The 56,456-nt window shown below is 69.4% G+C and carries 55 protein-coding genes (1 of these 55 running past the window's edge); 26 read left to right on the forward strand and 29 right to left on the reverse strand.

Features of this window, described 5'->3' with window-relative positions:
* Positions 1–446: 446 nt before the first annotated feature.
* A complete protein-coding gene (locus FNH24_RS11330; protein ID WP_152362301.1) occupies positions 447–905 on the forward strand; it encodes a bleomycin resistance protein in 459 nt (152 codons plus the stop codon).
* Positions 906–916: 11 nt separating this feature from the next.
* A complete protein-coding gene (locus FNH24_RS11335; RefSeq protein WP_152362302.1) occupies positions 917–1,594 on the forward strand; it encodes a VOC family protein in 678 nt (225 codons plus the stop codon).
* 22 nt (positions 1,595–1,616) lie between these two features.
* On the opposite strand, the gene FNH24_RS11340 is transcribed toward FNH24_RS11335, so the two are convergent.
* The 6 genes from FNH24_RS11340 to rpsP all read right to left on the reverse strand — a co-directional run bounded on the left by FNH24_RS11340 (position 1,617) and on the right by rpsP (position 6,427).
* Complete coding sequence (locus tag FNH24_RS11340; protein ID WP_152362303.1) at positions 1,617–2,531, reverse strand: serine hydrolase domain-containing protein; 915 nt, start codon at positions 2,529–2,531, stop codon at positions 1,617–1,619.
* 49 nt (positions 2,532–2,580) lie between these two features.
* Positions 2,581–3,657, reverse strand: a complete 1,077-nt coding sequence (gene trpD / locus FNH24_RS11345) for an anthranilate phosphoribosyltransferase (protein ID WP_152362304.1) — start codon at positions 3,655–3,657, stop codon at positions 2,581–2,583.
* A gap of 164 nt (positions 3,658–3,821) precedes the next feature.
* Complete coding sequence (gene trmD, locus FNH24_RS11350; RefSeq protein WP_152362305.1) at positions 3,822–4,997, reverse strand: tRNA (guanosine(37)-N1)-methyltransferase TrmD; 1,176 nt, start codon at positions 4,995–4,997, stop codon at positions 3,822–3,824.
* Entirely contained in the window at positions 4,997–5,530 is a 534-nt protein-coding gene (rimM, locus tag FNH24_RS11355; protein ID WP_152362572.1) for a ribosome maturation factor RimM, read from the reverse strand. Before rimM ends, trmD begins: the two co-directional genes overlap by 1 nt.
* A 142-nt stretch (positions 5,531–5,672) precedes the next feature.
* Positions 5,673–5,957 carry an RNA-binding protein gene (locus FNH24_RS11360; RefSeq protein WP_152362306.1) on the reverse strand — a complete coding sequence of 95 codons (285 nt, stop codon included), beginning with the start codon at positions 5,955–5,957 and terminating at the stop codon, positions 5,673–5,675.
* Between the two features lie 2 nt (positions 5,958–5,959).
* Positions 5,960–6,427, reverse strand: coding sequence for a 30S ribosomal protein S16 (gene rpsP / locus FNH24_RS11365; protein WP_152362307.1), 468 nt, complete (start codon positions 6,425–6,427; stop codon positions 5,960–5,962).
* A gap of 223 nt (positions 6,428–6,650) precedes the next feature.
* On the opposite strand from rpsP, the gene FNH24_RS11370 reads away from it, so the two are divergent.
* Positions 6,651–7,025, forward strand: coding sequence for a GatB/YqeY domain-containing protein (locus FNH24_RS11370; RefSeq protein WP_152362308.1), 375 nt, complete (start codon positions 6,651–6,653; stop codon positions 7,023–7,025).
* 4 nt (positions 7,026–7,029) lie between these two features.
* Here the strand turns inward: FNH24_RS11370 and FNH24_RS11375 are convergent, their stop codons facing one another.
* Positions 7,030–8,166, reverse strand: a complete 1,137-nt coding sequence (locus FNH24_RS11375) for a S1 family peptidase (protein WP_161606095.1) — start codon at positions 8,164–8,166, stop codon at positions 7,030–7,032.
* A 329-nt stretch (positions 8,167–8,495) separates the two neighbouring features.
* Between FNH24_RS11375 and FNH24_RS11380 the strand changes: the two genes are divergently transcribed.
* Both FNH24_RS11380 and FNH24_RS11385 read left to right on the forward strand, forming a co-directional pair.
* A complete protein-coding gene (locus FNH24_RS11380) occupies positions 8,496–9,695 on the forward strand; it encodes a septal ring lytic transglycosylase RlpA family protein (RefSeq protein WP_152362310.1) in 1,200 nt (399 codons plus the stop codon).
* Positions 9,696–9,918: 223 nt separating this feature from the next.
* Positions 9,919–10,107: a hypothetical protein gene (locus FNH24_RS11385; protein WP_152362311.1), complete on the forward strand. Its 189-nt coding sequence runs from the start codon at positions 9,919–9,921 to the stop codon at positions 10,105–10,107.
* A 165-nt stretch (positions 10,108–10,272) separates the two neighbouring features.
* Here the strand turns inward: FNH24_RS11385 and FNH24_RS11390 are convergent, their stop codons facing one another.
* Complete coding sequence (locus tag FNH24_RS11390; RefSeq protein ID WP_152362312.1) at positions 10,273–11,115, reverse strand: ABC transporter permease; 843 nt, start codon at positions 11,113–11,115, stop codon at positions 10,273–10,275.
* 83 nt (positions 11,116–11,198) lie between these two features.
* Between FNH24_RS11390 and FNH24_RS11395 the strand changes: the two genes are divergently transcribed.
* Positions 11,199–12,320: a peptidoglycan recognition protein family protein gene (locus tag FNH24_RS11395; RefSeq protein ID WP_152362313.1), complete on the forward strand. Its 1,122-nt coding sequence runs from the start codon at positions 11,199–11,201 to the stop codon at positions 12,318–12,320.
* A gap of 19 nt (positions 12,321–12,339) precedes the next feature.
* Here the strand turns inward: FNH24_RS11395 and FNH24_RS11400 are convergent, their stop codons facing one another.
* Positions 12,340–13,578 carry an AGE family epimerase/isomerase gene (locus tag FNH24_RS11400; RefSeq protein WP_152362314.1) on the reverse strand — a complete coding sequence of 413 codons (1,239 nt, stop codon included), beginning with the start codon at positions 13,576–13,578 and terminating at the stop codon, positions 12,340–12,342.
* A gap of 108 nt (positions 13,579–13,686) precedes the next feature.
* Between FNH24_RS11400 and FNH24_RS11405 the strand changes: the two genes are divergently transcribed.
* From FNH24_RS11405 to FNH24_RS11415, 3 genes are read left to right on the forward strand one after another with little or no spacing between them, the layout of a single operon-like run.
* Entirely contained in the window at positions 13,687–14,457 is a 771-nt protein-coding gene (locus FNH24_RS11405; RefSeq protein ID WP_152362315.1) for a 6-phosphogluconolactonase, read from the forward strand.
* Positions 14,458–14,459: 2 nt separating this feature from the next.
* On the forward strand, positions 14,460–15,509 hold the full coding sequence (locus FNH24_RS11410) for an alpha/beta hydrolase (RefSeq protein ID WP_152362316.1): 1,050 nt from the start codon (positions 14,460–14,462) through the stop codon (positions 15,507–15,509).
* Positions 15,506–16,276 (forward strand): SDR family NAD(P)-dependent oxidoreductase, encoded by a 771-nt coding sequence (locus FNH24_RS11415; RefSeq protein ID WP_152362317.1) that lies wholly within the window; start codon positions 15,506–15,508, stop codon positions 16,274–16,276. The genes FNH24_RS11410 and FNH24_RS11415 overlap by 4 nt, the downstream gene beginning before the upstream one ends.
* 60 nt (positions 16,277–16,336) lie before the next feature.
* Here the strand turns inward: FNH24_RS11415 and FNH24_RS11420 are convergent, their stop codons facing one another.
* The gene (locus tag FNH24_RS11420; RefSeq protein ID WP_152362318.1) at positions 16,337–17,041 is read right to left on the reverse strand and encodes a glycerophosphodiester phosphodiesterase; all 705 of its coding nucleotides are present in this window, start codon (positions 17,039–17,041) and stop codon (positions 16,337–16,339) included.
* Positions 17,042–17,094: 53 nt separating this feature from the next.
* The gene (locus tag FNH24_RS11425; protein WP_152362319.1) at positions 17,095–18,369 is read right to left on the reverse strand and encodes an aspartate aminotransferase family protein; all 1,275 of its coding nucleotides are present in this window, start codon (positions 18,367–18,369) and stop codon (positions 17,095–17,097) included.
* 94 nt (positions 18,370–18,463) lie between these two features.
* On the opposite strand from FNH24_RS11425, the gene FNH24_RS11430 reads away from it, so the two are divergent.
* The 6 genes from FNH24_RS11430 to FNH24_RS11455 all read left to right on the forward strand — a co-directional run bounded on the left by FNH24_RS11430 (position 18,464) and on the right by FNH24_RS11455 (position 26,346).
* The gene (locus tag FNH24_RS11430) at positions 18,464–19,891 is read left to right on the forward strand and encodes a M81 family metallopeptidase (RefSeq protein WP_161606096.1); all 1,428 of its coding nucleotides are present in this window, start codon (positions 18,464–18,466) and stop codon (positions 19,889–19,891) included.
* 149 nt (positions 19,892–20,040) lie between these two features.
* Positions 20,041–21,288, forward strand: a complete 1,248-nt coding sequence (locus FNH24_RS11435) for a RuBisCO large subunit C-terminal-like domain-containing protein (protein ID WP_217428165.1) — start codon at positions 20,041–20,043, stop codon at positions 21,286–21,288.
* A complete protein-coding gene (locus FNH24_RS11440) occupies positions 21,288–22,538 on the forward strand; it encodes a four-carbon acid sugar kinase family protein (protein ID WP_152362322.1) in 1,251 nt (416 codons plus the stop codon). Before FNH24_RS11435 ends, FNH24_RS11440 begins: the two co-directional genes overlap by 1 nt.
* 43 nt (positions 22,539–22,581) lie before the next feature.
* Positions 22,582–24,570 (forward strand): glycoside hydrolase family 127 protein, encoded by a 1,989-nt coding sequence (locus FNH24_RS11445; RefSeq protein ID WP_152362323.1) that lies wholly within the window; start codon positions 22,582–22,584, stop codon positions 24,568–24,570.
* A 29-nt stretch (positions 24,571–24,599) separates the two neighbouring features.
* A complete protein-coding gene (locus tag FNH24_RS11450; protein ID WP_152362324.1) occupies positions 24,600–25,283 on the forward strand; it encodes an aspartate/glutamate racemase family protein in 684 nt (227 codons plus the stop codon).
* A gap of 73 nt (positions 25,284–25,356) precedes the next feature.
* A complete protein-coding gene (locus FNH24_RS11455; protein WP_152362325.1) occupies positions 25,357–26,346 on the forward strand; it encodes a sugar-binding transcriptional regulator in 990 nt (329 codons plus the stop codon).
* On the opposite strand, the gene FNH24_RS11460 is transcribed toward FNH24_RS11455, so the two are convergent.
* Positions 26,343–27,284, reverse strand: a complete 942-nt coding sequence (locus tag FNH24_RS11460; protein WP_152362326.1) for a Tat pathway signal protein — start codon at positions 27,282–27,284, stop codon at positions 26,343–26,345. The two genes, FNH24_RS11455 and FNH24_RS11460, sit on opposite strands and share 4 nt — an antisense overlap.
* A gap of 133 nt (positions 27,285–27,417) precedes the next feature.
* Here FNH24_RS11460 and FNH24_RS11465 point away from each other — a divergent pair, with 133 nt between their 5' ends.
* The 3 genes from FNH24_RS11465 (at position 27,418) to lhgO (ending at position 30,509) form a co-directional block, all read left to right on the forward strand.
* Complete coding sequence (locus tag FNH24_RS11465; protein ID WP_152362327.1) at positions 27,418–28,410, forward strand: aldo/keto reductase; 993 nt, start codon at positions 27,418–27,420, stop codon at positions 28,408–28,410.
* Between the two features lie 2 nt (positions 28,411–28,412).
* Positions 28,413–29,210 carry an SDR family NAD(P)-dependent oxidoreductase gene (locus FNH24_RS11470; protein ID WP_161606097.1) on the forward strand — a complete coding sequence of 266 codons (798 nt, stop codon included), beginning with the start codon at positions 28,413–28,415 and terminating at the stop codon, positions 29,208–29,210.
* 72 nt (positions 29,211–29,282) lie between these two features.
* Positions 29,283–30,509, forward strand: coding sequence for an L-2-hydroxyglutarate oxidase (gene lhgO, locus FNH24_RS11475; protein WP_175047877.1), 1,227 nt, complete (start codon positions 29,283–29,285; stop codon positions 30,507–30,509).
* Between the two features lie 3 nt (positions 30,510–30,512).
* Here the strand turns inward: lhgO and FNH24_RS11480 are convergent, their stop codons facing one another.
* Both FNH24_RS11480 and FNH24_RS11485 read right to left on the reverse strand, forming a co-directional pair.
* A complete protein-coding gene (locus tag FNH24_RS11480; RefSeq protein ID WP_161606098.1) occupies positions 30,513–31,187 on the reverse strand; it encodes an Abi family protein in 675 nt (224 codons plus the stop codon).
* A 348-nt stretch (positions 31,188–31,535) separates the two neighbouring features.
* Positions 31,536–32,588 carry a hypothetical protein gene (locus tag FNH24_RS11485; RefSeq protein WP_152362330.1) on the reverse strand — a complete coding sequence of 351 codons (1,053 nt, stop codon included), beginning with the start codon at positions 32,586–32,588 and terminating at the stop codon, positions 31,536–31,538.
* Between FNH24_RS11485 and FNH24_RS11490 the strand changes: the two genes are divergently transcribed.
* Positions 32,539–33,039: a hypothetical protein gene (locus FNH24_RS11490; RefSeq protein ID WP_152362331.1), complete on the forward strand. Its 501-nt coding sequence runs from the start codon at positions 32,539–32,541 to the stop codon at positions 33,037–33,039. The genes FNH24_RS11485 and FNH24_RS11490 overlap by 50 nt on opposite strands.
* Before the next feature lie 113 nt (positions 33,040–33,152).
* Here FNH24_RS11490 and FNH24_RS11495 read toward each other — a convergent pair whose 3' ends face one another.
* Positions 33,153–34,094, reverse strand: a complete 942-nt coding sequence (locus FNH24_RS11495) for a phosphotransferase (protein WP_152362332.1) — start codon at positions 34,092–34,094, stop codon at positions 33,153–33,155.
* Between the two features lie 255 nt (positions 34,095–34,349).
* A complete protein-coding gene (locus tag FNH24_RS11500; protein WP_217428166.1) occupies positions 34,350–34,766 on the reverse strand; it encodes a VOC family protein in 417 nt (138 codons plus the stop codon).
* Positions 34,767–34,883: 117 nt separating this feature from the next.
* On the opposite strand from FNH24_RS11500, the gene FNH24_RS11505 reads away from it, so the two are divergent.
* Positions 34,884–35,360 (forward strand): GNAT family N-acetyltransferase, encoded by a 477-nt coding sequence (locus tag FNH24_RS11505; RefSeq protein WP_152362574.1) that lies wholly within the window; start codon positions 34,884–34,886, stop codon positions 35,358–35,360.
* Here FNH24_RS11505 and FNH24_RS11510 read toward each other — a convergent pair whose 3' ends face one another.
* The 11 genes from FNH24_RS11510 to FNH24_RS11560 all read right to left on the reverse strand — a co-directional run bounded on the left by FNH24_RS11510 (position 35,361) and on the right by FNH24_RS11560 (position 47,140).
* Positions 35,361–37,001, reverse strand: a complete 1,641-nt coding sequence (locus FNH24_RS11510) for an N-acyl-D-amino-acid deacylase family protein (RefSeq protein WP_152362334.1) — start codon at positions 36,999–37,001, stop codon at positions 35,361–35,363.
* The gene (locus tag FNH24_RS11515; protein ID WP_152362335.1) at positions 36,998–37,867 is read right to left on the reverse strand and encodes a fumarylacetoacetate hydrolase family protein; all 870 of its coding nucleotides are present in this window, start codon (positions 37,865–37,867) and stop codon (positions 36,998–37,000) included. Before FNH24_RS11515 ends, FNH24_RS11510 begins: the two co-directional genes overlap by 4 nt.
* A gap of 90 nt (positions 37,868–37,957) precedes the next feature.
* Positions 37,958–38,773, reverse strand: coding sequence for a hypothetical protein (locus FNH24_RS11520; protein ID WP_152362336.1), 816 nt, complete (start codon positions 38,771–38,773; stop codon positions 37,958–37,960).
* The gene (locus FNH24_RS11525) at positions 38,770–39,783 is read right to left on the reverse strand and encodes a Gfo/Idh/MocA family protein (RefSeq protein ID WP_161606099.1); all 1,014 of its coding nucleotides are present in this window, start codon (positions 39,781–39,783) and stop codon (positions 38,770–38,772) included. Before FNH24_RS11525 ends, FNH24_RS11520 begins: the two co-directional genes overlap by 4 nt.
* A 2-nt stretch (positions 39,784–39,785) precedes the next feature.
* Positions 39,786–40,619 carry an amidohydrolase family protein gene (locus FNH24_RS11530; RefSeq protein ID WP_152362338.1) on the reverse strand — a complete coding sequence of 278 codons (834 nt, stop codon included), beginning with the start codon at positions 40,617–40,619 and terminating at the stop codon, positions 39,786–39,788.
* A 29-nt stretch (positions 40,620–40,648) separates the two neighbouring features.
* Positions 40,649–41,518 (reverse strand): IclR family transcriptional regulator, encoded by an 870-nt coding sequence (locus tag FNH24_RS11535; RefSeq protein ID WP_152362339.1) that lies wholly within the window; start codon positions 41,516–41,518, stop codon positions 40,649–40,651.
* A 3-nt stretch (positions 41,519–41,521) separates the two neighbouring features.
* Entirely contained in the window at positions 41,522–42,556 is a 1,035-nt protein-coding gene (locus FNH24_RS11540) for an ABC transporter ATP-binding protein (protein ID WP_152362340.1), read from the reverse strand.
* Complete coding sequence (locus FNH24_RS11545) at positions 42,553–43,611, reverse strand: ABC transporter ATP-binding protein (protein ID WP_161606100.1); 1,059 nt, start codon at positions 43,609–43,611, stop codon at positions 42,553–42,555. The genes FNH24_RS11540 and FNH24_RS11545 overlap by 4 nt, the downstream gene beginning before the upstream one ends.
* Before the next feature lies 1 nt (position 43,612).
* Positions 43,613–44,521 (reverse strand): oligopeptide ABC transporter permease, encoded by a 909-nt coding sequence (gene opp4C / locus FNH24_RS11550; protein ID WP_175047878.1) that lies wholly within the window; start codon positions 44,519–44,521, stop codon positions 43,613–43,615.
* On the reverse strand, positions 44,518–45,474 hold the full coding sequence (locus FNH24_RS11555; protein WP_152362342.1) for an ABC transporter permease: 957 nt from the start codon (positions 45,472–45,474) through the stop codon (positions 44,518–44,520). The genes opp4C and FNH24_RS11555 overlap by 4 nt, the downstream gene beginning before the upstream one ends.
* A gap of 40 nt (positions 45,475–45,514) precedes the next feature.
* On the reverse strand, positions 45,515–47,140 hold the full coding sequence (locus tag FNH24_RS11560) for an ABC transporter substrate-binding protein (RefSeq protein WP_152362343.1): 1,626 nt from the start codon (positions 47,138–47,140) through the stop codon (positions 45,515–45,517).
* A gap of 222 nt (positions 47,141–47,362) precedes the next feature.
* Here FNH24_RS11560 and FNH24_RS11565 point away from each other — a divergent pair, with 222 nt between their 5' ends.
* Positions 47,363–48,670, forward strand: a complete 1,308-nt coding sequence (locus tag FNH24_RS11565) for an aspartate aminotransferase family protein (protein ID WP_152362344.1) — start codon at positions 47,363–47,365, stop codon at positions 48,668–48,670.
* Here the strand turns inward: FNH24_RS11565 and FNH24_RS11570 are convergent, their stop codons facing one another.
* A complete protein-coding gene (locus FNH24_RS11570) occupies positions 48,671–49,900 on the reverse strand; it encodes a mandelate racemase/muconate lactonizing enzyme family protein (protein WP_152362345.1) in 1,230 nt (409 codons plus the stop codon).
* Between the two features lie 123 nt (positions 49,901–50,023).
* Between FNH24_RS11570 and FNH24_RS11575 the strand changes: the two genes are divergently transcribed.
* From FNH24_RS11575 to FNH24_RS11590, 4 genes are read left to right on the forward strand one after another with little or no spacing between them, the layout of a single operon-like run.
* Positions 50,024–50,860 (forward strand): PIG-L deacetylase family protein, encoded by an 837-nt coding sequence (locus tag FNH24_RS11575; protein ID WP_161606101.1) that lies wholly within the window; start codon positions 50,024–50,026, stop codon positions 50,858–50,860.
* 55 nt (positions 50,861–50,915) lie between these two features.
* A complete protein-coding gene (locus FNH24_RS11580) occupies positions 50,916–52,283 on the forward strand; it encodes a hypothetical protein (RefSeq protein WP_152362347.1) in 1,368 nt (455 codons plus the stop codon).
* Positions 52,280–52,906 (forward strand): acyltransferase, encoded by a 627-nt coding sequence (locus FNH24_RS11585; protein WP_152362348.1) that lies wholly within the window; start codon positions 52,280–52,282, stop codon positions 52,904–52,906. Before FNH24_RS11580 ends, FNH24_RS11585 begins: the two co-directional genes overlap by 4 nt.
* A 2-nt stretch (positions 52,907–52,908) precedes the next feature.
* Positions 52,909–54,483, forward strand: a complete 1,575-nt coding sequence (locus tag FNH24_RS11590) for an N-acyl-D-amino-acid deacylase family protein (protein WP_152362349.1) — start codon at positions 52,909–52,911, stop codon at positions 54,481–54,483.
* A gap of 3 nt (positions 54,484–54,486) precedes the next feature.
* On the opposite strand, the gene FNH24_RS11595 is transcribed toward FNH24_RS11590, so the two are convergent.
* A complete protein-coding gene (locus tag FNH24_RS11595; protein WP_152362350.1) occupies positions 54,487–54,729 on the reverse strand; it encodes a hypothetical protein in 243 nt (80 codons plus the stop codon).
* A gap of 222 nt (positions 54,730–54,951) precedes the next feature.
* Here FNH24_RS11595 and FNH24_RS11600 point away from each other — a divergent pair, with 222 nt between their 5' ends.
* Positions 54,952–56,456, forward strand: the 5' portion of a protein-coding gene (locus FNH24_RS11600; protein ID WP_152362351.1) for an extracellular solute-binding protein. Its footprint extends 124 nt past the window's final position; 1,505 of the gene's 1,629 nt are visible here — the first part of the coding sequence; the start codon lies at positions 54,952–54,954; its stop codon lies off the right edge, out of view.

Here is a 56,456-nt window from a genome sequence, read left to right on the forward strand (position 1 = left end):
TGATGATCAAGTCCACCCTGTCGCAATGTGGTGATCAACTCGGCCACCGCGACCTCCACACTGCCGAGCGCATGCTCGACCGGTGTCGTGTCGATGGTGGTCCCCGAGTTCATGATCACATCATATTCGAACACACAGACGAATACCAGGGAATCCCTTATTTCATAGACATCCGCGGCAGTTGTCCACAGATTCTCGAACAGGATTCGACCTGTGGACGGCTCGCCGACGAACCCCACCCGCCAGCGTGCCGCTCGGAACGGCAAGCGCCGCGAGCCCGAGCGGGCAAACCCAACGGCACCAGCGCGACAACCTGGCCCCCTGGCGCCAAGAGAATCCCCAAATCCCACCGCGCCTCGCGAGACTCCCGCGACCATCGGAACTCTCGCGACCCAACAAGGCTCAAGATCAACTGCTCCCCGGACAAGGGCTGACACGATGAAGGAATGACGACCGATTTGGATCCGACGCTGGTGCCGGAACTGCTCGTGCACGACCTGGACCGCAGCCTGGACTTCTGGTGCACGAGCTGCGGCTTCGAGCTCCGCTATGCCCGGCCGGAGGAGCGGTTCGCGTACATCGCCCGCGGCACAGCCCAGCTCATGCTCGAGCAACTCGGCGTGGGCCGAAACTGGATCACCGGGCCGCTCGAGCGGCCGTTGGGCCGCGGGATCAACTTCCAGATCTCGGTGCCCGACGCCGACGGGATCGCCGCCACGCTCCGTTCCGCGGGCACGGAGCTGTTCCTGGAGCCGGAGACGCGTCACTATCGCGTTGCGGGTCGGGACGTCCGGGTTCGACAGTTCCTGGTGACCGACCCGGACGGATACCTGATCCGGTTTCAGTCCCGACCCTGGAACTCGACCACCAGCTGTGAAAGTCTGCCGGGCACGGACAATGCGTGAGGAGTCGGACGATGAGCACTGAGACACTCTCCGGACAGCAGGTCGCGGACCTCGGCCTCGACGGCTGGGCGTTCCTGCTGCACTACGGCGTGTACGGCCTCCAGACCCGGATCCACACCAAGAGCTTCGCGACTGGGCTCGAGCTGATCGGATCGATCGGCCGAGCAGCCGAGGAACTGGATCGGCCCGCCGATCTTGATCTTCGCCGGACTCGCGTCGACGTGCGGCTCAACGGCGACGGCGACGGCAGCGGCACCAGCGGCATCACCGAGCTCGATCTGAGCCTGGTCCGCAAGATCACCCAGCTCGCCGCCGACGCCGGTACGGAGATCGAGTGCGCCAGCATCGCGCAGCTCGAGCTGGGACTGGACACCCCGGATTGGAAAGAGATCGGTCAGTTCTGGGCCGCGGTGCTGGACAGCGAGGTGGTGGGCGACGGGGACTGGGCCGACGTCGGCGACCGGAGCCAGCTGCTACCCCTGATCTGGTTCCAGCCCTCCGGCCGCGACGAACCCCGGCAGCGCTGGCATCCCGACCTCTCGATCGATCCGGCCCAGGTGCAACCGCGGATCGATGCCGCCCTCGCCGCCGGCGGAAAGTTGATCAGCAATAACGCCGACACCGGCTGCACGCTGGCCGATCCGCAGGGCAACAAGGTCTGCCTCAGCACCTGGCGCGGCCGCGCTTGAACTCTTCCGAAGATCACCGGAATCAGAGATACGGGACCAGCTCGGTCCAGATCGCGTCCAGGATGTCGGTCGTCGGCTTCTGGTAGTGGGCGGTGACGGTGACACACGCCTGCTGCCGCGGGAACATGATGCAGAACTGGCCGTAGAGCCCGTCCATCCGCCAGGCGTCGTCCCGCGCGCAGGGCCAGCAGTGCAGGCCGTACGCCTGGTTGTCGGGCTCCGGCCGATCGGTCGGAGTCAGCTCCCGATGCATCAGATCCACATAGTCGGCCGGCACCAACTGACGCCCGTCGTAGCGGCCACCGTGCAGCAGGGTCTGACCGAGCCGCGCGACCTCGTCGGTCCGCAGGATCAGCCCCATCGCCCCGAGCGGGAAGCCGAGCGGGCATCGGAACCACTGCGGATTCCCGATCCCCAACGGCCGGAACAGCCGTGGCAGCAGGAAATCCCGGAGATCGGAGCCGCTGACGGCTGCCACGATCCGCCCCAGCACATACGAACTCGTGCCCCGATAGAAGTAGCTCGCGCCGGGCCGGCCGGCCAGCGGCGTGGCCAGGAAGTCCTGCGCGGCATCCCCCGGATGATCAAGGTCCCGATCCGCCCAGCGGTAGTCGATCCCCGACGCCATCGACAGCAGGTGCCGGATCGTGACCGCCTCGACACCCTCGGCGGCCGTGCCGGCGAACTGCGACAGGTGGGTCAGCACCGGGTCGTCGAGATCGAGCAGCCCCTCGTCCCGAGCCAGGCCCACGGCCACCGAGGTGAACGTCTTCGACACCGAATAGACGTCTCGGCGCTCGTCGTGATGCCACCGGAACGAGACCGGAGGCTCGCCGTCCCGGGTGATGTGTATGCCCTCCAAGCCGAGCCCCCGCTCGGCCACCGCCTGCCGAAGTCCGAGCAGACCGACCTGTATGCCATCGACGGGGATCGCCATGCCGGCAGCCTAGACAGTCATGATCAACAACCACGCCATCGGGGTCGGGTCAGCACCGATCGCCGGCCAGCCGCCCGCTCACCTCGCCCACCTGCCGGAGCCGAGCCCGGGCCGCTCCGCTGTCGATCGCTTCGGCGCAACGGCTGACGGCGCCGGCGAGTTGCTCCGCCAGCGAGGACGGTTGGGGATCCGCGGCGATCAGAACGGCCGCGGCGTTCAGCAGCACCACGTCGCGAACAGGTCCCCGGTCTCCCGTCAGCAGGGATCGGGCGATCCTGGCGTTGTGCGCGACTCGTCCTCCCGCAAGGTCGGCCGGCTCGGCCACGGGCAGGCCCAGCTCCCGGGGATCCAGATTCGTCGTGGAGACACTCCCCGGCCGCACCACCCAGACGTCGGAGCAGGTCACGGTGGTCAGTTTGTCCAGGCCGTCTCGACCCCGCACCACCAAGCCGGAGCGGCCGAGCTCCGCAAGGGTCTCGGCGATCACCGGCACCATCCGGGCATCGGCCACGCCGATCACCTGACCGGTCGGCCGCGCCGGATTGATCAGCGGGGCCAGCAGATTGAAGACGGTGGGCACTCCGAGATCGCGGCGTGCGTCGACCGCGTGCCGTAGTCCCGGGTTGTAGCGCGGCGCGAACAGGAACACCAGACCGACCTCGGCCGCCACCCGAGCGGCGGCACTCGGTGTCAGGTCGAGACCGATGCCAAGAGCCTCCGCCAGGTCCGCCGCACCGGCGGTCCGCGACGACGCCGACCGGCCGCCGTGCTTGACCACCGTCGCCCCTGCCGCTGCCGCGACGATCGCAGCCATCGTCGAGATGTTCACGGCACCGGTGCCGTCACCGCCCGTGCCGGCGATGTCGACGGTTGTGCCGGGGATGCTGATCGGGACCGCGGCGGCCAGCAGGGCATCGACGAAGCCGGCGAGCTCGGCCGCGGTCTCGCCCCGGCTGCGCAGCGCGGTGACGAAGGCTGCCAGTTGCGCCGTCGTGATCTCACCGCGGACGATCCTCGCCATGGCCCGGCCGGCGGCGGTCCGGGTGAGTTGATCACCGACCATGAGGTGGTTGAGGACTGTGGGCCAGGTCGGGGCAACCAGGGTTCGGGCAGCGGAGGCGGACATGGGGATCCCTTCCTGAAGGGCCCGATCGAAGCGTCGTTTTCCGTTGCCGGACAGCAAAACGGCCGCCTCGATCGAGGCGGCCGAATCATGCTCGAAGCAGCGTGCTGGACCGCCTACGTGGCGGGCCAGCGATCCATTGAACGCAGCTGCATGCCCACAGCGTATCAGCCGGCGAGCGGCTTCTCCATGATCACGATCGGCACCCCGGGTGCAGCGTCGTCGCGGCTGACCACCCGGAAGCCACGGCGGGTGTAGAAGCCGAGGTTACGCTTGCTGCCGGCCCCGGTGATCAATCTGATCAAGGTCCGGGTCGGTGGCGCGGCGGCTTCGATCGCTTCCAGCAGCCGGCCGCCGATCCCCCGGCCCTGCAGATCGGGCACGACCACCAGCCGACCGACGGTCCAGGCGCCGGCGTCGCCCGCGGAGCCGATCACGGCGCCGACCAGCCGACCGTCCAGCCGGGCCACCAGCACCGTGTCCCGCGCCAGTGCGGCCTCGACCACGTCGAGGCCATCGGTCAGCGGCGGGATCTCGAATGACCCGTTCGCCTGCCCCTCGGCAACGAAGGCGGCCCGCTGCAGGGTGAACACCTCGCCGGCGTCGGCGGCAACGCCGGGCCGGATCTCGAGCTCGTCGGTCCGCTCCGTGCGCGGGACCAGATCCGGCCGGCGCTGCCGGGTCAGCTCCAGCGCCTGCTGCCGCCGCCAGTCGGCGATCTTGCCGTGGTGACCGGAGAGCAGGATCTCCGGGATGTCGAGGTCCCGCCAGTTCGGCGGCTTGGTGTAGACCGGATACTCCAGCAGTTGATCATGATCGGCGGAGTGCGACTCCTCGGCCAGCGACTCGGGGTTGCCGATCACCCCGGGCATCAGCCGGGCGACCGCCTCGATGATCACCAGAGCGGCCGCCTCGCCACCGTTCAGCACGTAGTCGCCGATGCTGACCTCGTCCACCCGCATCCGCGTCGCCGCGTGCCGGGCGACCCGGGCATCGATGCCCTCATAGCGGCCGCAGGCGAAGATCAACTGCTGTTCGCCGGCCAGTTCGGCGGCCAGCCGTTGATCGAACAGCCGACCCGCCGGCGACATGATCAACAGCCGCGGATCGGCGCCGGCCGGGGCGAGCTCGTCCAGGGCCTCGCCCCAGGGATCGGGCCGCATCACCATCCCGGCCCCACCGCCGTACGGCGTGTCGTCGACGGTGCGGTGCCGATCGTGGGTCCAGCCGCGCAGGTCGTGCACCGCGAGCTCGAGCAGTCCGTTGTCGATCGCCTTGCCGACCAGCGACAACCGCAGCGGCGCCAGATACTCCGGGAAGATCGAAACGACGTCGATTCGCATCAGCTGCCGCCGTCGTCGGAGGCCGGTGCCTCGTCCTCCAACAGCCCCGGTACGTCAGCGAGCCGCACCAACCCGGCCTCGAGATCGACCTCGGGCACCAGTTCCGCCACGAACGGCACCAGCCGGATCGTTCCGTCGGCGTCGATCTCGAGCAGATCCTGACTCGGCAGATGGGCGACCGCCGCGATCCGACCGATCTCGGCACCGGCGGCGTCGACCACCCGCAGCCCGATCAACTGCCGGTCGTAGTACTCCTCCGGCTCGTCGGGCCGGGTCGCCGGATCCACCTCGGCGACGAGCCTGGTCCCGCGCAGGGTCTCGGCGACGGTCCGATCCAGGACCTCGCGGAACCGTACGAGCAACCGGCCGGAATGATCACGGGCGCTCTCGACGGTCAACGACCGTTCGGAGCCCTCGATGCGGACCTGCGTCCCCGCCGCGAATCGCAGCGCCGGCTCGTCGGTCCGCGGCTCGACAGCGAGCTCGCCGCGCACTCCGTGCGGCCGGCCGACGATGCCGACCAGAACCTCAATCACCACAGCCCTCGATCAGCACAGCCTTGATCAGCACAGCCTTGATCAGCACAGCGCAGGTCCCTTCGTGAACGGGGAAAGGAAGAGAAACGTGAAGAGCGAAGCAAGGGTGGTCACCCCCGCTTCGCTCTTCCGTACAGTCTCAGCGACGACCGCGGCGGCGATCCCCGGAGCCGGGCCGGCGGTCGTTGCGATCGACATCGACGAAATCGACCCGCACCTGCTCCCCGCGTCCGGCCAGGGCCGTGATCACGGTGCGCAGGGCCGTTGCGGTCCGCCCCGAGCGACCGATCACCTTGCCGATGTCATCGGGATGGACCCGGACCTCGAGCAACCGGCCCCGCCGCAGATCCTTGTCCCGTACCCGCACCTCGTCGGGGACCGTGACGATCCCGCGGACGAGATGCTCCAACGCCTCCGCCAGCACGATCAGGCCTGATCGCTCGCCGGTGCGGCGGCCTCATCCGATGCGACCGGCTCGCTCGACTCGGCCGAATCCTTGCTCGCGGCCTTCTTCGCGGGCTTCTCGGTCGTGATCGCGCGGCTCTTCGGCTCGTCTCCGGCCTCGGCCAGCGCGGCGTTGAACGCGTCGGTCTTGTTCTTCCGTTCCTTCTGCGGCTCGATGCCCGACGGCGAGGTGTCGCCGCTGAACTTCTGCCAGTCACCGCTGCGCTTGAGGATCGCGACAACGGCCTCGGTCGGCTGGGCGCCGACGGACAGCCAGTACTGGGCCCGCTCGGAGTCGACCTCGATCAACGACGGGTCGTTCTTCGGGTGGTACTTGCCGATCTCCTCGATCGCGAGGCCATCCCGGTGGGTCCGTGAATCGGCGACGACGATGCGGTAGTGCGGCGAACGGATCTTGCCGAGCCGCTTCAGGCGAATCTTGACAGCCACGTGTGTGGATACTCCTTGGAACTTGGCGGGCACCGCGCCAACTCGGGTGTGGGCCCTTCTCGGGTGAGGACACCGCCGGCGTGGGGTGCTGACGTACGCGGCCTCGGCTGGGTCGCCGCTGCGGGCGCGATGAGAGGGCGCGCCCGAACAGGACCAGCGCATAGTTTGCCAGAGTCGACCGCGGTACGCGAACCGCCGCCGACCCGCGACTACCCTCGCTGGCGTGACCGACCTTCGAGCCCGGCTGCAGACCGCCCTCCGCGAGGCCCTGAAGGGCCGCGACCAGGACGCGACGAGAGCGATCCGCTCGGCCCTGTCCGCGATCGCGAACGCCGAGGCCGTCGAAGTCACGACGACCCGGACCGAGGCCCGACCGGTGGCAACCGCGGAAACCGTAGCCGGCACCGTGGCCGGCCCGGGCACCGCCGAGGTGGCCCGGAAAGAGCTCACCGGCGACGATCTGGATTCGATCGTCGCCGGTGAGATCACCGATCGTCGTGCCGCCGCGGAACGCTACCGGGAGTCCGGCCGGGGCGAGCCCGCGGACCTGCTCCGGCAGGAAGCCGACCTGCTGGAGCGGATCCTCCGCGGCGATTGAGCGGTCAGCCGGTCACCAGGGTGGCGTCGTTGGCCTCGAGGGCCTCCTCTACCGGCTGGAAGTAGCCGACGTTCGGCTGGCCGACCTTCTCACCGCAGACCAGAGCGCCGCCCTGGTCGTACAGCATGCCGCCGCTGGTCAGGCCCTGCGCCACCGTGCCGCTCACGTTCGAGCCGCCGGAGTCGCCCTGCTCGAGGCAGGCCGTGTGCTGGGTCAGACCGGAGACGATGTCGCCGTTGCCGTAGTTGACGGTCTCGTCGTGCGAGGCGATCTCGCCACAGGTCCAGCTGGTGGTCCGGCCGCTCTTGCAGACCGCGCTGCCGACCGCGCCGAGCCCGGGTCCGGTCAGCTCGACGTACGAACCGTCGTACTTGTCCACGGCACCCGGCTGGGTCCAGGCCGAAGACACGTCGACCGACGCGTAGTCGTTCTCCGGGAAGCTGAACGCCCGGGTCGCACCGATCACGACACCGTCCCGGGAGAAGGTCGGCTCATCGGCCGCGCAGTGCCCGGCGGTGAGCATGATCGGATCACCGGAAGACGTCTCGGCGTTGAAGCCGGCCGAGCAGAGATAGCCGCCGGTCATCTCGACCTGCTGCCCGCCGTACAGATCGGCGGCCGGCTCGACCGTGCCCTCGACCTGCTCGACCTTGACCTCGACGCCGAGATCCTTCGCCTTGGCCAGGAACGCCTTCGTCGCCTTGTCCTGCGCACCCTCGACGGTCCGGATCAGCAGGCTGTTGGACTTGACGTCGGTGCCCCAGGACTGGGCCTTGCCGGCGCCCTTCGAGCGGGCGAACTCGTCGAGCTTCGCGCGTTGCTCCGACAGGTCGGCCCGCGAGTGTTTGACGGTACGGGCCTCGGCGCCCGACGCACGGACCTGCTCGGCGGACTTCGCGTCGGTCACCGCGACGACCAGCTTGCCGGTCGCCGAATCGATCCAGGAGCCGGCGGACGAATCAGCGCCGAGCTTCGCCTCGAGGTCGACGGCCAGCCCGGACAGCTTGACCTGGACGGTCAGCAACTGCTCGGCGTCGGCCGGCGACAACCCGAGAGAACGGGCCAGCGCCTCGATCTGGGAGCTCGATTGTCGGGATTCCTCGGTCGGTTGCGCCTGGGCTGCCGTGATGGTGCCGATCATCAAGGCGAGGCCGGCAAGCGCCACCAGGATCGGCTTCAGTGCAGGGGTCGTTCCCCGAACGAACATGACTACCTCTCAGTCGAATTCCCCGATGGACAATGACCCCCGACCTGACCGAGAGCCGGTCTTCCCCTGAGCAGAATCGCTTTGAGTAAATCGCTGTCGACGCTAACGAGCCCGCTCGCCCGGGTCAAGGGCCCACCCCGGCGGCACCCCTCGATGAAGGTTTCCTTCGCCGGCTTGCAATCCCTGAACCTCTCGTTACTATTCTGTTATCCATCGTGGGGTGTCCACCTGGTACGCCCACCCGCAGAACCCGCTGGAGAATCGTGCGCAAAGTAGTTCCTGCCGTAGTCGTTGCCGGCCTGATCGCCGCTGGTGGACTCGGATACGGCGGCTATGCGGCCGCCGCCGATGATGTCAATCTCTCGGTCGACGGTCAGTCCTCCCGGTTCAGCACCCACGCGGGGACGGTGGCCGACGTGTTGCGGGACAAGGGCATCGCGGTCAACGACCGGGACGACGTCCAGCCGTCGCTGAGCGCCGAGGTCGCCGGTGACACCACGATCACGGTCAACTTCGCGCGCCAGCTGACGATCACCGTCGACGGCAAGAAGGACGCCTACTGGACCACTGCGCGCAGCGTCGAAGAGGCGCTGCAGGAGATGAACATCCCGGCCAACGCGCGCCTGTCGACCTCGCGCAGCGCCACGATCAGCCGGGACGGGATCGCCATCAAGGTCGAGACCTCGAAGACGATCACGATCATCGCCGGCGGCAAGACGAAGAAGTTCACGACGACCGCGCGGACCGTTGCGGACACGCTGAAGCAGGCGAAGGTCGGCTACGACAAGGACGACCAGGTCTCGCCGAAGCCGAGCGCCGCGATCGTCGACAAGGGCAAGATCGTCGTCAAGGCGGTCGACGTCAAGAACAAGTCGAAGAAGATCGAGCACGAGTACAAGACGATCGAGCGCAAGACCAAGTCCCTGGAGAAGGGCGAGACCAAGATCGACACCGAGGGCATCACCGGTGTCACCGAAGAGGTCTGGGAATACACCTACGTCGACGGCAAGCAGACCGGGAAGCGGCTGGTCTCGACCAAGGTGATCAAGAAGAAGCGGGACAAGGTCGTGCTGGTCGGCACGAAGGAGCCGAAGAACTCCGACGACAACAACGACGACGACTCGAGCGGCGGCGACTCGGGCGACAGCAACGACGACGAGCCGAAGAACGACGACGCCTCCGGCCAGTCCGGGTCCTGCAAGGCCTCGTACTACTGGCAGGGCCAGATGACCGCCAACGGCGAGCAGTTCAACACCAACGACTTCACCGCCGCGCACAAGTCGCTGCCGTTCAACAGCCGGGTCAAGGTGACCAACAAGAACAACGGCAAGAGCACCGTCGTCCGGATCAACGACCGCGGCCCGTACATCTCCGGCCGCTGCCTCGACCTGTCCCGCGCCGCCATGGAAGCGATCGGCGGCACCGGCGCCGGAGTCGTCTCGGTCACCTACAAGGTGCTCTGAGCCAGCTCGCCGGGCCGGCACCGCCCTGGCCGAGGCCGCGCTCGAAAGACGCGGGCTGCGGACCGGGTCACTGGGTCGGTTCTGGACCCGCTTCGAGCGACTGCTCGCCGAGCAAGGCGCCACAAGGCTGGCCGACCGGATCACCGCCGCAGCTCGAACCACGCCCGGCGCGGTCGGCGCGGGCGACTGGCCCGAGTGGCTCGAGGGCCGAATCGGGCTGTCCTTGCGGGCCCGCCTGCTGATAGGCGAGTCGATCACCCCGGAGCAGAACCTCCGCGACACCGTCCTCGCCTACTCGGGCCTCTATCGCGGCCGATTTCCTCGGGCGATCGAGGCCTGGCTTCGCCCGAGCGACCCGACCGGGCTCGACGATGCCCGGACCCGACTGCGGGACCTGCGAAACGAGATCTGATGAGCCCGGGGATGCGCGAGTGGACGCTTTGGCCGCGAGTTTGTGCCTCGAGCGTGGCCAAAGCGTCCACTCACCGAGCGAACCGGCGCCAGCAGTCGCTCTCGAAGCCGCCCGGATGCCGGCGGTAGCGGCCGCCCTCGATCGGGTAGTCGGCCGGCGAGATGATCAACTGGTGATGTCCTTGCGGCCGAACCACCAGAAGGCGAAGCCGATGCCGATGATCGCGTAGCCGAGGGACCACAGGGCGCCGCTGACCATCCGGGAGAAGTCGATCGCCGGTGCCAGGGCCGAGGCCCAGGCGAAGGCGAAGTGGCCGGGCAGGGCGTCGGCGATCGGGCCCAGGGCCGGGATCTGATCCAGGATCGCGGACAAGATCATCACCAGCACCGCTCCCCCGACCGCGGCCAAGGGGGCATCGGTGAGCACGCCGAAGGCAAAGGCGAACGCGGCCACGACGGCCAGGCTGAGCAGCAGGTAGCCGACGATGATCGGCAACCGGAAGGCGAACTCGGTCATCGTCAGTTGATCACCGGTCGGCGCCAGATACGGGTTCCAGCCGTACGCCAGCCCGCCCACCACCAGGGACCAGACCGGGAGGAAGATCATCGACGCGACGGTGAAGACGGCGGCGACGATCAGCTTGCTGGCCAGCAGCCGGGATCGCGGCACCGGGGCGGCCAGCAGATAGCGCAGGGTGCCGAAGCTGGCCTCGGCCGGCACCGTGTCGCCGAAGAACAGCGCCACGACGATGATCAACAGGAAGCCGGTTGCGGCGAACAGCGTGAAGACGGTCAGGTTGGCCGCGCCGTTCTGGGCCAGGTCGACGAAGTTCGGCCCCGATCCCGGCGAGCCACCTCCCAGGGCGAACGCGGCGACCAGCACCAGCGGCAACAGCGCCAGCACGATGAAGATGCCGATCGTCCGGCGGCGCCGCAACTGGCGCCGCAGCTCGGCCCGGACCGGGAGCGCGGCCAGGGGCTGCTCCGGTGCGGATGCGGTCGTGGCCACGGGTCGAGCCTACGCCCGCGTTCTCCGGACAAGCCCGGACCGGCCGTCGTACGATCGGCGCAGCCCAAGCAAAGGAGCCTGCGATGCCCGACCAGATCCTGCCCGAACCCACCCGCCGAACGGTGCTGAGCGCCGGTCTCGGGGTCGCCGCCGTCGCCGTGGTCGGCGCCGCCGCGACCCCGCTCGCGGCCCACGCCGCCCCCAGTGACGAGTTCCCCTGGATCATCGACTGCGACACCTGGGGCGCCCGACCGCCGGCCGGCGCACTGCCGCTGAGCGCGATCCCCACCAACAAGATCATTCTGCATCACATGGCCTTTCCCAACGTCACCGACTATTCGCGGGAACAGGCGATCAAGCTGGCCAAGGACTGCCAGGACCTGCACATGGACAACAACGGCTGGAGCGACACCGGGCAGCACTTCACGATCAGCCGCGGCGGGTACGTCCTGGAGGGCCGGCGAGGGAGCTTGGCCCAACTCGACACCGGCGGCAACCAGGTGATCTCGGCCCACTGCCCCGGCGAGAACGGCCGGTCGATCGGGATCGAGCACGAGGGCACGTACGTCAGCGACCTGCCGACCCAGGACCTGCTCGACTCCTCGGTCCGGCTCTGCGTCGCGATCTGCGAGCAGTACGGCCTGCATGCCTGGGACACCTTCGGGCATTGGGATTTCCGGGCGACGCAGTGCCCCGGCATCATGTTCTACGGGCTCTTCCCCGGGCTGCGCCGCAAGATCGCCCGCAAGCTCGGCGAGGCCACGATGGAGCAGGACCGGCGCTGGCCGGACCTCTGGCGTTTCGTCGGCGGGCCCGGCGTGGCCACGGTGCAGTATCTGCTCAACCACCGCGGCTACCAACTGACCACGGACGGCGTGTTCGGTGCGCTGACCGTGACCGCGGTGCAGGACTGGCAGTCCCGCAACGGAATCCCGGTCGACGTCGATGCCACCGTGACCCCGCCGACCTGGGAGACGCTGGCCCCCGAACTGGAGGCCGGGGCGACGGGTCCGGCCGTGTCGGGCGTGCAGTCGATCCTCGCGATCAAGGGGTTCGGCACCACGATCACCGGCAGCTTCGACTCGACCACCGCCGGCGCGGTCCGCAAGCTGCAGCGCCTGCACCGGCTGCCGGCCGACGGGGTGATGACGCCGTCCACCTGGTGTGCCCTGGTCGGCGGCAGCGTCCGGGAGACCTTCCGGTAGCCGGCGGCGCCCGGGCCGGTCAGGGCTCGATCAACTGCATCAGGTTGCGCGCGATGTGGAACGGGTCCTTGACCGGCAGCGCGACCACCTCGTCCAGCGGCCGGCCGGCCCGGTCCCTGATCTGGATCCACTCCTCGCCCTCGTCGCCGCCGGGGAAGATGTCGATCAAGTAGTCCCAGATCCGGATCAGCCAGTCCCGGGAGGCGGCGTCGCCGTAGCGCCGGGCGGCGATCATGGTCGTCACCGCGGCCTCCGTGTGCACCCACCAGAGCTTGGTGTCCCAGGTCCGCAGCAGCCCCTGCTCGTACGAACTCCCGCTGTCGGACCCGCGCGGCCGGACCGGACCGTCGGCATCGGTGTAGTGCAGCAGGCCGCCGAGCTCCGGGTCCCAGGCCGACGCGCACAGCGCCGGGATCCCGGCCAGCAGCGCGTCGGTGTGCCGATGATCATCGATGAAGTCCATCGCCTCCAGCGCCATCCAGGTGCCCTCGATGGCATGTCCCGGCACCCGGTGCCGGCCGAGCAGCGACTCCGCGTCGGCGCTCCCGGTGGCGAGCAGTTCGGCGAACGTGCCGTCCGGCCGCCGGTGCGCCATCATCAACTCCAGCGCTTCGGCCAACCACTCCCGGTACGGGCCGTCGCCGCCGAGCTCACGATCCGCCCGGCCGACTGCCAGCAACACGTTGACCAAGATCATCTTCGGCCCGTACGCGGTGAAGCCGACCGGGATCGGGTACGGCGGCGTCGGGCCGGTCTGGGCCAGGATGTCGGCCCGGGCCCGGCGCAGCACGATCTCGGCCAGGGTGAGCCAGGACCGGTCCCGGTCGACCCGGGCCAGCTCGGCCAGGCCGAGCACCGCGAAGCAGTCGGCGTAGACGCTGCGTTCGGGCTGGCCGTCGACCATCGGTGCACCTGTGCGCGTGGTCGCGTACCAGCAGCTGCCGTCCGGTCTGATCACATGATCGGCCAGGAACTGCGCGCCGCGGCGGGCGAACCGGAGAAGATCATCCGGACTTCCGGCGAGGGTCCCAGCGGCGGCCAGCTCGGCGGCGTGCGCCAACAGCCAGACGAACCGGCCCTGGGACCAGGTGAACTTGTCGGTGCCGGTCCGGTTCCGGCCCCGGTTGTCGAAGCAGGTGTGGAAGCCGCCGTGGGCCTCGTCGATCCCGTGTTCCAGCCAGTACGGAAGGATCACCCGCTCCAACTGCTGCCGGGCGGTGGCGCTGATCCCGGCCACCGGGTCGGTCGAGACCGTCATCCGTCACCCCTCTCGCCCGCAGGCCGGTCACCGTCGTTGACCGGAGAACGAATCACAAGCTACTGTCTCTTGCAACCGATTGCAATCGTCGACAAGGGGAACTCGTCCATGGACCTCGCCGATTCTCGTCCGCTCGCCGGAGCCGTGGTGATCGAGCCGACCGAGGACGGTGCGGGCCGGCAGGCCGCGGCGGCCGCGGCCGACCTGATCGTCGCCGCCCAGCAGCGCCAAGGCTCGGCCCGGGTGATCTTCGCCAGCGCGCCGTCACAGCAGGCGATGCTGGCCCACCTCCGCACCGACGAGCGGATCGACTGGGCCGCGGTGCGGTCCTTCCACATGGACGACTACCTCGGCCTGGCCCCTGATCACCCGCAGGCCTTCGGCCAGTGGTTGTCGGACCGCCTCCCGGAGGCCGGCCGGGCGGGGCTGGAGCGGATCGACGCGACGGCCGATCCCGAGGCGGAGGTCGCCCGCTATTCGGCGCTGTTGGCCGCGGCGCCGATCGACGTGACCTGCCTCGGCATCGGGGTGAACGGCCACATCGCCTTCAACGAGCCGGGCGACACCGATTTCGAGGACGAGCGGCTGGTCCGCCGGATCCGGCTGGACGACGTGTCCCGCAAACAACAGGTGGACGACGACCTGTTCGAGACCTTCGACGACGTCCCGGAGTACGCCCTCACCCTGACCGTGCCTGCGCTCACCGGAGCCGCGGCGATGGTGGCCACGGTGATCGGCCCGCAGAAGGCCGACGCCGTCCGGGCCGCCCTGCAGGGTCCGTTGACCACCGACTGCCCGGCCAGCGTGCTGCGCAACCATCCCCTGGCCTCGCTCTACCTGGATGCAGGCGCCGCCTCGAAGCTCGGTCAGCCGAGCTGATCATGACCGCCGAGCACCGCTCCCCGTCGCTGCTGCACCGCCGGCTGGCCGCGGAACTGGAGCCTCGGCTGGCCTTCCCCGGCGGCGAGGTCGCGCCCTGGCAGCAGCGGGCCCGCACCAAGATCACCGAGCTGATCGGGCTGCGCGAACTCAACCGAGCAGTGCCGGTCCGGACCACACCGGCCGTCCGGTCGCACTGGCGCCGGTCCGATCAGCTCGGCACCATCGAGAAGATCAGCTTCGAGAGTGAGCCCGGCTCCGACCTGGTCGGCTATCTGTGCCTGCCGGAGCGGGGCGAGCCGCCGTACCCGACGGTGATCTGCCTGCAGGGGCACTCCACCGGTATGCACCTGTCGATCGGCCGGGACTTCGACGACGAGCGGACGCCGATCCCGGTCGAGGGTGATCGCGATTTCGCACTGGGGGCGCTGCGGCACGGCTTCGCCGCGCTCTGCATCGAGCAGCGCAGCTTCGGCCTGCGCCGCGAGCTTGATCAACACCACGTCTCGGAGCAGGGTTGTCACGACGCGGCCATGCACGCGTTGATGCTCGGCCGGACGCTGCTCGGCGAACGGGTCTTCGACGTCGATCGGGGCCTGGACTACCTGGCCACCCGGGACGACATCGACCAGGGCCGGATCGGCCTGATGGGCAACTCCGGCGGCGGCACCGTGACGGCGTATGCGGCGGCCGTGCTGGACCGGATCTCCTTCGCGATGCCGTCCTGTGCCGTGTGCACGTTCCGGGATTCGATCATGGCGATCTATCACTGTGCCGACAACTACGTGCCGGGGATCCTGCCCGAGCTGGAGCTGGCCGACGTGATCGGCTGCTTCGCCCCCAAGCCGATGGTCGTCGTCGCCGGCCGGGACGATCCGATCTTCCCGCTGCCCGGAGTGCGTACCTGCTTCGACGCGATCACCGAGATCTACACCGCCGCCGGCGCGGCGGACGCCTGCCGGCTGGTGATCGGCGACGGCGGGCACCGCTTCTACGAGGACGCGGGCTGGGCCGCCCTGCTCGACCTGCTCGACGCGACGGCCGCCCGATGACCGGCCGGCTGGCCGACCGGAACGCGCTGATCACCGGCGCCTCCCGCGGCATCGGCGCGGCCGTGGCCCGCCGGTTCGCCGCCGAGGGCGCCCGGGTGATCATCGCGCACCAGCCGACGCCGGAGCGGACCGCCGAGGCCGAGGCGGTGGCGGCCGAGATCCGGGCCGACGGCGGCCGGGCCGAACCGCTGCCGGCGGACCTGGCCGATCCCGCGGCGATCGCTCGGCTGGTCGAGCGGGCCGCGGCGACCTGGGGCGGGCTGGACATCGTGGTCGCCAATGCGGCGTACGAGACGCACCGGGCCTGGCTGGAGATCACCGCCGAGGAGTGGGACCTGACTCAGGCGGTCAACGTCCGCGGCACCTTCCTGCTGGCGCGGGAGAGTCATTCACACCTGCGCGCCTCCGCGCATCCGTCGTTCATCGCGCTGACCTCGGTGATGGTCGACACCGGCATGGTCGGCGCCTTGCACTACACCACCAGCAAGGCGGCGATCATCGGCCTGGTTCGCGCTCTGGCCCGCGAGATCGGTCCGGAGGGGATCCGGGTGAACGCGATCATGCCCGGCGCGATCCGGACCGAGAACGAGGTCGCCCACAACCCTGATCCGGCTGCGGCGGAGCAGCGGATCCTGCCGCTGCAATCCCTGCAGCGCCGCGGTTACGCCGACGACCTCGCCGGCGCCTTCGTCTTCCTGGCAGGCGACGACAGCGACTTCATCACCGGCCAGATCATCACCGTGGACGGCGGCTGGGTGCTCCGCTGACCTCCACCCCAAACGCGGCAGTTCCAGCGATCCGCGGCAGTTCCAACTGCCGCGTTTAGCTCAAACTGACGCGTTTGTGGTCAGTTGGCGGTGCCAGGATCGGGCCTGGGCCGGGTCGTCGCTGGTGGTGCCGTCGATGCCGAGCTCGATCGCCCGCTCCATGTCGGAGAACTCCCGCATCAGCCAGGCCCGCACCTGCAGGCCGGCCGCGTGCAGGTCGTCCACGATCTCGCGGGTCAACCCGTCCCAGCCGCAGTGGAAGATGTCCGAGCCGGTCCGAGACAGCAGGTCGGGAATCCCTGCCGGATGCTTCTCCGCGCTCGGATAGCCGCTGACGATGATCCCCCGCGGGACCTCCGGCAGCAAGGTCTTCAGGGCTTCGAGCGGAGCAGCCTGGAAGCTGGTGAAGCGGGTCCGGGCGGCGAACTCGGGCTGCTGCTCGAGTAGTGCGGCCACGCCGTCGACGCAGGCCGGATCCTTGATCTCGACCTGCAGCTGGCTGGTGGTGGCCCGATAGACCTCGTCCAGCGTCGGCACCGGTGCACCGGATACGAGTGGGACCGCGCGCGCCTCGTCCACGGTGAGCTCCGAGACCGGCGGCAGACCGCGGCCGCGCTCGTCCGCGGCGACCCGGTCGAAGGTCGCGTCGTGCAGGATGATCAAGGCGCCGTCCTTGGTCTGCCGGACGTCCAGCTCGATCTCGTCGACGCCGACCTCTTCGGCCAGCGCGAAGGATTCCAGACTGTTCTCCGGCCGATGCGCCATCACGCCACGATGGCCGACGATCGCCAGCGGTCGATGCGGGGACACGGTCCTGATCAACCCCGTTCCGCGGCGGTCAGGGCAGCGTCGAGACGCTCCAGCACGGCCGTGAGTTCGGAGTCACCGTGCGCGGCCGAGACATACCAGATGCCCCGCGGCGCGACCCAGATTCCATGATCGACGAGTATCGGCACAAGATCAGCGTAACGGTGCAGATCGAGCGCGGTCAGTCCGGCGTAGTCCCGCACAGGCCCGTCGCCGGCGCCGAACCCGACATGGAACGCCGCCGGCAGGCCCTGCACCCGCAGCGGAAGATCATGATCGGCACCGAGCTTGCGGAGGCCGTCCATCAGCCGGGTGCCGTGCTCCTCGATCCGCTGGTACGGCGGCTCCTGCCGCAGCACCGTGATCGCCGCGCTCACCGCGGCACAGGCCGGGACCGAGGAGTTGAACGTGCCGGAGTGGTTGACGTCGGCGGCGAAGCGCGCCATCGGCTCGGCCCGGCCGGCCAGCGCGGCGACCGGCCAGCCGCCGGCCATCGCCTTGCCGTAGACGGCCAGGTCCGGGGTGACCCCGAACCTTTCGGCCGCACCGCCCAGTGCCAGCCGGAAACCGGTGATCACTTCGTCGAAGATCAACATCGCGCCGTGCTCGGTGCACAGCTCGCGGACCCGCTGCAGATAGCCGTCCACCGGCAGGATCGCGCCGCTGTTGCACATCATCGGTTCCAGGATCACCGCCGCGACCTCGGCACCGCGCTCGGCCAGCACGGCGGCCAGTGCCTCGGCGTCGTTGAAGCCGAGGATGATCGAGTCGTCCAATTGATGCGCCGACTGCCCGGCGCTGGCCGGCCCGGTGACCCCGTCGACCGTCTTGATCAACACGTTGTCCAGCCAGCCGTGGTAGTGCCCCTCGAAGCGGATGATCTTGGTCCGCCCGGTCACCGCCCGCGCCAGCCGCAGCGCGGCCTGGTCCGCTTCCGTACCGGAGACACAGAACCGGACCCGGTCGGCCCAGCCGATGCTGTCCAGGAAGAGTTCGCCGGCCTCGTTCTCCAGCACGTGCTGTGATCCGAACACTCCGCCGCGGCGCATCGCCGCGTCCACCGCGGTGATCACGTCGTCGTGCGCGTGGCCGAGGAAGTTCGGCCCCTGGCCGAGCAGATAGTCCACGTAGTCGTTGCCGTCGGCGTCCCACAACCAGGCACCCTTGCCGCGCTCGAAGAAGACCGAAGGGCCGGTCAGCCGCACGTTCGAGTGCACCCCGCCGGGAGTCAGTTCGACGGCCCGAGCCTGCAGGGCCCGGGAGCGGGCGTCGGCCCTGGCGGCCATCGGCAACCCTCCTTCTCGGAGTATTTCATTGAGTGGGATCTGTGTTTCTTTCCGTGATGTTAGGCTATCAGCACCCGACGGCAAGGACGGACACGTGGCCCTGCACCGCCCACGGATCGCCGCGATCGGCGTCTTTCACGAGACCAACACCCGCTCACCGATCCGCACCGATCTGGTCGCCTTCGAGCGGCGTGGCCTGCTGCGCGGCCCGGCCTGGGTGGCGGAGTTCGCCGGCACCCGGACGGTCGGCAGCGGCTTCCTGGCCGGCGGCGAGAGCGCCGGGCTCGAGATCGTCGGCGTCTTCGGGGCGTACGCGACACCGTCGGGCCTGATCACCGAGCACGCGATCGACATGATCATCGCCGGCATCGAGCAGGAGCTTGATCACGCCGGCGCCGTCGACGGCGTGCTGCTGGAGCTGCACGGTGCCCTGGTCGCCGAGGGGTACGACGACGCCGAGCAGACCATCGTGACCCTGCTCCGGCGGCGGCTCGGCCGGAAGCCGATCATCGCCGTCACCGATCTGCACGCCAATCTGCGGACGCCGCGACTGCCCGAGCTCGACGCCCTGATCGGTTACCGGACCAATCCCCACGTCGACACCTACGACCGCGGCCGCGACGCCGCGCTGCTCCTGGGCCGGGTGCTGCGCGAAGGGCTCACCCTGACCCGGGCCCATCGTGGGCTCCCCTGCCGGGCCATCCCCTCCGCGCAGGCCACCGCCGACCCGCCGCTGCGGTTGATCATGGACCGGGCCCGGGCCGTCGAGGCCGAGTACGGGCTGATCGACGTCACGGTGCACGCCGGCTACGCCTACGCCGACGTACCCCACCTCGGGCTCGGCTTCTCCGCCACGGCCGAGACCCGGCGAGCCCAGCTGGCCCACGCGGCGGTGACCGAACTGGCCGACTACGCCGCCCCGCTGATCGCCGACTTCGACCGGACCCTGCCGACCCCGGAGCAGGCGTTCCGGGACGCGCTCGCCGCCCCTGGCCTGACCGTGATCACCGACACCGGCGACAACATCAACGGCGGCTCGCCCGGCGACGGCACCTGGCTGCTCCGGCTGGCTCTCGACGCGGACCGTCGATCCGGGCCCGCGGTGCCGATCATCGGCACCCTCTGGGATCCCGCCGCGGCCGCGGCGGCACACGCGGCCGGAGTCGGGGCGATGATCGCGCTGGCCCTCGGCGGCCGGGCCGGCCCCGGCTCCGGGACTCCCGTCCGGGCCACGGCCCGAGTGAAGTCGATCACCGACGGCACCTTCGTCAACACCGGCCCGATGGCCACCGGGGCCCGGGTCAGCATGGGCGACGCCGCGGTGATCACGATCGGCGCCGTCGACCTGGTGCTGCAGTCCACCCCGATCCAGCCCAACGACCCCGAGCTCTTCCGATCCCTGGGCCTGGACCCGAGCACGTACCGGATCGCCCTGCTCAAGGGAGCCGCCGCCGTCCGAGCCGGCTGGACCCCCTTGACCGACCACTTCATCGACGCCGCCACCCCCGGCCCCACCGCCTGATCAACCCCGACTTGTCAGACTCTCACCACGCTATGACGTGGTGAGAGTCTGACAAGTCGGGGTTGTTTCGTGGTACCGTCATGCATGAAAATGCGAGGGTGCATGTACACGCATCTGGCTGTGATTGCACGAGCGGAGGTTGGGCACGGGTGACGGAGCTGGTGCGGGCGATCTACGAGATCGAGACGGCGCTGCCGCTGGAGCAGGTCGCCGACGTGATGGCCGGCGAACAGTCCAGCGGCACCTTCGTCGCGGTCGCCCGGGAGACCGCCGAGCTGAAGCGGCGGCACCGGGCGGTCGTCGCCTCGGTCGAGGAGCTGCCGCCGAGCGGCCGGCCGCCGCTGCCCGGTGCCGCCGGTGACTGGAGTCGCGCGCGCCGGGCCCGGGTGGCGATCGACTTCCCGCTGCACAACTTCGGGCCGTCGCTGCCCAATCTGCTGGCGGCGGTGGCCGGCAACCTGTTCGAGCTGCGCGAGGTGGGCGCGTTGCGGTTGCAGGATCTCGAGTTGCCGTACGCCTTCGCCGACGCCTATCCCGGCCCGGCCTTCGGGGTCGACGGCACCCGCAAACTGCTCGACCGGCCGGACGGGCCGATGATCGGGACCATCGTCAAGCCCAGCGTCGGGCTGCCGGCCGAACAGCTCGCCGCGCTGGTCACCGAGCTGGCCGACTCCGGGATCGACTTCATCAAGGACGACGAGCTGCAGGGCAATCCGCCGCACCTGCCACTGGCCGAACGGGTCCGCGTGGTCACCGAGGCGCTGCAGCGGTCGGCCGACCGAACCGGCCGGCTGCCGCTGTACGCGTTCAACATCACCGACGACATCTCCCGGCTGGCCGCCAACCATGATCTGGTGCGCGATGCCGGCGGCCGGTGTGTGATGGTGTGCGTGACCACGATCGGGCTGTCCGGGCTGCACTATCTGCGCGAGCACAGCGAGCTGCCGATCCACGGCCACCGGGCCATGTTCGGCGCGCTCTCCCGATCACCGCAGCTCGGCCTCGACTTCGTCGCGTTCCAGAAGCTGGCCCGGCTTGCCGGCGCCGATCACCTGCACACCAACGGGATCTCGAACAAGTTCTACGAGTCCGATGATCAGGTGCTGGCCTCGATCGCCGCGGTCCGCGCGCCGCTGTTCGGCGGCTATCAAACGCTGCCGGTCCTCTCCTCCGGCCAGTCGCCCGGCCTGGCACCAGCCACGTACGGCCTGGTCGGCACGGCCGACGTGCTGGTGCTCGCCGGTGGCGGCATCCACGGTCATCCGACCGGCCCGGCCGCCGGTGTCCGGGCGATGCGGTCGGCCTGGGATGCGGCGCTGGCCGGCGAGGAACTTGATCAACGAGCACGCACCGACCCCGACCTGGCCGTCGCACTGGAAACGTTCGGACGACGCTGATGCCGCTGGTCGGGTTCTACGGCGACGACTTCACCGGCTCGGTCGACGCGCTGCTCCAGTTCCGCCGGGCTGGGCTGGACGGGGTGCTGCTGACCTGCCCCGATGACGTCGCCGCCGGATCCGATCACGAGGTCGTCGGCCTTGCCGGAGTCTCCCGCTCGTTGCCGTCGGACGACCTGGCGGCCGAGGTGACGCCGGCACTGACCCGGCTCCGGGCCCTGGCGCCGAGAGTCGTGCAATACAAGGCCTGCTCGACCGTCGACTCATCGCCCGAGGTGGGCAGCCTGGGCCGGGTGCTCGAGCTCGCCCGGCAGCTGTTCCCGCCGTTGCCGGTGCCGATGATCTTCGCCCAGCCGGACTTCGGCCGCTACACCGTCTTCGGCCAGCATTTCGCCACCGACGGCGACCGGACCTATCGGCTGGACCGTCATCCCACCATGGCGAAACACCCGGTGACGCCGATCACCGAGGCCGACCTGGCCCGGCTGATCCGCCGGCAGACCTGGCTCCCGGTCGACAGCCTTTCCTGGACCGACTACCCGGACCCGGACCGGCGGGCGGCCATGATCAACTCCGGTGATCATGCCGCGGTGGTCTGCGACGCGTTCCTCGACGAACACCTCGAACTGGTGGCCCGGACCGCGCTGGACGAGCCGACCCGGCCGCGGTTCATGATCGGCTCGGGCGGTCTGAGCCTCGGCCTGGGTCGGGCCCTTCGCCCGAGCACGTCCCGGTCGGGAGCCGCGGCCGCGCTGCCGACCAGTGCCGAGCCGGCGACCGGCCGGACGGTGGCGATCAGCGGCAGCTACTCCGACCGGACCCGGGAGCAGATCGCGGCCGCGGTCCGGGCCGGCTGGCAGGAACTCGACCTGTTCGAGTCCGGCGTGGCCGAGCGGGCCGCCACGCAGCACCGCGCCGGGACCGCGGTGATCGTCCACTCCCTGTCCCGGGAGCTCCCCGCGGAGCGCAACGGCGAGATCGCCGAGCGGCTGGCCGAGGTCGCCGACGCCTGTGTCGCGGCGGTGCCGCAGACCCGGTTGATCAGTTGCGGCGGCGACACCTCCGGCAGCGTGCTGCGGCGGGCCGGCGTCCGGGAGTTGACCATCGAGGCCCAACCGTGGGGCAACGTCGTGCTCTGCCGGGCCGGGCTGGCCGACGGGCGATCGTACGAGCTGATCCTCAAGGGTGGCCAGATGGGCCACGCCGCGCTGTTCGAGGACGTACGGCTCGGGCGCGCCCGATCGTCATGATCATCCAGCACACCATGATCACCAAGACCCGGAAGGGGCACCGATGCTGACCGACACCAGCGCCAGCCGCCATGCACTGATGACGTCCCTGCCGGCCGACTCGTGCACGGTCGGCGGCGAATCCCCGCTGGCGCTGCTGCGCGAGCGAGCCGTCCGGATCACCATCCCGTCGATGGGCACGATCATGTTCGACTCGGGGGCGTCGCAGGCGTACCAGAACTTCCTGATCGCCGCCGGCACGGTCGAGGGCACCCGGCAGGGCCCGTCGTTCCTGGACGGCGACTTCTACAAGTGGTTGGAGGCCGCGACCACGATCCTGGCCGAGACCGGTGATCCGCAGCTCAAGGAGTGGCTCGAGCTCGGCGCCGAGGCGATCGCGGCGGCCCAGCAGCCGGACGGGTATGTGCACACGAAGACCACGGCGGCCCAGCGGCTCGACGACAGCGTCCGGCCGCTGGCCGAGACGACGAACTTCGAGACCTACAACCTCGGCCACCTGATCACCTTCGGCTGCGTGCACCACCGGGTGACCGGCTCGGACAGCTATCTGCGGCTGGCGATCAAGGCCGCCGGCTATCTGCAGCGAACCTGCGCCCAGGATCCGGGGGCGATCGCCCGCTGCAACACCTGCCCGTCGCACTACATGGCGGTGGTCGAGCTGTACCGGACCACCGGTGATGATCAGTATCTGGCGCTGGCCGAGCGACTGTTGGAACTGCACGGCGGCAAGGGATCGGCGGGCGGCGACGACAACCAGGACGTGCTGCCGGTACGCCAGCAGCGCAAGGCCGTCGGCCACGCCGTGCGGGCCAACTATCTCTACGCCGGGATGGCGGATGTGGCGCTGGAGACCGGCGACCCGGAGTTGATCACCGCGCTGCGCAGCATCTGGGACGACCTGGTCTCGACCAAGCTCTATCTCACCGGCGGCTGCGGCGCACTCTACGACGGTGCCTCGCCGGACGCCGGCCAGGACTACGGCATGATCACCAAGACCCACCAGGCCTACGGCCGGCCGTACCAACTGCCACAGACGACGTCCTACAACGAGTCCTGCGCCGCCCTCGGCTACCTGATGCTGGCCTGGCGGCTGTTGCTGCTGACCGGCGAGGGCAGGTTCGCCGACGAGATCGAACGCGTCCTCTACAACGCACTGCCGGGCATGATCGGCGTCGACGGCAAGCGCTACTTCTACACCAACCCGGTGCGACAGGTCCGTGATCTTCCCTACGTGCTGCGGCGGGCCGGTGACCCGGCCGACACCGTGGTGCCGCCGTCGGACCGGCGGGAGCGGCAGGAATACATGGATCACTGCTTCTGCTGCCCGCCGAACATCGCCCGGGTGATCGCCGAGCTGCCCTACTACGCCTATTCCCAAGCGGAGCAAGAGCTCTGGGTGCACCAGTATCTGTCCGGCCGGGCCGACACCACCCTGGCCGGCGTGCCGATCACCGTCGAGCAGCAGACCGACTACCCGGCCGCCGGCATCGTCATGATCACCGTGACGGCCGAGCGTCCCGTGTCCGGGACGATCCGGCTGCGGATCCCCGGCTGGGCTCCCGGCACCGTCGTCGAGGTGGACGGCACCATGATCGACACCGGCGACCACGGCTACGCGGTGATCGACCGGGTTTGGGAGTCGGCGACGATCACGGTCCGGATCCCGGTCGTGCCGCGGCTGATCACCGCCCACCACTTCCTGGAGGAGGCCACCGGGCAGGTCGCGGTGGTCCGCGGCCCGGTGGTCTACTGCCTGGAGAGTGCCGAGTTGCCGGCCGGCGTGGGGATCGAATCCGTGTTGATCCCTCGTACCGTCAGCTGGGCCGAGGAGCCGGGCACCGGGATCTTCGCCGGGCACGTGCTGCTGGCCGCGAAGGTGCTGCGGCGACCCGACCAGGTGCCGCCCGGCGAGCTCTATCGCGAGCTCGACCCGGCCGACCCGACTCCGCTGCCGATCCGGCTGGTGCCGTACGGGCTGTGGGGCAACCGCGGACCGGGCGAGATGTCGGTCTGGAATTCTCTGTCCTGGTAGCCGTTTCGATCCGACGGGAGAAGTTGATCATGACGCGAGTCGCGTTCATCCACACCGGGGCGGTGGTGATCCCCACCTTCGCCGAGCTGGCGAACAACCACCTGCCCGGGGTCGAGGTGCAGCACCTGCTGGACGACAAGATCGTCGCCGACCTGGGCCTCGGCGCCGAGTCGAGCCGGATCGCCGACCGACTGGCGGCGCTGGGCCGGGCGGCGGCCGCGGCCGGCTCATCGGCGGTGATCTTCTCCTGCTCCTCCATCTCCGGCTACGCCGAGGAGCTGGAGCGGCAGCTCGGCCTGCCGGTGCTGCGGATCGACGAGGCGATGGCCGACCGCGCGGTCGGCGCCGGTGCCCGGATCGCAGTGATCGCCACCCTGCCGACCACCGTACGACCGACGGCGGCGCTGCTCCGGGAGCGGGCGGAGCGGGCTGGCCGGACCGTCGAGCTGACCGAGCTGGTGGTCGACGGCGCCTTTGCGGCGGTCAGTTCCGGCGACCGGACGACGCACGACCGGCTGGTCGGGGCGGCGATCACCGCGGCGGCCGAGAGCCACGACGTGATCGTGCTGGCACAGGCCTCGATGGCCGGTGCGGCCGGCGCCGTGTCGGTCGGTGTCGAGGTGCTGACCAGCCCCGAGTTGGGGATGCGCCGAGCCGCCGAAGTGTTGGGCCTGGCCGGGGCGCCGATGATCGGCGGGGAAGCGCCGTCATGATCAGCCGGCCGGGACCGTGGTGCGCTGTTACCGTACCGGCATGCCCGGGAAATCAGCTGCCGAAGGACCCGCGATGAGTCCCACGACGGTGACCGCCCCGCCGGTCTCGGTCGGCCGGCTCTCGCTGGTGGTGAAGACGGCGCGGATGTATCACGAGGAGGGCTTGCTCCAGCCGGAGATCGCCGAACGGCTCAACATGACCCAGTCCCGGGTGTCCCGGATGCTCAAGGAGGCGGCGCGGCTGGGCATCGTCCGGACCGTCGTCGCCACCCCGCCGGGCCTGTATCCCGAGCTGGAGCAGGGCGTGCGGACCGCCTTCGACCTACGCGACGTCGTCGTCACCGAGGCCGCCTCGGACAGCGAGGCCGGCGTGCTGTCGTCGATCGGTTCGGCCGCCGCAAGCTATCTCGAGGGCACCCTGCGCAGCGGCGAACGGATCGGTGTGACGTCGCGGTCGGCGTCGCTGTTCGCGATGGTGGACGCGCTCGGCCCGGTGACCACCGGTGGCGCCGAGGTGGTGGTGCAGACCCTCGGCGCGGTCGGCAACCCGGCGATGCAGGTGCGCGCCACCCGGCTGACCGACCGGCTGTCCCAGTTGACCGGCGGCGAACCGATCTATCTGCCGGCGCCCGGTGTGGTGACCAGCAAGGCCGTCCGGGACGGGCTGCTGCTCGACCCCTACATCGCCGAGGCCGTCGCCGCCTGGCGTGGGCTGACCCTGGCTCTGGTCGGCATCGGCTCAGCCAAGCCGTCACCGTTGCGCGCCTCGTGGGGCACCGCGCTGCCGCAACGTGATCTTGATCGGCTGATCAAGCTCGGCGCGGTCGGCGACGTCTGCCTCAACTTCTTCGACGCCGCCGGTGACCTGGTCGACGCCCGGCTCAGCGATCGGGTGCTCGGCATCGGCCCGGACGACCTGCTCGCCGTGCCCCGCCGGCTGGGCGTCGCCGGCGGCCCCGGCAAGGTGGACGCGATCCGCGCCGCCGCCACGGGTGGTTGGATCAACGTCCTGATCACCGACCACTTCACCGCCCGCCGGCTGGTCGAAGGCGCAGGGCACTAAGACGTCGCCTTGATCGCCTTCGCGGCGTCGTCGATCGCTTCGAGATGATGATCACGGTTCACCGCGATCGTCGCCTTCCATGGAGTCTGCAGGAAGCCCAACAGGCGTGCGGGATCCAGCCGCTCGGTGCAGAAGTCGACGGTCCGGCTGAAATTGTCACCGACGTTCCAGTTGCTGCCGGTCGGGATCTGGTCGTAGCCATGATCATCGAGGTCCAGGTAGGTCAGGTGGTGCTCGCCGTGGCCCAGCTCCCGCGGCCGGCCGGACTCGTCGGCCGTGAACCCCGGTTGGTAGTACCAGTTGCTCTGCAGCAGCCGCTGCGGCATCTTCTCGTAGTAGCTGTCCGGGTGCCGCCAGGCATGATCGGACCAGATCCACGGCCGGGCGCCGGTCCGGTCGACCGCGTCGGCGAACAGCTGCAGGTCCCGCCACCAGAGGTCGTGCTGCCGCATCACCGCATACTCCATGTTGGCCTGGTAGCTCGCGGCCTCCTCGTCCATCCCGATGTGGAAGAGCCGGGGGCCGTCGAACAGCCGGGCCGTTTCGTCGATCAGGTCGGTGCAGACCTCGTAATAGATCTTGGTCGACACCATCCGCGAGTATTCGCCGAGCCAGGCGTCGTGACAGGCGCTGAAGTTGAGCTTGGGGATCGGCTCCAGGCCGAGTGCGCGCAGCCGGGCGAGCTCCTCGCCGAGCCGGTCGAGACTCCATGCCCCGTTCACCGCGATCTCCGGATGGGACTCGAACCGGACTCCATCGCCGAGGTCGATCACGATCATGGTGAAGCCGACGTCCGCCATCCGCTGGGTCAGCTCGGCCCAGAGGTCGTCGTCGCACCGCAGGTCGGGCGAGTACGAGATCGGAGACTCCCCCGGCGTGTCCAGCCACATGTTGTAGCTGAGGTGCAACAAGTTGGCCCAGATCAACGGTTCGGCCATCACGGGACTCCTTCGCCCAGAGCGAGCGGTCGTTTCAGTGAACGCAACTACCGTATCAATCAGCAAAGCCTGGTGGCCAGACCGGGCCCGGCACTGATTGACATGGAATGACGCTCCACTTAGCGTCCGACGAATGTCGTCGGAACGGTTGATCATCGGCGCCGCCCAACTGGGTCAGCCGTACGGCCGCGGTGCCCGACGGCCACCGGAGCCGGACGAGGTCGGCCGCTGGCTGGCGGCCGCCGCGACCGCGGACGTGGCCGGGATCGACACGGCGCGGGCCTACGGCGACAGCGAGGCGATGATCGGTGCCGCTCGGGCGGGTGCGGAGTCAGGGCCGGCCGCAGCGACGGGTGAGCGCCCGACCGAGGCGGCGGGGCCGGTGCCGATCGTGACCAAGATCAGGCCGCTGACCGAGTTCGATGCCGGGGCCGCACCGCAGGAGGTCGAGCGCGCCGTGCGGGCGAGCCTCTTGGCCTCACTGACCGCGCTGCGCACCGCCACGATCGACACCCTGTTGCTGCATCGAGCGGGCGATCTTCGGGCCGGGTCGGGCCGGCCGATCACCGTCCTCGATGATCTTCGGCGGGACGGGCTGATCGGTCGCTGGGGTGTCTCGCTCGGTTCGCCGGCCGAGCTGATCGACGCGCTCGACGTGCCCGGGCTCGGTTACGTCCAACTCCCGTACAACCTGCTGGATCGTCGTTGGTGCGCCCCGGAGGTCGAGGCGGCGCTGGCAGCGCGGCCGGAGGTCATGGTCGCGGCGAGATCGGCGTACCTGCAGGGAATCCTGGTCGATCCACTGGCTCGGCACTGGCCCGGCCCGCGTCCCGCCGATGCCGCCGAGCTCGCGGAACGGCTGTCCGGGCTGGGCCGGGAGTTGGGTCGGCAGAGCCTCCGTGATCTCGCCCTCGGCTATGTCCTTGGCCAGGCCTGGGTGGATGCGGTGGTGGTCGGCGCCCGGTCGGCCGAGCAGATCGCGGACGCGGCCCGGCTGGTCGGAAATCCGCCGCTGACCGCGACCGAGATCGCGCGCGCCCGGGCCGAGCTCCCGGCCGGACCACTCGATCTGGTCGACCCGGCCCGGTGGCCGCCGGCCCCGGACCGTCCCTTCGAGAAAGGATGATCATGACCGATCGGTACCCGCGATTCGATCTGTCCGGACAGGTCGCCTGGGTGATCGGCGGCGCCGGACTGCTCGGCAGCGAGGTGTCACTCGCGCTGGCCGAGCACGGTGCCCGGGTGATCGTCGCCGACTTCGCCGCGGACCGGGCCGGGGCATTGGCGAAGGACCTGACCGGCCGGGGCCTGGCCGCCGAGGGGCTCGCGCTCGACATCGGCGACCCGGCCGCGGTCGACGCCCAGGCGAAGTTGATCAAGGACCGTCATAATCGACTCGATATCGTGGTCAACCTCGCGGCGTTCCACAGCGGCAAGGGCTACGACGAGATCGGTGCCGAGGATCTCGAGGCCGGCTTCCGGGTCAGCCTGACCGGATCGCTGGCGGTCAGCCGGGCCGCCGCCCGGGTAATGACGGAGCGCGGCGAGGGTGGCCGGATCATCCTGTTCGGGTCCATGTACGGCGTGGTCAGCCCCGATCCGTCGAACTATCCGGACGAACTGCCGATCAATCCGGTCGACTACGGCATGGCCAAGGCCGGCATCGGCCAGCTGGTCCGGTTCCAGGCGGCGCGGTTCGGGCCGCAGGGCATCACGGTCAACGCGATCGTGCCCGGCCCGTTTCCGAATCCGGCCGGGCAGGGCGCGCAATCCGAGTTCGTCGTGCGGCTGAGTCGCCGCACGATGCTCGGTCGGGTCGGCCGCGCCCCCGAGATCGCCGGTGCCGTCGTCTACCTCGCCTCCCCTTCCGCCAGCTTCGTCACCGGCACCCAACTCGTCGTCGACGGCGGCTGGACCGCCTGGTAACCACCCGACTTGTCAGAACTGAGTTGTGCCATAGCACAACTCAGTTCTGACAAGTCAGCGAGAATGGCGGTTATGGGTGGTGGCGGCGGCATCGGGGTGCGGTTTGCGGTCATCGGGGCCGGGATTCTCGGGGCGGCGGTGGCGCGGGAAATCCTGTCGCGGGATCCGGCGGCGCGGGTCACGGTGATCGAGAAGGAGTCGGGGCCGGCGTTGCATCAGACCGGTCGCAACAGTGGCGTCGTCCATGCCGGCCTCTACTACCCGCCGGGGTCGGCGAAGGCGCGGCTGGTCCGCTCCGGGATCGAGCAGCTGCGAAGCTTCTGCGCCGACCGCGGGCTGCCGTACCAGGAGTGCGGCAAGGTGCTGGTCGCCCTGACCGAGCAAGATCGCGAACGGATGACTGCCATCCTCGACCGGGCCCGGGCCAATGGCGTGCCCGGCGTGCGGCTGGTCGACGCCGACGGGCTGCGCGAGATCGAACCGCACACGGCCGGGATCGCCGCACTGCATTCGCCGACGACCGCGATCACCGACTACGGCGCGATCACCCGGGCGTTCCTGGACGACGTCGTCGCAGCCAGCGGTGAGCTCCGCACCGGGCTGGCCGTCACCGGCTTCGCCGAGTCCGGCACCGAGGTCCGACTGTCCTGCTCCGGCGCGGACGGCACCGAGGAGCTCGGCGGCTTCGACCGGGTGATCAGCTGCGCCGGGCTGCAGGCGGACCGGCTGGCGCGGCTCGCCGGTGACGACGAGTTCCCGGTGATCGTCCCGTTCCGCGGCGAGTTCGCCGTGCTCCGCGAAGACCGGGCCAAACTGGTCAACGGGCTGATCTATCCCGTGCCCGACCCGCGCTATCCCTTCCTCGGCGTGCATCTGACCCGCCGGGTGGACGGCCAGGTCCTGGTCGGCCCGAACGCCGTGCTCGCCCTCGCCCGCGAAGGGTATCGCCGCCGCGACATCGCCGGTGATCAACTTCTCGCGCTGTTGCGCTGGCGAGGATTCCGCCGCTTCGCCCGGAAGAACCTGAGGACCGGGATCCGCGAGATGGCCGGCTCGACCAGCCGAGCCCTGTTCGCCCGCGCCGCCCGCCGCTACCTGCCCGACCTGCGGACCAGTGATCTCCAGCCGGCCCCGCCCGGCATCCGCGCCCAGGCCATGGACGCCGACGGCACCCTGGTCGACGACTTCCGGATCAGCCGCCGCGGCCGGGTCGTCAGCGTCCGCAACGCCCCCTCCCCCGCCGCCACTGCCAGCCTCGCGATCGCCCGCGAGATCGTCGCCTCCGCCCTCCGGGACTGAGCCTCACGGCTTGCCCTCGATCAGTGCCGGCAGCTCGCTCGTCTGGGCGATGAATTGCTTCAGTTCCGGGGACAGCTGGCCGGCGACGTAAACAATCCGGCGCCGCTGACTTTCAGGTGCTCGGTCGAAGAGTGATTCGTGGTGAGCGGCCCGGTTACGCAGTTCGCGGAGATCGGCCATCGCGGCGTTGATGCTCGCGCGATCGGCTCCTGGTTGATAGACCCGGTGCAGCACAGGAACCCAGAGCGTCTTCTCGTGCAGATCGTCGGTGAGATAGCTCCAGAATCCGAACATCAGTTCAGCGATGGTCTTTCCTCGCGGTGCGCCGCTGCTCAGGCCGGATCTCTCGCGGGCTTCCTTGATGCGGAGTCGGGGAGTCCAGTTCTTGTCTCGCTTACGTCCGTTCTCCCGGACAACGTGTGGCTTGAAGATCAACTCCGCGCCGTCTTCAGTAAGCCAGTCCCGCCCCGCCAGGTCAGGATGAATCCGCAACGCCCGGTCGTACGCGTTGCGCAACCCCACTTCCAGATGTGCCAGGTCATGGAAGAACGCCGCAGCGAGTCGGACGTTCCAGTCGTAGAGCGCAACGGCACGCTCCTCATCTCCACCAGCGGCGCGCAGATACTTGCTGAACCTTCCACTCGACAACCACTGGTCGATCCAGGACGAGGTCGTCATCTCATCCTCGGCGTTGTAGAATCCGGTTAGTACGAGAGTTCCGTGCGACCGCTGCGCTGCATGTTTCCGGAGCCGAGGATTTTGGGAGACCCCGGTATTCAGCATCGCTGACCCGGGGTCTTTCATTTCTGCTGACCCAGCCCGAGCCGCCGCTCGATGCAGCCCGTGCGTTCCCGAATTTTCTCATGATCACAATTCCATCAGAACCGACCGACACTCGAAGCTGGCCAGGCCCAGGAGGCGAACCCCGTCAGGTCTCTCTGACGATCACGAGGTTCGGGTGGTCACGCGAAGCCGACCGATCCGCACCGGCGGAGCGGGATCGATCGAGCCCTACCGTCGACGGGCTCAAGGAACGAGGATCTTCGCCTGGATCGGGGTGGCAAGGGTCCAGAGGGCATGGGCGAAGGGGCCGTGGCCGAGATCGTGGGTGCCGGTGTGGTTGGTCAGATACAGCTCACCGTAAGGATCGCGGTAGATCATTGTGCCGGGTTCGGGCGAGCGTCGTTGCCACCCGCCATGGGTCACGGCGCGGTGCTCGGTGCGGGCGTTCGGGGTGAGCCGGTCGATCCGGGTCTGGCCCGGCGGCCCGGCCCGTTGGCGACCGACGTAGGGCAGCACATGATCAAGATCCAAGGCGTTGGTCGCGGTCGACCACGGGAAGGTGCTCGCCGGATGGCGTAGCCGGACCTGGCGTTTGTGCCGGTCGGGAATCTCATAGGCGTCGACCGGCGGCGGCGGATCGTTCAGGTCGATCACCGGTCGGACCTTCACGCGGTGGTGACCGAGCCACTGCTTGACCACACCCATCGCGGTCGGCCCGATGCCCGGCACCCGGCAGATCCCGCGGCCCTCGTCCAACGATTCGGCCGAGATGTGCACCACCATCGTGGTGCTGGGCATCAGGAGTTCCGGATCCAGCCCTGCAACGAGGCGGTCGACGGCAGCCCTGAAGACGGCAAGATCGAAGTCAGGCACGACCGGCCGGTCACGTAAAGCGGGGTGAACCTCGGACTCCTCGATCGGCTCCTCCGGCTCGCCGTCGATCGGTTGCACGGCCAATGCAAGTTCATGATCGAACAACTCCGGCTGGCGGTGCTTGGCCATGATCTTGGTGGCTTGGAGCTCGTTGCCGAGCATCGCGAACGCCGTGGCGCGCCGTTGATCAGCCGTGCCGCTCCCGCCGGGCAGGCAGTCGGCGAGATCCTGGATCCGGCCGTACAAACGGATGGCGTCGGCCGGTTCGAGCCGGCCGTAGATCCCGCGGAGCCCATCGTCGTCGGGCTGGGTCAACCAGGCCCCGAGCCGGCTCCGGCGATCCTTGGCGTGCTGCTCGATCCGGTCGGCGTCGATGGTGATGATCGCGGCCTCGACCCGGTCCCGCAGCTTCGGCCACGGCACCACCCCGGCGAAACCGGGCGACCTGCTCGTCGACCCAACGGGCTTGATCGAAGGTCAGGTCGTGGGTGAGTTGAGCGATCTGGCAGCCCTGCCAGCCGATCGCCTCACAGCGCATGAGTTTGCCCCACAGCAAGGGATGACGGTGGCGCAGATCAAGAGCCTGCCCGAGATACTGGCGGGCAGCGGTGTGGCCCTTCTGCGTTGCCGCTCCGTATGCCACCACCGACAGATCGTTGATCTCCGGCGTCCCCTCGCCGCCAGGCCGGGTCCCACGCGGCCCACCATCCACCAGAAGTTGATCGGGATGGATCGCCTCGGCCGGGTTGGCATCGGCCCAGGCGACAGCGATCACCAGCTGTTCGTTCTCGATCGCGATCCGGCGGCGCTGGACCCCGCGCGCGGCATCAAGGATGCCGGCCGGTCCAAGGCCGTCCGCTCGCGAATCCAATGAATCGAACATACAAGCGATTCTAGAACATCCCACTGACAATCGGTCGTCCTATCGCAGGACATCGGCAACGGCTCCGGATGCTTGGTGGTGACCCTTGCATCCGGACGCAACCGTTACCGGACTGACTCTCCGGTCAGCGCATCCAGGCGGTCGAGGGCCACGGTGAGCAGTCGGGTGGTCTCGCGCTCGTGGTTCGCGTAGGGCGCAGGCCAGGCCAAGGCCCGGGCGTAGGCGCGCGCTTCGTGAACGCTCTTCACCGGGGCTACGATATTGGCCCGGCTGATCAGGGGGCCAACGTCTCCCCATGAGCTCAGACCGGTCGTGTACGCGTCGGTGATCTCGTCCCAGTACGGCTCGGCAGCCTGCAACAATCGGCTCAGTGACAGCAGGGGACAGCCGAGCCGGGCCTCCTCCCAGTCAAGAATCACGACCGGCCCCTGGTCGGGAATGATCGCGTTCGCCTCGTTCAGGTCGCAGTGATCGATCGATACCGGCACGGCGGACGCCAGCTGTTCGGCGTAGTCGTGCAGCCGGGCCGCGGCGGCGGACAGGCGTCCGAGCAAGGACGGGTCCTGGTCGCCCATGCTCAGGACATCGTCGACCAGGTCGTCGATCAGATCCGGCAGTTGGTAGCTGGGCAGGCACGGCGCCGGGCGTTCGGCCGCGGCGATTTGGATCGCAGCGATCGTCCGGGCCACTTCGACCCGGCTGTGGACGCCACGTGTTTCCGCCGTTGGGCCCTCGATCAGTCCGAAGGCCGTGCGTTGCCAGCCCGGACCGTCCTCGGTGGCGAGCATTGGCGCGATTGCGTGTGGCGCCACGTCCTGCACGAACCGGTGCACGGCCGGCCCGCTCGGATACAGGGCCGGCTGGGCGTGCTTGCCCACGATCGGGACGCCGTCGGCCAGAAAGGTTCCGGTCGCGCCCCAGCGCTTCACTCGCAGTGGTGTCACCTGCGGCGCGATGCGTGGATGTCCGGGCAGCACAGTGGACAGCCACGCGCGCATCTCCTCACGCGGAACCATGTCCTCGGGCCAGCTGAGTTCTTCGGTCACGGGGTGCTCCCAAGTCAGGGGCGCCCCGGCGGTCAATGTGGCCGGTGTGGGGCGCGGTCTGTCGCGATGGTTTCCATCGGCACCGCACCTCCTCCTGCCGGCTCGTAGTAACTCGGACAGCAGTCACAGTACTGGACGTATCGACGATCTTTGGCTGGTCGGACAACGATCTGGCGCCCGACCAAGATCATCCCGCCTCGGCCAGAGCCCATCGCCTGTCTCACGACGAGCGGACACAGCTACCGAGACAGCCGCTCAGTCGGTCCCCTCATAGCGACCGTCGGCCCACCCGTAACGAGGGGGAATCCACACCGCTTCCCACAGGTGGCCGTCCGGGTCGGCGAAGTAGCCCGAGTAGCCGCCCCAGGACAGAGTTACGGGATCGCGGACGATCCGGGCACCCGCGCGGCGGGCGAGGTCCATCACCTCGTCGACCTCCGCGCGGGAGGAGACGGCGTGGCCGAGGGTGATCGATGGTGCGCCGCCAACGGGTTCCCCCGTGTCGGTGGCCATGAAGTCGAAGGTCCAGACGACCAGCCGCGCACCGTCCTCGAGGTCGAAGAACGCGATGCCGTTCGCGGAGTCGTCCTCGCCCAGCGGAAACCCGAGGCCGTCGCGGTAGAACTCCACGGACCGGGCCAGGTCGGCGACGCCGATGCTGATGATGCTCACACGTGGTCGCACTGCAACTCCCTGGGCCGGGTCGAGAAATTGCTGATCATGGTAGGCGCCCCGGAAACTCCAGCGCGGTTCCGCACGGTCGATGGCAGCATGGCGTCCGTGGCGACGATGACGATGCGGGCGGCCCGCCCGGACGAGGCCGGGTTGCTGGGCGAGATCGCAATCCGGGGCAAGGCGCACTGGGGCTATGACCAGGAGTTCCTGGACGCCTGTCGGGAGGAGCTGACGTTCACGCCGGAGGGGGTGGCCGCGCGTCGGATCGTCGTGGCCGAGTCGGCGGGACAGGTGCTGGGATTCTACAGCCTGGACGGCGAAGCACCGGCGGGCGAGCTGGGCAATCTGTGGGTGGTGCCGGAATCGATCGGCACCGGGCTCGGCCGGATGATCTTCGAGTCGGCGATGGGTACGGCGCGCGAGCTCGGCTTCATCACCATCAAGATCGAGGCCGAGCCGCGGGCCGAGGGCTTCTATCTGGCGATGGGTGCCGTCCGGATCGGCGAGGTCCCGTCCGGCTCCATCCGCGGCCGGGTGTTGCCCCTGCTGAGGTACGACCTGAACGATCGGAGCCGGCCGGCGAAGGCGTGATCAGTGGTTCGCTGCGGCTTGCCCTTCGACGGGCTCAGGGAACGACCTCCCAGCGCCACTGATCCGGTCGTGATCGACCCGTACTGAACCCCCGGCGCCGACCGCCTCCACGACCCCGTGCAGCGCTACCTGCCGGCCGCCGACGAAGACGCGGTCGATCCCCTCCGGGGCGGCCCACGGATCGAGGTACGTCGAGCGCTCGGTGATCGTTTCCGGATCGAAGACCACCACGTCGGCGCGCAGGCCGGGGGCCAACTGACCGCGGTCGCGGAGACCGGCCCGGGCCGCCGGCGCCGAGGTGCAGCGGCGCACGGCCTCCTCCAGCGTGAGCACCGGATCCTCGCGGACGTAGCGCTGGAACAGCCCCGGATAGGCACCGAAGTAGCGCGGATGCGGCAGCCCACGGTCCCGGCGATCGGGGTCGACCGCGAGACCGTCCGAGCCGATCATGGTCCGCGGATGGCGTAACACCTCACGAAGATCAGCTTCGGACCGGCCGAAGGCGATGATCGCCGGATCGACCGTGCCCAGCAGCTCCACGGCCGCCTCGGCCGGCGATCGACCGCTCGCGGCACCGACCTCGGCGACGGTGCGGCCGTCCAGTTCCGGTCGCCCGGGCACCCGGCCGAGCACGATCTCGTCCCAACCGACGGCCGGATCGATCATGGCCTCGATGATCTTGGTCCGCCCGGCCGGATCCGCGATCCGGGCGCGCAGGCCGTCCTGGCCACCATCCATCGCCCAGCGCGGGGCGAGCTGGGACAGGTTGGTGCTGCCGGCCAGATACGGGTAGCAGTCCGCGGCGACGTCGACGCCGGTCTCGGCGGCGGCGTCGATCGCGGCCAGCGCCCGGCCGACCGAGCCCCAGTTTCGCCGCCCGGTGGTGGTCAGGTGAGAGATCTGCAGCCGGCACCCCGACCGCTCGGCGACCGCCAGCGCCTCCGCCACGGCCGCGTCCAGCTCACCGGCGTAGTCGCGCAGGTGGATGGCGAGCAGGGCGTCGTTGCGGGCGACCACGCCGGCCAGGGCGGCCAGCTCGTCGAGTCCGCCGTACGCACTCGGCGGATACATCAACCCGAGCGACAGGCCGACCGCGCCCTCGTCCAGGGCGGTCTGCAACATCGCGCACATCTGCTCCAGCTCGTCCGGCCGCGGCGCCCGCTGGGCCAGCCCGATCACCGACGCCCGGATGGCCAGATGCCCGGCCAGCAAGGCGATCCCGAGGTTCGGCCGGGCGTGGTCGACGCGATCCAGATACTCCGCCACGCCACTCCAGGCCCAGCCGACCTCGGCCACCTCGACGATGCTGAGCAGGCCGCGCACGCCGGTCACGGCTTCCGGGGCCACCGGCGCGACCGCCAGACCGCAGTTGCCCGCGATCTCGGTGGTCACGCCCTGCCTGATCTTGCTGGTGCCTGCCGGATGATCAAGCACCGAGAGATCGGAGTGCCCGTGCAGGTCGACGAAGCCCGGCGCGATCACCCGTCCTTCGACGTCGATCCTGTCCTCCGCCGGCACACCGGAAAGATCACCGATCGCGGCGATCCGGCCGGCCCGCCAGCCGAGGTCGGCCCGGTGACCGGCCGCGCCGGTGCCGTCGATGATCACGCCGCCGGTGAGGACGACGTCGAGCGGCGTCACGCGGACTGGACCGGCGTCCGCTGCTCGCCGAGGTTGCCGACCCGGGCCGTCATCACCTCGCCCGGCTTGAGGTAGACGCCGATCGCCGCCCCGGTGCCGTCCGGCGTTCCGGTCTCGATCACGTCGCCCGGCTCCAGCGTCATCACCGACGACGCGAACGCGATCAGCTCGGCCACGCCGAAGATCATGTCCTTGGTCGAGCCCTGCTGCCGGACCACCCCGTCGACCTCGAGCACCAGCTCCAGGTCCTGCGGGTCGGGCACCTCGTCGGCCGTGACCAGGTAGGGCCCGAGCGGCGCGAAGCCGTCCGGCCATTTCCCCAACAGCCAGTCGAAGAAGGGATGGACGTGCTCGGAGTCGCGCTCGAAGCCGGCGTCGATCGACCGGGCCGACACGTCGTTGGCCGTGACATACCCGGCGACCACGTCGAGCGCCTGCTCCACCGGCACGTCACGGCAGCGCTGCCCGATCACCACGGCCAGCTCCACCTCCCAATCGTTCTGGGACGAGATCGTCGGCAGCCTGATCGGATCGTACGGCCCGGTGATCGACGTCGACGGTTTCAGGAACAGCCGCGGCGTCGCCGCCGCTGGGTTCATCGGGGTGCCACCGCCCTCGCGAATGTGATCCGCGTAGTTGGCCGCCACCGCGAGCAGTTTCGGCGGCCGCAGCAGCGGCGAGATCAGCATGATCTCGTCGGCCGATCGCTCGGCGCCGGAGCGCTGTCCGGCTGCGGCGAGGCCCTCGCCCTCCAGCACGCCGAGCAGATCGCCGGGGCCGAGTTCGATCACCCCGGAAGCAAGATCAGCTCCGGCCAGGCGGCCGTGATACACCGCGCCGTCTCGTTGATAGCTGACGAAACGCATGGGTCAGGATCCTCCTTGTTGAGTACGAAAGCCGTTCGTTCCCTGAGCTTGTCGAAGGGCGGGCTCGAACTGGCTTGCCCTTCGACAGGCTCAGGGAGCGTTGGTCGAGTCGGCGAGCACGATGACGGAGCTTTCGGAGATCGACCGGCGGACCGCGGCCAGCACCCGGACGATCGCCCGGGCATCGTCCAGCGACGGCAGCCGCGCCGGACGTCCGGCCGCCGCGGCTCCGACCTGGTCCAGCAGCCCGTCCAGCGCCTCCGGGCCGTAGCGACGGCTCTCGACCCCGCCGTTGATCAACACCGCGGGCCGGCCGAGATCGGCCAGCAGGACGCCCTCGTTGCCCAGCACCCGGATCCGGTCGTCGGGCGAGCCGACGGCCGGCCCGTCGATCAGGCCGACCGTGATCGACGCACCGATCTCATGATCGAAGATCAGCGTCGCGGTGACCGCTCCGGCCTTCGCGTCGAGCGGGGCCGAGGTCCGGGCGGCGACGGACCGCACCTCGAGACCGAGGATGGTCCGGACCGCATCGACGCTCTCGGCCAGCAGATCCTGCAGGCTCGGCTGATCGGCATCGGTGCCGCGGACGACCAGCTCGGATTGGACCGCCCAAGGCAGACCGAGATCACCACCGACCACGGAGCCCGCGAGCCGTTGTGCCCCGGGCTGGAAGCGGCGGGTCAGGGCCGGGATGATCACTCGTCCCGCGGCCCGATCGGCGAGTTTGCCGAGATCGTCCTCGGTCCACGAGGCGATCCGGCCGATCAGCACCACCGGCGCCTCGATGTCGTCGGCCTCCGGGACCAGCTCGAAGCGATCGGCCAGCGCGCGATCAAGCTCGGCCGGCAGCGCCCCGGCGGTCGCGATCCGCGGGCCGACGGCCGGTGTGTTCGGTCCGGTCATCGGGCCACCTCCCCGGTCAGCGTGATCATGGTGCCGTCGGCCAGTGATCGTTCCGCCGCGTCGCCGAGCACGACCGCGGCCAGGCCGGTCCGACCGGTCACCGCCTCCCCGTCGCCGGCGGAGCCACGGACAGTGGCCAGCCAGCTCCGGGCCTGGGCCAGGAACGGGCTCGGCCCGCCGGCCAGCGATTTGGTGCCGTCGTGGCCCCAGAGCAGGGTTCCCTCGTTGTCCCACGGCAATCGGAGCGTGCCCTCGTCGCCCTGCACGAACACCTCCCGATAGCCGATGCCGCGCGGCTGGTTGGCCCGGCTCATCTCGCACACCGCCGACGCACCGGACGCGTAGCCGACCGTGATCATCAGATAGTCGTGCACCTCGAGATCGGCTGCGGCCCGCTTGCGTCCGTACGCATGCACGTGGGTCGGGGTGTCGCCCAGCCACCAGGTGACCAGGTCGAGCAGATGGACCCCGTTGTGCAGGGCATGGCCACCGGACCGCTGACGGTCGATCTGCCAGTTGCGCCAGTCGCCCCAGATCCAGCCGCCCAACAAGGTGATCCGGGCCTGCAGCGGCCGGCCCACGGCACCATCGGTGATCGCCTGCCGGACCGCTCGCGCGTACGGTGCGTAGCGGTGCGTGTGCGCCGCCGACAGGACCAGACCGCGATCTTCGAACAGGGTCACCAGCTCGGCGGCCGCGCTCGGAGTGATCGCCAGCGGCTTTTCGATCAAGGCGTGCACCCCGGCCTCGGCCAAGGCCCGGCCGATCGCCGGATGGGTGTGGTTCGGTGTGCAGACGATCGCCGCGTCGGCCGACCATTCGGTGATCGCCGCCGCCAGATCGACACTCCACGGAACGCCGCCGGCGGCCCGCGCGGCCGCCGCCGCCCGGCCGGGGTCAAGATCAACGATGCCGGCCACCTCGGCGTCCGGCAGCTGGTGCAGGGCGTTCAGGTGCTCGCCGGCGATGAAGCCCGAGCCGATCACGATCACCCGCGTCGGAGCCGTCATGATCATGCCACCCCCAGTGCCGGCCGCGGATCGCCGTCGAGGATCCACTCCAGCGTCTCGCTCTTGATCTCCGGCATGCCCTGGATCCGCATCGCCGCCATGTCCCGCAGTCCGGCGACGGCGTCGGCCGGCGTCCACAGCGCGTAGTCGGAGCCGAACAGCAGCTTGTCCACCACGCTCCACTCCTGGGCCCGGGCCAGCGCCAGATAGCCGTCCATCGGCCGGTGCCAGCTGGCCGAGACGTCGGTGAAGACGTTGCGGTTCTTCCGGCAGACCACCATCGTCTCCCGCTGCCAGGGATGACCCATGTGGGCGATGATCTGCTTCAGGTTCGGGTGCCGGCGGGCGACCTCGTCGACCACCAGCGGCTGGCTGATGTCGAGCCGTCCCTCCGGGCTGGGCGTGGCGCCCATGTGCCAGAGGATGATCAACCCGGCCTCGTCGGCTGCGGCGTAGATCGGGTCGTACTGCTCGTCGGTCGGATCGAAGTGGGCCAGCACCGGGTAGAGCTTGATCCCGCGCAGGCCGCGGGCGACGCCGTCCTTCAGTTGATCAAGGACGTCGTCGTCGCACAGGTCCAACGCCATGAAGCCGAGGGTCGGCGTCTCGGTGTTGGCGCAGAACCATTCGACGTATTCGTTGGGAGTGTCCACCCCCGCCCGGGTGGCGCGCAGGCCGAAGGTGAACGCCAGTTCGACGCCCGCCTCCTTCATCGCCTGATCGAACTCGGCCGGCGTCTTCTCCACGTAGTCGTGGCCGTAGACCGGCTTCCAGTTGGTCTCCCACTCGGGACCCCAGTGCTCGCTGAGGTGGCAGTGGGTGTGAACGTCGATCATCGCTTCCTGTCGGATTGGAGGGTGTGCGATTACACCCGCAGTTGCGCGGTCAGATTGCTGATCGCGACGACGAAATCCTGATCTTGCTGCAGCGACTCGGCCAGCCGGCCGAGCTCCGCCGCGTACTCCTTCTGCCGGGTCGGCCCGAACTCGGCCGCCGGCCCGGACAGGCTGACCGCGGCCAGCATCTGGCCGTCGATCTCGATCCCGACGGCGATGCAGCGCAGGCCGGTGCTGCGCTCGTTGTCGTCGATCGCGTAGCCGCGGGTCCGGACCTTCTTCAACTCTCGCAGCAATTCCGGCAGCTCGGTGATCGTCGACGGAGTGAAGCCCTCCCACGGCCCGTCGGACAACCGGGCGGTCACGGCCTCGTCGTCCAGGCCGGCCAGCAGCACCTTGCCCAGCCCGGTGCAGTAAAGATGATCACGCGAGCCGGGCGCGGCGTTGAACCGCAGCGGCCGGTCCGGCTGCTCGACGCACAGGTGCAGCACCTGATCACCGTCGAGCACGCCGAGGTTGCAGGTGTGCCCGGTCTCGGTCGCGGCCTGGGCCAGGTAGTGCCCGGTCACGTCGGCGATGTCCAGCGACGCCCGGTACGCGGACGCGAGGTGCTGCACCTTGTGCCCGAGCCGGAACGACGGCTGCTCGTCCACCCGGACCAGGTATTCCAGCTCGACCAGCACCGACAACAGCCGCACCAGAGTGCTCTTCGGCAGCTTCGTGGTGGCGTTGAAATCGCTCAGCGTCAACGGCCGATCCGATTCCGCCAGTTGCTCCATCAGGCCGAGGCCACGGGCCAGCGCGTTGGCGTGGTAGTTGGCCGAGGCGGGCCGGGTCTCGGCAAGCGCCCGCGGCTTGCTCGATGAGGCGGCCTGCTTGCTCGATGAGACACGTGCCACAGCTCAGCGCTCCTGATGATCGGAAACGGCGGTTGTTCGAATGGTAGTGCCGACGGCCGGGTCGACGTTCTCCGGGAAATGACAGGCGGACAGGTGTTGGTCGCCGGTCAGCTCGGCCAGCGGCGGCGGCGTGGTCGCACAGACGTCCTGCGCCTTCCAGCACCGGGTCCGGAACCGGCACCCGCTCGGCGGATTGCTGACGCTCGGCACGTCGCCGGTCAGCGTGATCCGGTCCCGTTCGTCCCGCCGCTCCGGGTCCGGGATCGGCACCGCCGACAGCAAAGCCTTCGTGTACGGGTGCCGCGGCCGGTGGTAGATCTGTTCCCGGCTGCCCTGCTCGACGATCATGCCGAGATACATCACGGCGATCTGATCGGAGAGGTGCCGGACCACCGACAGGTTGTGCGAGATGAACACGTACGCCAGCCCGAGCCGCTGCTGCAGATCCTGCAACTGATTGACCACCTGGGCCTGGACGGACACGTCGAGCGCGCTCACCGGCTCGTCCAAGATCAACACCTTGGGCTCCAGGGCCAGGGCCCGGGCCAGTCCGATCCGCTGCCGCTGACCGCCGGAGAACTCGTGTGGGTAGCGATAGGCGTGCTCCGGCCGCAGCCCGACCAATTCCAGCAGTTCGTTCACGCGGCCCCGGCCGTTCGGCCGGTAGAGGCCCTGCACCCGCAGCGGCTCGGCGATGATCTCGGCCACGGTGAGCCGCGGCGACAGCGACGAGAACGGGTCCTGGAACATGATCTGGATGTCCCGGCGGCGGGCGCGCAGCCGGGCCGGCGGCAGCCCGGTCAGCTCGTCCGACTCCAGCCAGACCCGGCCCGCGGTCGGATCGATCAACCGGGCCAGCAGCCGGCCGGTGGTGGACTTGCCGCAACCGGACTCGCCGACCAGGCTCAGCGTCTTGCCGGCCGCGACGCCGAAGTCGAGACCGTCGACGGCCCGGACCCAGCCGACCTGGCGGCGCAGCACGCCCTTGCGGATCGGGAAATGCTTGACCAGGCCCTCGACGCGCAGGATGTCACTCATCGGTGGACCTCCGCGGCAGGGATCGGCTCGTCGGGTTCCTGAGCCTCGACGACGGTCCGGACGAACACCTGCTCCGGCGTCCGTCCGATCAATTCCTCGGTCCGGAAACACGCCGCCAGGTGCCCGCCGCCGACCTCGGTCAGCGCCGGATCCTCAGTCCGACAGCGATCGATCGCCATCGGGCAGCGGGGATGGAACGGGCACGCGCTGATCCGCTGGCTGACGTCGGGCGGGCTGCCCGGGATCGGATGCAGCCGGTCAAGATCGGAATCGAGCGTCGGCAGGCTGGCCAGCAAACCCATCGTGTACGGGTGCCGTGGCTGGGCGAACAGGTCCCGGACACCGGCGGTCTCGACGATCCGCCCCGCGTACATGACGATCACCCGGTCGGCCAGTTCGGCGACCACGCCGAGGTCGTGGGTGATCAGGATGGCCGCAGCCCCGGTCTCCCGCTGGGCCTTGCGCAGCTGATCCAGCACCTGGGCCTGGATGGTCACGTCCAACGCCGTGGTCGGCTCGTCGGCGATGATCAGGTCGGGGTCGTTGGCGATCGCCATGGCGATCATGGCCCGCTGCCGCATGCCGCCGGAGAACTCGTGCGGATACTGCCGCAGCCGCTGCTCCGGGTTGGCCACGCCGACAGACGTCAGCAGGCCCAGGCAGCGCTCGATCGCCGTGGTCCTGGCGATCTTCGGCTCATGCAGTTTGATCGCCTCGATCAGCTGGGCGCCGATCGTCATCACCGGGTTCAGCGCGGTCATCGGATCCTGGAAGATCATCCCGATCCGGCCGCCGCGGACCGCCTGCATCCGTTGTTCGGAAGCCTTGGTCAGCTCCTCGCCGTCCAGCGCGATCGAGCCGGTGACGTGGCTGCGCCGATCCAGCAGACCGAGCACCGACAAGGCGGTGACGCTTTTGCCGGAGCCGGACTCACCGACGATGGCCAGCATCTCGCCGGCCCGGACCTGGAACGACACGCCGGCGACCGCGTACACGGTGCCGTCCTCCGTGCGGAACTCGACGGCCAGGTCGTTGATCTCGAGTAGCTCGGCCAATTCAGCTGCCCTGCTTCGGATCGAGAGCGTCGCGCAGTCCATCGCCGATGAAGTTGACGCCGAGCACGGTGATCGCCACCGCCAGCCCGGGCGGCAGCCAGAGCCACGGCTGGTTGCGGATCACGGTCAGCGACTGGGCCTCGTTCAGCATGTTGCCCCAGCTCGCGGTCGGCGGCTGGATGCCCAGGCCGAGGAAGGACAGGGTCGCCTCCAGCCCGATCGAGCCGGCCACCGACAGGGTCCCGGCGACCACCACCGGCGGCAGCACCGCCGGCAGGATGTGCCGAACGATCACCCACCACGGGTGGGCCCCGGTGGCCCGGGAGGCCAGAATGTATTCGTTCTCCCGGATCGACAGCGCGCTGCCGCGCACCAGCCGGCCACAGATCGGCCACTGGAACACGCCGATCGCGATGATCATCGTCGGCACACTCGGGCCGAGGATGCCGGCCAGCACGATCATCACCACCAGCGACGGGAAGGACAGGAAGATGTCGGCCAGTCGCATGATCAGCCCGTCGACCCAGCCGCCGAGCATGCCGGCCAGGCTGCCGAGGACGATGCCGAGCAGCACGGCCAGGGCCGCGGAGGCGATGCCGACGCCGAGCGACACCCGGCCGGCGTGCAACAGCCGGGCGAACACGTCTCGGCCGGTGCCATCGGTGCCGAGCCAGTGCTCGGCGGACGGCTTCGACCGGATAGCGGAGAGATCGGTCGCGTTCGGTGGGAACTGCGCGATCAGATCGGCTCCGACCACGGCCAGCACGATGATCGCGAGCACGACCAGGCTGACCACGGCGGCCCGGTGCTTGAGGAAGCGACGCAGGGCCATCTTGCCCGGCGACCGGTGGCCGCCCCGGGTCGGGGCCGCGGCCGTCGCGCGTTCGGTTGCGAGCGGGGTAACCGTCATTGCAGCCTCACCCTCGGATCGACGACCGTGTAGAGGACGTCGGCGAGCAGGTTGGAGATCAACACCATCACCGCGCCGACCAGCGCGAACCCGATGATCACCGAGTAGTCGTTCTGCTGCACCGCGGTGACCGCCAGCCGGCCCATGCCGGGCCAGGCGAAGATCTGCTCGATCACCACGGCGCCGGCGACCAGATGCGACAGGTCGGAGGCGAGGATGGTGATCACCGGGATCAGCGAGTTGCGCAGCCCGTGGATCACCGCCCTGCGCGGCGAGGCCCCCTTGGCCCGCGCCGTCCGGACGTAGTCCGCGTCCAGCTCGGACAGCAGGCTGGACCGGACGTAGCGCATCAGCCGGCCCGAGTTGCCGATGCCGAGGATCAACGCCGGCAGCACCAGGTGGCGCAGGGTGTTGATCAAGGACGGATCGGTCGGGTCGGTGATCCCGGACGACGGCAGGATCGGGAACTGCAGCGTGAAGACGAAGATCGCGACCAGGGCGATGAAGAAGACCGGGAAGGCCACCACCCCGAGGCTGAAGAACGTCGCGATGTAGTCGGTGATCGTGTTGCGCCGGACGGCCGCGATGATGCCGAGCGGGAACGCGATCAGGATGGAGCAGACCAGCCCGACCCCCATCAGCTCGATGGTCGGGCCGAGCCGCTCGGCCAGCAACTCGGTCACCGGCCGGCCGTTGACCATCGAGTAGCCGAGGTCGCCGGTGAGGGCGTTCCCGGCCCAGTTCAGGTACTGCACCACGATCGGCTGGTCCAGGCCGAGCTCGGCCCGGCGGGCCGCGATGTAGTCCGCCGAGCCGGAGTTGAGCAGCTCGGGTGGGATCATCATCGCGATCGGGTCGCCCGGCGTAGCCCGGGTCAACGCGAAGATCGCGATGGTGATCACCCAGAACACCCCGATGTTGATCAGCAGGCGTCGGATCAGGTACGCGCCCACACAACTCCCATCACCGTGATCGGTCCGTCCATCAGCGAGCTCAGCTCCCGGTCACCGACCAGCTGGCGGGATCCCAGAAGTTGACCTCCTGCGAGCCCGGAGCCTGGAAGCCCTGCAGCCGGTTGTTCACCGCCCACAGACCCATCGGGCTGTAGAGCCAGAACAGGTCGGCCTTCTCGTTGGAGATCTTCGCCGCCTGCGCGTACAGCTCGTCCCGCTTGGTCTCGTCGACGGTGCCGTTGGCCTCCTTCATGATCTTGTCCAGCTCCGGATCACAGAAGTAGTTGATGTTGCCGCCGTTGGGGTAGTGCTTGTCGCAGGCGGTGATCACCGAGACGTTGTCGGAGCTGATCGCGTAGTTGCCGCCGCCGTAGAGGACCATGTCGAAGTCCTTGTCGCCATAGATCTTGGCGATCTCGGACGGCTGCACCTGACGCAGCTTGACGTTGACCCCGACCTCCTTGAGCTGGCTCTGCACGATGGTCGCGCTGGAGTCGCGGTCACGCTGACCCGGCACCCACATCAGGTCGATCTCCTGACCGGGATCCCAGCCGGCATCGGCCAGCAGCTGCTTGGCCTTGGCCGGGTCGTAGGCGTAGTCGTTGAGGTCCTTCGGCGCCCGCGGCGTGTAGAAGTCGGAGTTCTGCACGACCGCCTTGCCGAGCAGCACCTTGTCGACCAGCTCGGACCGGTTCACCGCGTACAGGAAGGCCTGCCGGACCCGCTCGTCCTTGAAGTAGTCCCGGGACTGGTTGATCCCGAGCCGGACGAAGCCGGCGCCCAGCTTCTCCTGGACCTTCACCTGGTCGAAGCCCTGGATGGTCTCCAGGTCCAGCGGCGACACGGTCGCGACGTCGAGCTCGCCGTTGCCCAGCGCGGCCGTGGCCACGTCGGAGGTCATCGGCTTGAGGTAGACCTCGGCCAGCTTCGGCTTCGGCGTCGCGTTCTCGTTGGCCACCACGTGGACGTACTGGCTGGTCTTGTACTCGACGAACTTGAACGGTCCGCTGGTCACCTCGGGCTTGCGGAAGTACTCGTTGTCGTACAGCTCGCCGATCGGGATGTCGCCCAGCACATGATCAGGAAGGATCAGGATCGGACCGATCTGGGCCAGCAGACCGAAGTTCGGGATGGTCGTCTTGACCACCACGGTCTGCGGGTCGGGCGCGGTGATGCCGGACACCGTCTCGGCCTTGCCGTCGGTGACCTCCTTCGCCCCGACGACGCTGCTGAACAGGCTGGCCGAGGCGCTCTTGGCCTTCGGGTTCGCCACCGCGTTGTAGGTGAACAGCACGTCGGCCGAGGTGAGCGGGGTGCCGTCGTTCCATTTCAAGTCGGGCTTCAGCTTGAACGTGAAGGTCTTGGCGTCCGGGCTGATGTCGTAGGAGTCGGCCAGGATCGGCTGCAGCTCGAAGTTCGGATCCGCGCCGAGCAGGCTCTGGAAGATCAGCGAGTTGACCTGGCCGTCCGGACCGCTGGCCGGGGCCAGGGGGCCGAAGACGCCGGCCGGCTCCTGATACAGGTAGATGTTGACCGTTCCCCCGCCGGACTGGGTGCTTCCGGTGCCGGGAGCGCCGGGAGTCTCCGTCGCGGGCCCCGTGCACCCGGTGATGGCCAGGACGAGGGCGATTCCGAGCCCCAGTCCGAACCTGGTGAGTCTGTTCATGAACTACCTCACTTCAGCGAGATCCGGTCCCCCCGGACATCATGGAAATTTATTCCACGTACACGACGTGGTCAAGCGTTCGTCCCTCTGCCGGAGTTCGATTGAGCCTCGGAGATGGCTCAGCTATAGTCCCAGAAGCAGCAAGGTATGGAACACTATTCCACGTAACGCCTCTGTATCGGCGTAAACGACACAGCGTATCGGCGAAGGTGAGGACACTCGATGAACCTGCAGCCATCCGACGCACCGCGGGGACGCGCGTTGGCCGAGGCCGCGGCGAAGGTCATCCCGGGCGGGGTGAACTCGGCGACCCGTTACATCGGGGAACCGTATGCGTTCACGTCAGCCCAGGGTGCCTATCTCACCGACCTCGACGGCACCAGTTATCTCGACTATCACGCGGCATTCGGCGCGATCCTGCTCGGTCACAACGCCGAGCCGGTCAACCGGGCGATGAACCAGGCCCTGACCGGGCTCGATCTGTCGGGCCTCGGGGTGACCGAGCTCGAGGTCGCGCTGGCCGAGCGGATCTGCTCGATCATCCCCAGCGCCGAGAGCATGATCGCCACGGTCACCGGCTCGGAGGCCACGGCGCAGGCGATCCGGCTGTCCCGGGCCGCCACCGGACGCCGGCTGATCGTCAAGTTCCAGGGCGGTTTCCACGGCTGGCACGACCCGGTCGCGCGCAACGTGATCTCCGCCCCGGACCGGGCGTACGGCCTCGACCCGCTGTCCGCCGGCATCCTGCCCGAGGCGCTGGAGTCGACCCTGATCGCCGAGTTCAACGACCTCGGCTCGGTGCAGTCGCTGCTGGCCGAGCACGACGGCGAGGTCGCCGCGATCATCCTCGAGCCGATCCCGCACAACGTCGGCGCGCTGGTGCCGACCGCCGAGTTCGTCCAGGGGCTGCGTGAGTTGTGCACCAGCACCGGCACGGTGTTGATCTTCGACGAGGTGATCACCGGCTTCCGGCACGCCCTCGGCGGCTATCAGTCGATCTGCGGCGTGACGCCGGATCTGACCACGTTCGGCAAGGGGATGGCCAACGGCTACCCGGTCGGCGGGCTGGCCGGCCGCCGGGACCTGATGGAGCATTTCAACGGCCGCACCGGCAACGTGCTGCTGGCCGGCACCTTCAACGGCAACCCGCTGGGCTGCGCCGCCGCCCTGGCGACCCTGGACTACCTGGCCGAGCATCCGGAGTTCTACACCCGGACCTTCGATTTCGGAGCTCAGCTGCGCACCGGCTTGGACATGATCGTCGGCGACCTCGGCCTGGCCGCGCACGCCGCCGGCTTCGGCGGGGTGTTCAACCTCTACTTCACGCCGAACAAGCCGGCCGGCTTCCGTGATCTGCTCGAGAACGATCATGGGGCCTATGTCGCCTTCCACCGGTCCATGATCAACCGGGGCTTCCTGATGCTGCCGATGTCGCTGAAGCGCAACCACGTCTCCGGCGCCCACACCCAGGCCGACATCGACCGCACCCTCGAAGCAGCGGAGAAGGCCCTGGCCGACCTGGCGGCATGATCAGCTGCGCATCAGCTTGCCGGGGACACTGGAGAACTCCTCCATCCCCGGGCGGAACGGGTACCGGTTCTTGATCTCGTCGGTCAGTCGGACGCCGAGCCCGGGCTGATCGGGTCGGCCCACCCGGCCGTCGGCGAAGCTCAGCGAGTCGCCCCAGAGCTCGCGGTGCAACGGGCCGGCCGCCGGCGGCAGCTCGACGATCACCGTGTTCGGCGACGCGAACGCGGCGTGCAGATTCTGCATCACCGCGACCCCGGCTCCCCAGGCGTGGGGAGCGACCGAGCGGCCGGCGAGCTGTTGCTGCCGGCTGACCCGGACGAAGTCGATCGGGCCGAGCCAGGCCGCGTCCGGCTGGGCGACCGCGAACGCCTCCCGTTCCAGGAACGGCAGGAACTCGGCGAACGTGGACAGCTGCTCACCGCCGGCGACCGGCACCGCCGACCGGCGCCCGAGCTCCGCGTACCCGGTGAGATCGTGGTACGCCAGCGGTTCCTCGAAGAAGACGAGCCGGTACGGCGCCACGGCGTCGAGCACGGTGATCGCGGTCTCCGCGTCCCACCGGGTCGGCCCCTCCCGGTGGCCCATGTGGCCGTCGAGCAGGATCCCGACCTCGGGCCCGACCTGATCCCGCAACAGCGCGACCTTCGCCGCCTCCAGTTCGGCCGGCGAGGCCGTGGCCACCTCCTCCCGGGTGTCGGAATCCAGGTAACCGGAGGCGATCTTGAACGCGCTGAATCCCAACCCGAGATAGAAATCGACCTTCTCCAGCAGCCGATCGGTCGGCCAGGGCGACGGCCCGCCGGTGGCGTAGGCGGGGAGCCGGTCCGGCGCGTCCTGGTCGGAGCCGAGCAGCCGGTGCACGGGCAGGTCGAGCAGCTTGCCCTTGAGGTCGAGCAGCGCCGCCTCGATCCCGGAGATCACCGCGGCACCGAGCCCGGTGCGGGCCCAGTACTGGCAGCAGGTGCGGATCCGGTTGGTCAGCCGCTCGACGTCGAGGGTGTCCCCCTCGAACGATCCGGCGTTGATCAGGATCGGCCGGACGTAGTCGACGATCAGCGGCACGCTCTCCGGGAAGAAGTAGCCGGCGTAGGTCTCCCCCACTCCGACCACCCCGCTGTCCGTCACGATCTCGATCAGGGCGACGCTGCGCCACTGCTTGAACACGCTCAGCCAGGGATCGTCTGTGCACGGGCCGGTCAACAGGACCGACCGCACCTCGGTGATCATCATTCCCCCATGATCTCAGTTCGACGCTTGACATGGAACAGCGTTCTGCGTTGAATGCTGGCGGCGCGAGTTGCCTCCGGCGCCTCCCGACTTTGCCGGCCCGAAAGGCCAATGACCATGAAGCTGATGACGATCTACGCCCACCCCGCGGACACGATCACCAACTGTGGCGGCACCCTGGCCCGGCACGCCGAGGCGGGCGACGAGACCGTCGCCGTGATCCTCACCCACGGTGGCCGGATCCACCCCAACAAGTACGCCGAGGAGTGGCGCAAGGACGATCCCGACGCCGCCATCGTCGACGCCGATGTCGAGGCGATCATCGCCAACAAGAAGGGCGAGCTGGAGCGGGCGGCCGACATCGTCGGGATCAGCCGGATCCACACCCTCGATCACGACGACGCGATGAGCACGGTGCGCGAGGACGTGGTGGACCAGACCGCCGAGCTGATCGCGCAGGAGGGTCCGGACGTGATCATCTGCGACTACCCGCTGAACGCCGCGTACACCACCAACACCCACACCGCGGCGACCATGACGGCCCTGGCGGCGATCGGCCGGGCGGCCACCTTCCTGAAGAACCTGGACGGCTCGGCCGAGGTCAACGTCCGCCAGGTGTTCTTCACCTCCTACCCGACGTTCGCCGCCGACGCGCTCAGCGTGAACGGGGTCCGGAACGATCTCTACGTCGACATCACCCCGGTGGTCGGGAAGAAGATCGCCGCGATGGACTGCTTCGGCTCCCAGGGCTACGACGGGCTGTTCGCCCGCAAGCTGATCGAGTCCAACAACGGCGAGCACGGCCGGGTCGCCGGCGTGAACTTCGCCGAGGCCTACGTGCGCCACTTCAACGAGACGCACCCCCTGCTGCCGGTCACCGACGCCGCCCTCGCGGCCGATCCGTTGACCCGCCACGTGACGTACTCCGAGATCGACCTCCGCGCCAGCTACCCGACCCGGTAGTCTGCGTTCTACTGTGTGAGGCAGTAGTTCTGCTGAATGAGCCGAGGTTTTGGGGATGGTCGCTCACGTGATGATGGTCGGCGCCAGCCTGGCCGACCTCACTCCCCCGCTCGGCACCGAACTGGCCGGGCTGTTCGACGACCGGATCTCCACCGACGTGGAGAGCCCGCTGCTGGCGACCGCCTTCGCATTCGACTCCGAGGGCCGGGCCGTGCTGCTGATCGTCTGTGACCTGATCTATCTCCCGGCCGACCTGGTCGACCGGGCGAAGACGATCATCACCGAGCGGGTCGGGGTGCCGGCCGACCGGGTGGTGATCTCCTGCACGCACACCCACACCGGACCGGCCACCATCGCGACCCGGGTCGGCGCGAAGGTCGACAGCCGTTACCTGGAAGGTCTTCCGGTCCGGATCGCCGAAGCCGCGGTGCTCGCCTGGGCCCGGCGGCGGCCGGCGACGATCGCGGTCGGCACGGCCACGGTCGACGGCATCTGCTTCAACCGGCGCTATTTCACCGACGATGACTTCGTGATCACCCACTGGGGCAACCGGCCCGGCGAGCCGCGGCCGGCCGGGCCGACCGATCCGACGGTGACCGCGATCCTGGCCGAGGATCTCGACGGCCGCCCGTTCGCGCTGTGGGCCAACCTGTCGCTGCACTACGTCGGAATCGACGACGAGACCATGATCAGCTCCGACTACTACGGGCGGTTCGCCGCGGCGGTCCGGGCCCAGCTCGGTGATCAGGTGGTCGCCGCCCTGAGCAACGGCGCCTCCGGCGACATCAACAACGCCGATCCGCGGCGCCGGGTCACGCTGACCGGGACCCGGCGGTCGACCCTGGTGGCCCGGGCCGTCGCCGCGGCCGCGGTCGCCGCGACCGCGATGGCCGAGCGCCGCCGCGAGATCGTCGTCGACGCCCGCAGCCTGCCGTACCGGGCCGATCGCTATCCGGTCACCGCCGCCGATCTTGAACTGGCGGCGAAGATCATCGGGGCCGAGGCCCTTCGACAGGCTCAGGGAACAGACCAAGCCTTGCCGGCAGCCTGGTTCAGCTATGCCCGCGGCAACCCGGTGCCCGAGCCGCTCGGTCGGCGGTTCGCCCACAACCTGGCCGAGCTGGCCGAGCTCCCCGAAACGCGCCCGACCACGATCGGCCTGATCACCCTCGGTGAGCTCGGCCTGGTGGCACTGCCGGGCGAGGTCTTCGTCGAGCACGGCCTGCGGCTGAAGGAGCACTCGCCGCACCGGTTGACGGCGATCATCGGACTGGCCAATGATCATCTGGGCTACCTGCCCACCCGGCGGGCGTACGAGCTCGGCGGCTACGAGACCTGGCGCAGCCCGACCTCGTGGACCCGGCCGGGCACCGGCGAGGAGCTGGTCGAGACCGTCCTGGAGGCTTGGAAGGAGCATCGATGACCGATCGCTGGCACGATCGTTTCGCCTCCTGCGGCACCGGGGTGGTGATCGAGCCGGACGTGCAGATCGAGCATCCGGAGCTGTTCCACGTCGGTGACCGGGTCCGGCTCGGTCGCGGGTTCTACAGCCAGGGCGCGACCCGGGTGACGATCGGACCGGACAGCGCGTTCTATCCGCACTGCTTCCTGCAGGGCAGCGGCCGGCTGGAGCTCGCCGCCGAGGTCGACTTCTATCCCGGCAGCTATCTGTCGGTCGGCGGCGAGCACGGCGTGATCAGCGTCGGCCGGAAGAGCCACTTCGCCGCCGGGGGTGCGATCTACGGCGGCGGCGGGGTCAGTCTCGGTACCTACTGCAACATCGCCGCGCACGTGGTGATCACCTCGGTCCAGCACGATCCTCGGCGTCATGATCAACCGATGGCGTTGGCCCCGTCCACCGCCGCGCCGGTCACCATCGCCGACGACGTCTGGCTCGGCGCCAACGCCACCGTGGTCCAGGGCGTCACCATCGCCGAGGGCTGCATTCTCGGTGCCAACGGCGTGCTGACTCGCGACACCGAACCGTTCGGCATCTACGCCGGGGTGCCGGCCCGGCGGATCTCCGACCGCCGCCCCGCCTCCTGATCATGACCGAGCTCCTGATCACCGGCGGCAGCCTGCTCGACGGCACCGACGGGCCCGCCCGGACCGCGGAACTGTTGATCAAGGACGATCGGATCGCGGCGGTGCTGCCCGCCGGCACCGAGGTCGCCGGCGCCGAACGGCTGGAGGCCCGCGGGCAGATCGTCGCCCCGGGATTCATCGATGTGCACACCCATTCCGACGTCAGTGTGCTGCTGGACGGGCGCGCGGAGAGCAAGCTCCACCAGGGCGTGACGACCGAGGTGATCGGCAACTGCGGATTCTCCCCGTATCCATTAACGGCCGCGCACCGGCGGGATCAGCTGGATCTGCTGGCCGGGATCGGTGACGATCCGATCGAGGCCGACTGGACCGACCTGGACGGCTACGCCGCCGTCTTCGCCGAACGGGGAGTGGCGATCAACGTCGCGCCGCTGGTCGGCCACGGCCAGTTGCGGATCGCCGCGGCCGGGCTGGCGCCGGAACTCGACGCCGATCAGTTGCGCACCGGGCAGCGGCTGCTGGCCGAGCTGCTCGACCAGGGCGCGTTCGGGATGTCGACCGGCCTGACCTATCTGCCGTCCCGATTCGCCGGCACCGCCGAGCTGGTCGGGCTGTGCCGCATCCTGCGCCGGTCGGACGCGCTCTACGCGACCCATGCCCGGGACGAGGGGCCGGAGTCGATCGAGGAGGCGGCCGCGCTCGGGGCGACGACCGGTGTCCGGGTGCAGTACTCGCACCTGGCGATCAACCATCCCGACCACTGGGGCGAGGCGGCCGACCTGGTCGCCCGGTTCGACCGGCACCGGGCCGCGGGCGTCGACCTGGCCTACGACGTCTATCCCTACGACGCCTCGGCCTCGGCGCTGACCCAGTACCTGCCGGCGTGGGTGCAGGCCGGCGGCATCGCCGCGATGACCTCGCGGCTGGCCGAGCCGGCCACTCGACGCCGCGCGGCCGACGAGCTGGCCCGCGGCTGGGGCCGGGGCGTGCCGTGGCTCTGGGACCGGGTGATCCTGTCCCGGACCGACGGGCTGGTCGGTGCCCGGGAGGGCCTGACGGTGGCGGAGGCGGCGGCCGAGCTGAACGTCGCGGAGCCGGAGCTGGTGCTGGAGCTGTGCCGGGCGGGCGGCAACCGGGTCCAGGTGGTGCTGCGCTACCGGACCGAGCAGGACATGCGGACCTTCCTCCGACAGCCGTACGCCCTGATCGGCTCGGACGGATCGGCGCTGCCGTACCGGATCGACCGCCAGCCGCACCCGCGGGCCTACGGCGCCCACGCCCGGGTGCTCGGCCGGTACGTCCGCGACCTCGGCGACCTGTCCCTCGGCGCGGCGATCCACCGGCTGACCGGCGCCGCCGCCGACCGGATCGGGATCACCGACCGGGGCCGGCTGAGACCCGGGCTGGCCGCGGACGTCGTGATCTTCGATCCGGCCACGGTGGCCGACCGGGCCACGTTCCTGGAGCCGGCCCAGCCGCCGGTCGGCATCCGGCAGGTCCTGGTCAACGGCGCACCCGTGATCCGGGACGGCCGCCAGACACCGGCTCGGCCCGGTCGGGTGTTGCGTCGTGGGTGAGGGTCAGCCGGCGAGCGGATGCGCGGTCCGCCACGCGTCCGGGATCACTCGGTATTCCCGTTGTCGAAGCTCGCGGATGATCCGCTGCTCGGCACGCGCGAGCTCGATCAGTGTGCCGTTCACGGGTTGTCGGTCCGCCTCGTCCCGGTCACGGCAGAACGTCGCCGTACGCCGGATCGTATCTTCGGTGTCCGCGAGCCGCATGATCAACTCGCGCACGGACAGTCGTCCCAGTTCGTCGTCCATAACCACCTCGAACAGTCGTGTCACACCCGCACAGGGTCCCTCCCCTGCTGCCTGAGGTCGTTCCTGATTCTTGATGTCGCCTCGACCCGTGTCAACCGTTCAGGTGAACCAGATCACACACCGAAACACCGAGTTTCCGGGCTTGCGCCCCGTCGATCACGCCAGAACCAATTAATCGTGCGCCCTTGACAAATTGCCGGAAGCCTTGCGACTCTCTGCTGCATGGCGAAGATCGATTCCCGACCGTTGACCCGGCGGACACTGATCGGGGCCGGCGCGGCACTCGGGCTGGCCGGGGTCGTGACCGGATGCTCCAACGGCGGCCGCGGCGGATCCTCCGGCGCCAACGACGCCGCCTCGAAGGCGAAGGTCCGGCCGGCCTACCTGCGGTACGAGGGGGTCGAGCCCGATCTGCCGGGCCACGAGTTCGGCATCCCCGACGCCTACCTCCGCTACCCGGCCGACCCGGTGCGGGTGATCACCGATCCGCCCGGCGACGGGAAGCCGATCGAGGTGCTGACGAGCACCAACACCCCGATCCCGCCCAAGCTCAGCCAGAACGAGTTCTGGCAGCGGTTCAACGAGCGGGTCGGCTCGCCGGTGCAGATCAATCTCACGCCGTCGGTCGACTACGGCCAGAAGTTCGCCACCGCCGTGGCCGGCGACACCCTGGGCGACATCTTCATGATCGGCGCCATCCCGCAGAAACCGCAGCTGCTGGCGGCCAAGGCCGTCGACCTGACCCCGCACCTGTCCGGCGACAAGATCAAGAAGTATCCGTTCCTGGCCAACCTGCCCGACACCAGTTGGAACGCGGCGATCTTCGACGGCAAGATCTACGGCGTCCCGATCCCGCGCGGAGCGATCAGCACCGAGGTCCTGTACGCCCGCAAGGACGTCTTCGAGTCCCAGGGGCTGCCACTGGAGGTGACGAGCGCCGAGGAGTTCGTCCAGCTCTGCCGGCAGCTCACCGACGCCCGGCGGAACCGGTTCGCGCTGGCCGACCTGCCGACCCAGTTCGTCCGCAACATGTTCGCCATCCCCAACGCCTGGAGCGAGGCCGACGGCCGGCTGGTCAGCAGCCTGGAGGATCCGGCGCAGCAGGACGCCCTCGCCCTGCTGCAGCAACTCTGGAAGTCCGGCTTCGTTCACCCCGACGCTTTCACCGGGCAGAACCATGATCGAAAGACCCGGTTCGGCAACGGCACCGGCCCGTTGGTCCCGGGCACCTTCAGCGGCTGGCCGACCTATCTGCAGACGATGGCGCCGGGAGGAGAGATCGCGATCATCGGTCCGCCCGCGCACGACGGGTCCGGCGTCGGCCACACCTGGCTCGGCGCTCCGACGATCTCGGTCACCGCCATCAGCAAGGCGGCCGAGGGCCGGGTCGAGACGATGCTGGCGTACCTGAACTATCTGGCCGCCCCGTTCGGGACGAGCGAATACCTGTTCCGCAAGTACGGCACCGAGGGTGTCGATCATGACTTGGTCGACGGGAACCCGGTGCTGACGCAGCTGGGGTTCGCCGAGACTCAGCTGGGCCTGGCGTATCAGGCCGACGGACCGTGGGCGATCTTCCTGCCCGAACGGACCGGAAGCAGCCAGGCCTGCTTCGACGCGATGAAGGAGATCTGCCCCGACGCGCTGGCCAATCCGGTCGACGGCCTCTACTCCGAGACCAACATCCGCAAGGGCGGCCAGCTCAACCGCGACATCGACAGTCTGAC

The organism is Microlunatus speluncae (assembly GCF_009299835.1).
In the GTDB taxonomy this organism is placed as follows: domain Bacteria; phylum Actinomycetota; class Actinomycetes; order Propionibacteriales; family Propionibacteriaceae; genus Microlunatus; species Microlunatus speluncae.

Coding starts and splice junctions, on each gene's coding strand:
- FNH24_RS11330 (WP_152362301.1), top strand. CDS start 447: ATGACGACCGATTTGGATCCGACGCTGGTGCCGGAACTGCTCGTGCAC.
- FNH24_RS11335 (WP_152362302.1), top strand. CDS start 917: ATGAGCACTGAGACACTCTCCGGACAGCAGGTCGCGGACCTCGGCCTC.
- FNH24_RS11340 (WP_152362303.1), bottom strand. CDS start 2,531: ATGGCGATCCCCGTCGATGGCATACAGGTCGGTCTGCTCGGACTTCGG.
- trpD (WP_152362304.1), bottom strand. CDS start 3,657: ATGTCCGCCTCCGCTGCCCGAACCCTGGTTGCCCCGACCTGGCCCACA.
- trmD (WP_152362305.1), bottom strand. CDS start 4,997: ATGCGAATCGACGTCGTTTCGATCTTCCCGGAGTATCTGGCGCCGCTG.
- FNH24_RS11375 (WP_161606095.1), bottom strand. CDS start 8,166: ATGATCGGCACCATCACGGCAGCCCAGGCGCAACCGACCGAGGAATCC.
- FNH24_RS11395 (WP_152362313.1), top strand. CDS start 11,199: ATGCCCGACCAGATCCTGCCCGAACCCACCCGCCGAACGGTGCTGAGC.
- FNH24_RS11400 (WP_152362314.1), bottom strand. CDS start 13,578: ATGACGGTCTCGACCGACCCGGTGGCCGGGATCAGCGCCACCGCCCGG.
- FNH24_RS11405 (WP_152362315.1), top strand. CDS start 13,687: ATGGACCTCGCCGATTCTCGTCCGCTCGCCGGAGCCGTGGTGATCGAG.
- FNH24_RS11410 (WP_152362316.1), top strand. CDS start 14,460: ATGACCGCCGAGCACCGCTCCCCGTCGCTGCTGCACCGCCGGCTGGCC.
- FNH24_RS11415 (WP_152362317.1), top strand. CDS start 15,506: ATGACCGGCCGGCTGGCCGACCGGAACGCGCTGATCACCGGCGCCTCC.
- FNH24_RS11420 (WP_152362318.1), bottom strand. CDS start 17,041: ATGGCGCATCGGCCGGAGAACAGTCTGGAATCCTTCGCGCTGGCCGAA.
- FNH24_RS11425 (WP_152362319.1), bottom strand. CDS start 18,369: ATGGCCGCCAGGGCCGACGCCCGCTCCCGGGCCCTGCAGGCTCGGGCC.
- FNH24_RS11440 (WP_152362322.1), top strand. CDS start 21,288: ATGCCGCTGGTCGGGTTCTACGGCGACGACTTCACCGGCTCGGTCGAC.
- FNH24_RS11445 (WP_152362323.1), top strand. CDS start 22,582: ATGCTGACCGACACCAGCGCCAGCCGCCATGCACTGATGACGTCCCTG.
- FNH24_RS11450 (WP_152362324.1), top strand. CDS start 24,600: ATGACGCGAGTCGCGTTCATCCACACCGGGGCGGTGGTGATCCCCACC.
- FNH24_RS11455 (WP_152362325.1), top strand. CDS start 25,357: ATGAGTCCCACGACGGTGACCGCCCCGCCGGTCTCGGTCGGCCGGCTC.
- FNH24_RS11460 (WP_152362326.1), bottom strand. CDS start 27,284: ATGGCCGAACCGTTGATCTGGGCCAACTTGTTGCACCTCAGCTACAAC.
- FNH24_RS11465 (WP_152362327.1), top strand. CDS start 27,418: ATGTCGTCGGAACGGTTGATCATCGGCGCCGCCCAACTGGGTCAGCCG.
- FNH24_RS11470 (WP_161606097.1), top strand. CDS start 28,413: ATGACCGATCGGTACCCGCGATTCGATCTGTCCGGACAGGTCGCCTGG.
- lhgO (WP_175047877.1), top strand. CDS start 29,283: ATGGGTGGTGGCGGCGGCATCGGGGTGCGGTTTGCGGTCATCGGGGCC.
- FNH24_RS11480 (WP_161606098.1), bottom strand. CDS start 31,187: ATGACGACCTCGTCCTGGATCGACCAGTGGTTGTCGAGTGGAAGGTTC.
- FNH24_RS11490 (WP_152362331.1), top strand. CDS start 32,539: ATGGTGATGATCGCGGCCTCGACCCGGTCCCGCAGCTTCGGCCACGGC.
- FNH24_RS11505 (WP_152362574.1), top strand. CDS start 34,884: ATGACGATGCGGGCGGCCCGCCCGGACGAGGCCGGGTTGCTGGGCGAG.
- FNH24_RS11515 (WP_152362335.1), bottom strand. CDS start 37,867: ATGCGTTTCGTCAGCTATCAACGAGACGGCGCGGTGTATCACGGCCGC.
- FNH24_RS11520 (WP_152362336.1), bottom strand. CDS start 38,773: ATGACCGGACCGAACACACCGGCCGTCGGCCCGCGGATCGCGACCGCC.
- FNH24_RS11525 (WP_161606099.1), bottom strand. CDS start 39,783: ATGACGGCTCCGACGCGGGTGATCGTGATCGGCTCGGGCTTCATCGCC.
- FNH24_RS11530 (WP_152362338.1), bottom strand. CDS start 40,619: ATGATCGACGTTCACACCCACTGCCACCTCAGCGAGCACTGGGGTCCC.
- FNH24_RS11540 (WP_152362340.1), bottom strand. CDS start 42,556: ATGAGTGACATCCTGCGCGTCGAGGGCCTGGTCAAGCATTTCCCGATC.
- opp4C (WP_175047878.1), bottom strand. CDS start 44,521: ATGACGGTTACCCCGCTCGCAACCGAACGCGCGACGGCCGCGGCCCCG.
- FNH24_RS11560 (WP_152362343.1), bottom strand. CDS start 47,140: ATGAACAGACTCACCAGGTTCGGACTGGGGCTCGGAATCGCCCTCGTC.
- FNH24_RS11565 (WP_152362344.1), top strand. CDS start 47,363: ATGAACCTGCAGCCATCCGACGCACCGCGGGGACGCGCGTTGGCCGAG.
- FNH24_RS11570 (WP_152362345.1), bottom strand. CDS start 49,900: ATGATGATCACCGAGGTGCGGTCGGTCCTGTTGACCGGCCCGTGCACA.
- FNH24_RS11575 (WP_161606101.1), top strand. CDS start 50,024: ATGACGATCTACGCCCACCCCGCGGACACGATCACCAACTGTGGCGGC.
- FNH24_RS11580 (WP_152362347.1), top strand. CDS start 50,916: ATGGTCGCTCACGTGATGATGGTCGGCGCCAGCCTGGCCGACCTCACT.
- FNH24_RS11585 (WP_152362348.1), top strand. CDS start 52,280: ATGACCGATCGCTGGCACGATCGTTTCGCCTCCTGCGGCACCGGGGTG.
- FNH24_RS11590 (WP_152362349.1), top strand. CDS start 52,909: ATGACCGAGCTCCTGATCACCGGCGGCAGCCTGCTCGACGGCACCGAC.
- FNH24_RS11595 (WP_152362350.1), bottom strand. CDS start 54,729: ATGGACGACGAACTGGGACGACTGTCCGTGCGCGAGTTGATCATGCGG.